The organism is Streptomyces sp. NPDC031379, from assembly GCF_055569615.1.
On record NZ_JBVIIT010000023.1, the window covers coordinates 1 to 56,951 of the forward strand.

Genomic DNA, 56,951 nt, shown 5'->3' on the forward strand with positions numbered 1-56,951 from the left:
GCGCTGCGCGGGCACTCCTTCGAGTTCCGGATCAACGGCGAGGACCCGGGCCGCAACTTCCTGCCGGCGCCGGGCACCGTCACCCGGTTCGACGCCCCCTCCGGCCCCGGTGTCCGCCTGGACGCGGGCGTGGAGGCCGGCAGCGTCATCGGCCCCGCCTGGGACTCCCTGCTGGCCAAACTCATCGTCACCGGCCGCACCCGTCAGGAGGCACTGCAGCGCGCCGCTCGCGCCTTGGAGGAGTTCCAGGTCGAGGGCATGGCCACCGCCATCCCGTTCCACCGCGCGGTCGTCACCGACCCCGCCTTCGCCCCCGAACTCACCGGCTCCAGCGCCCCCTTCACGGTCCACACCCGCTGGATCGAGACCGAGTTCGTCAACGAGATCAAGCCGTTCGCCGCCCCCGCCGACACCGAGGCGGAGGACGAGAGCCGCAGCCGTGAATCGGTCGTCGTCGAGGTCGGCGGCAAGCGCCTGGAGGTCTCCCTGCCGTCCTCGCTCGGCATGAGCCTGGCCCGTACCGGCCTGGCCGCGGGCGCCAAGCCCAAGCGCCGCGCCGCGAAGAAGTCCGGCCCCGTCGCCTCCGGCGACACCCTCGCCTCGCCCATGCAGGGCACCATCGTCAAGGTCGCGGTCGAGGAGGGCCAGGAGGTCCAGGAAGGCGACCTGATCGTCGTCCTGGAGGCCATGAAGATGGAACAGCCCCTCAACGCGCACAAGGCCGGCACCATCAAGGGCCTGACCGCCGACATCGGCGCCTCCCTCACGTCGGGCGCCGCGATCTGCGAGATCAAGGACTGACGGCAAGCAGCCCGAGCCGCGACGCCCGGTGGACCGACTTCTCGGTCTGCCGGGCGTTTTTGCATGTCGGACGGAAACCGCGCCGGCAGGCATCCTGATCGAGAAACGCGCTCTTGCGTCAACCGGTCGGCCCTATCGGAGATCCGACGCGCATTCAATTGATCTTTTCCCTATGCATCCGGCCTGCCTTTCCATGCAGAAACCAACAATACCGAGCAAGAGCCGTGCGAAACTCCTCCTGTGTCTCCCGACGGTCGGCAGGGACTGGGCCGGCACACTGCAGAAGGCGCCGCACGGGCACGAACCGTCGCCTCCTCGATCACGCACTCAGGCTGTAATTCCCTTGTAACGCAAGGGACATGCCACGCGAAGAAGTGGATCGCCGGCGCGGCGACCCGCACGGAGATTCCTTCCGTCGGGGTCGCCTTCGACGGCGATTTCCTCCGCGGAAGTCGTGGGGCGCGGCGGGACACCGTCAGGGCGGCGGCGCCTGGATACCCGGCCGGAACTTCGGCACGCGGACCGTGATCTTCGTGCCGGCTCCGACGCCCGTCTCGATGACGAGGCCGTAGTCGTCGCCGTACACCTGGCGCAGCCGGCGGTCGACGTTGCTCAGGCCGATACCGGTGGACGGGCCGGCGGTGCCACGCAGGATCGCGCGCAGGCGTTCCGGTTCCATGCCGATGCCGTTGTCCTCGATGACGACCCGGGCCTCGGTTCCCTCGTCCTCGGCGACGATCGTGACGCTGCTGCGGTCGACGGACTCCTCCAGGCCGTGCTTGAGGGCGTTCTCCACGAGCGGTTGCAGACAGAGGAAGGGGAGCGTCACGGGCAGCACCTCGGGGGCGATGCGCAGGGTGACCCGGAGGCGGCGGCCGAAACGGGCGCGGGCGAGTTCCAGGTACTGCTCTATGGAGCGCAACTCCTCGGCGAGGGTGGTGAAGTCGCCGTCCCGGCGGAAGGAGTAGCGGGTGAAGTCGGCGAACTCCAGCAGGAGTTCGCGGGCCCGCTCGGGATCGGTGCGGACGAAGGAGGCGATGCTCGCGAGCGAGTTGTAGATGAAGTGCGGGGAGATCTGGGCGCGCAGGGCCCGCACCTCGGCCTCGTACGCACTGGAGCGGGCCCGGTCGAGGCCGGCGAGGTCGAGTTCCACGGAGAGCCGCCGGGCCGCCTCCTCTGCGGCCCGGACGAGGCTGGTGGACTCCGCGCCGCTGAACACGGCGAGGGTGGCGACGCTCCGGCCGCCGGCCGTGAGGGGGACCAGTACTCCCCAGCGGACGGGGCAGTCCTGCTCGTCGCACGGCAGCGGGAGGGTCCGGGTGCGGGTGGTGGGGGCGGGGCCGAGCTGGGTCGCGAGCTGTTCGCGGTGGTGTTCGGCCGAACCGTCCCAGGCGAGCACGGCGTCGTCGGCGGTGGCTGCGACGACGGTGACGGCGAGCGCGGGGGTGCCGAGCAGGGGGCGCAGCCGGCGGACCGCCTTGCGGGCCGTCTCGGGGGTCAGTCCGGCGCGCAGGGGTGCCGCGGCGAGCGAGGCGGTGTGCAGGGTGTGGAAGGTGGCGCGTGCCGCGTCGCGGTCGGCCCCGTGCTCCTGCTGCCGGCGGGCCGCGCCGTGTCCGAGGGCGGCACCCAGGGCGAACACGGCGAGACCGGCGAGGACGAGGGCGGCGGTGACGAGCACGGTCATGAGCGGCACCCTCGATCCTCGTACGGCCGCTCCGCACGACCGGCCGGCCCGGCGCCCGCGGAGCCGGCCCGGGGACGGTGACGGACGGGGGCCGGGCCCGCGGTGCTGCCCGGGCCCGCTTGCGTGTCCGCGGAACTGCTGTGCACGGGGTGGCTCCTCGGTCAGATGGTGGTGGCGGTGCCGGGGCGGGCGGGCGACGGTTCCGGGAGGTGCAGCCGGGCCATCGTCGCGGCGGTGCCCGCAGGGACGCGGTCGCGGGTGGCCAGGGAGGTCAGCACCATGGCCGCGAATCCCACGGGCACCGACCAGACCGCGGGCCAGGCGAGCAGGGTGTGCAGCCAGCCCGAGCGGGCACCGCCGGCGATGGTGACCGTCACCGCGGTGAGCGCCGAGCCACCGCCGAGGAGGAGCCCGGCGATCGCGCCCGGCGGGGTCAGGCCGCGCCACCAGATGCCGAGGACGAGCAGGGGGCAGAACGAGGAGGCGGAGACGGCGAAGGCGAGTCCGACCGCGTCGGCCACCGGCAGGTCGCTGGCCACGGTGCCGGCCGCGGTGGGCACCGCGATCGCGGGCAGGGTGGCCAGCCGGAAGTGCCGGACGTGACGGATGCCGAGCCTGGGCAGCACGTCCTGGGCGAGCACGCCCGCCACGGACATGGTGAGCCCGGAGGCCGTGGACAGGAACGCCGCGCAGGCTCCGCCCGCCACGAGCGCGCCGAGCAGATCGCCGCCGATGCCGCCCACCAGCCGCTGCGGCAGGACGAGGACGGCCGCGTCGGTGTCGCCGGTGAGCAGCAGGTCGGGCGCGTAGAGCCGGCCCAGCATGCCGTACAGGGGCACCAGCAGGTAGAAGGCGCCGAGCAGCCCGAGCACGATCACGGTGGTGCGGCGGGCGGCGCGGCCGTCGGTGTTGGTGTAGAAGCGGACGACGACGTGCGGCAGGCCCATGGTGCCGAGGAAGGTGGCGAGGATCAGCCCGTAGGTGGCGTACAGACTGTGCTGTTCGCGGCTCGACGACAGCGGCCTGGCCCAGCTGGACGGGGCGGCCCGGTCGGGCGTCCGGTCCGGCAGGGGGACACGGGCGCCGGCCGGGAAGCGCAGGGTGGTGTCCGCGCCGATCCGGTGGCGGCCCTCGGCCAGCCGCAGCGAACCGCCCCGCACGGGACGGCCGTCGACGGTGCCGGACGCGGTCACCCGGACCGGCTCGCGCACGGTGAGGGTGAGCGGCCGGTCGAGGCGTACCTCGGTGGAGCGGTGGAAGACGGGCCGGTCGTCCCAGGCGGGGGCCGGGGTGTGGTCGGCGCGCCAGGCGAGCAGCAGGAACGCCACGGGCACCAGCAGGGCGGTGAGTTTCAGCCAGTACTGGAAGGCCTGAACGAAGGTGATGCTGCGCATCCCGCCGGCGGCGACGGCAGCGGTCACCACGGCGGCGACGACCAGGCCGCCGAGCGGGCCGGGAACGCCGGTGAGCAGTCTGAGGGTCAGGCCCGCGCCCCGCAGCTGGGGCAGCAGGTAGAGCCAGCCGATGCCGACGACGAGGACGCCGGCTATCCCGCGGACCGCCCGTGACTCGAGCCGGGCCTCGGCGAAGTCGGGCAGGGTGTAGGCGCCGGAACGGCGCAGCGGGGCGGCGACGAAGGCCAGCAGCACCAGGAATCCGGCGGTGTAGCCGATGGGGAACCACAGCATGTCGACGCCCTGGGCGAGGACGAGTCCGGCGACACCGAGGAAGGAGGCGGCGGACAGGTACTCGCCGCTGACCGCGCAGGCGTTGAGCCGCGGGGCGACGGTCCGGGAGGCGACGTAGAAGTCGGAGGTGGTGCGGGAGATACGCAGGCCGAGCGCGCCGACGAGGACCGTGGCGAGGACCACGGCGGTGACGCCCGCTATGCCGTACGTCTGGTTCACCGGGCGGTCCCGGCGGGTGTCCGGCGCATGGTCAGGCGCGTTCCCCGGGGGCGGACGCGGCCCGGCCGGTCTCGTTGCGCTCGGCCCGGCGGACGTACCAGGCGCCGATGGCGAGCAGGACCGGGTACGGTGCCACGCCCAGGAGCAGCCACACGGCCGGCGGGACGCCGGACGCGGCGTCGGGGAACGGCAGGATGCGCAGGACCACGGGGAGCAGCCCGAGGAGGGCCGCGAGCAGGGCCGTGGCGATGAGAGCGGCTCGCAGCTGGTCCCGCATCAAGGTCCGTACGCAGGGGTCCGCCGGGGGCGCGGGCCGGGGCCGCGCAGCGGCCTGAGGGCGCGGCGCGGTCGTGCCGTCGCTGGGGCGCGGCCGTCCGGTGACCACCTCTCTGCGAGGGACGGACTCCGCACCCATGACGCACTCCCCGACGCCGCGGTGATCACCTGTGTGCGGCGAGTGTACGCAGCGGGCCGGTGGGGAGACAGACGGCGGACGAGAATCGCCACAGGTCCGTCACGCCGGCCCGGCGCCCCGGCCGGCCGGACGGGCCCGCGCCGCCGCGTGCCTGGCCAGCAGGTCCCGCAGTTCCCGGGCGTTGCGCCGGCTCACGGCGAGGACGCGGTCCCCGATCCGGACGGTCAGGTTCCCGCCGTCCAGCCGGAGTTCCTCTATCTGGCCGAGGGCGACCAGCCGACTGCGGTGGATCCGTACGAAGCCGCGGTCCCGCCACTGTTCCTCCAGGGTGGACAGCGGAATGCGGACCAGGTGACTGCCGTGGCGGGTGTGCAGCCGGGCGTAGTCGCCGTGGGCCTCCACATGGCTGATGTCGGCGACGGGCACGAACCGGGTCACCCCGCCCAGTTCCACCGGGACCTGGTCGCCCAGGGCGGGGAGCGGCTCGGGCGCGGTCACCTGCGGGGCGGCCGGCCGGGGGCCCTGTCCGGCCCGGACCAGCTCGGCGACCCGCCGTACGGCCTCGGCGAAGCGTTCCCCCCGCAGGGGCTTGAGCAGGTAGTCGACGGCCTTGAGGTCGAAGGCGCGGACCGCGAAGTCCTCGTGGGCGGTGACGAAGACGATCAGTGGCGGGGCGGCGAACCCGCGGAGCAGCCGGGCCAGTTCGAGGCCGTTGAGGCCGGGCATGTCGATGTCGAGGAAGACCACGTCGAATCCCTCCGGGCCGTCCGGGCCCGCCTCGACGGACCGGCTCAGCCGGCGCAGCGCCTCGGTGGCCGACGAGGCGGGCACCGCGCGGCCGACCCGCGGGTCCTCCCCCAGGAGGTAGAGCAGCTCCGCGAGCGCGGGTTCCTCGTCGTCCACCGCGAGGACGCGCAGGGCGGCGTCGGTCACGCTCATGCCCGAAAGCCCCTTTCTCTCCTTCGGTCTCTTCTCTCCGTCGGTTTCCTCTCGGGCCATCGTGGTCCCCGCGGCCGCCGCCGTCGAGATCGAGGGGAGCGGTGTGTCACGGCCGCCGGCCGGTCATGATCCCTTGTGTTGGCGGATCGACCAGCCCGGAGGAGGCCCGGTGGGACACCTGAAGCCCGAGGAGTGGGACGCGCACTACGCGAGCGGTGGCCGGTTCCGGCCGCTGGGCGACGCCGAGCGGCGGCTGCTCGCCGAGCATCTCCCGGCGCCCGCGGACGGCCGTGCCCTGGACGTCGGCTGCGGACTCGGCGAACTCGCCCGGCATCTGGCCGGGTGCGGGTACCGGGTGGACGCCGTCGACTGGTCCGCCGTGGCGCTCGCCGAGGCCCGGCGCGCCGGCGGGGCCGGGGTGACGTACCGGCGGCTGGACGTCGAACGGGACGACCTCGCCGAACTCCCTCACCCCTCCTACGACGTGATCGCCGTCCGGCTCGGCTGGGCGTTCGTCCGCGACCGCACCCGCGTGCTGAACCGGCTGCGGGAGCGGCTGCGTCCCGGGGGCGCCCTGTGTGTGATCACTCCGGTCGCGGACGCCGTTCCGGACGGCAGGCGGAGCATCGCGCTGGACGAGGAGGAGATCGGGCTGCTGTGCGCGGGCTGGGAGTCCGCCGGGCGGTACGACGCCGACGGCCTGGCCGTGCTCGTGCTGCGCGGTCCCTCTCCCGCCCCGCCCGGCTGCGCCGGTAAGGGACGTCCCTCTCCGCACGCCCTGACCGGCGCCGGTGTCGTGGTCACGGATCCGGCGGGCCGGGTGCTGCTGGGCTGGTCGGTGCGGGATGTGTGGGAGTTGCCCGGCGGGAAGAACGACCCGGGTGAGGACTTCGCCGCCGCGGCCGTACGGGAACTGCGGGAGGAGACGTCCCTCGAGGCCGACCCCGCCGGTGCGCGGGTGCTGGCGCTCCTGATGGACTCCGTGCACGGCATGCCGCGGCTGACGGCCGCCGTCCGGGTCACCGCCTTCACCGGCCGGCCGGTCGTCACCGAGCCGCGGTTGATCCGCCGCTGGGAGTGGCACGAGGTCACCGACCTGCCCGTGCTCGGGCGGCCCCTGTTCACGCCGAGCGCCCACGTCCTCGACACCGTGTGGCCGGGGCTGCTGCCGGGCCTGCCGCCCGTGCACCGGTACCGGGCGGCGGACGGCTGACCGGTCTCACTCGGGCAGCACCAGCCGTGCCGTCTCCCCCGGCCGCACCGGTACCACCCGGTCCCGCAGGCGCAGGTCGATGGGTGCGCGGTCGGAGGCCGGTACGGCGATCTCCAGCAGGCCGCTGCGCAGCCGCAGGTGGACGCCCCAGTGGCCGTGGTAGCGCAGGGAGAAGCCGTAGGAGGAGAGTTCGGGCAGCGGCACCGGGTCGAGGCACAGGGCGCCGGCGCGGGTCTCCAGGCCGGTGAGTCCGCGCTGGACGAGGTCGAGGGTGCCGGCCATGGCGCCGAGGTGGATGCCCTCGCCGGTGGTGCCGCCCTGGAGGTCGGCGATGTCGCCGCGCAGGGCCTCCTGGACGAAGGCCCAGGCGTCGGCGCGGCGGGCCCGGGCGAGGATCCAGCCGTGGACCAGGCCGCTGAGGGTGGAGCCGTGGCTGGTGCGGTGCAGATAGTGGTCCACGGTCGCGGTCCAGGTCCGCTCGTCGAGCCGGTAGCCCAACCGGTCGAAGAGTCCGCGCAGTTCGGGAGGCGCGAAGAGGTAGCCGAGCATGAGGACGTCGGCCTGCTTGGACGCCTTGTAGCGGTTGACCGTGTCCCCCTCGGCCTCCAGGATCCGGTCGAGGCGGCGGATGTCGGCGTACCGCTTGCGGTAGCCGTCCCAGTCCAGTTCGGCGAGGTCGCCGTAGCCCGCGAACTGGCTGATCACCCCGTCGTGGAAGGGGATGTGGAGGGAGCGCGAGATCTCCTCCCAGCGGGCGGGTTCGTCGTCGTCCAGTCCGGCGCCCTCGGTGAGTTCGCGGCAGCGCGGCTCGGGCAGGGAGCGCAGCAGCTCCAGGGTGCGGGTGAGCACCCAGGCGGCGGTGACGTTGGTGTAGGCGTTGTCGTCCAGGCCCGGCCGGGTCGCGTCGGGGTAGGCGTCGTGGTACTCGTCGGGGCCGACGACGCCCAGGATGCGGTAGCGGCCGAGGTGGTCGTCGTAGCCGGCCGAGTCCGCCCAGTACCGGGCGATGTGCAGCAGCATCTCGGCGCCCTCGCCGTGCAGGAAGTCGATGTCGCCGGTCGCCTCCCAGTACTGCCAGACGTTGTACGCCACCGCTGATCCGACGTGGTGCTGGAGCCGTGAGTGGTCGGGCAGCCAGCGGCCGGAGCGCGGGTTGAGATGGAGCTGCTGGGTCTCCTCGCGGCCGTCGCTGCCGCTCTGCCAGGGGTAGAGCGCACCGCGCCGGCCGAGCGCCTGGGCGGCGTGGCAGGCGGCGTCCAGGCGGCGGTGGCGGTAGTGGAGCAGGGCGCGGGAGACCTCGGGGAGGTGGAGGTTGAGGTAGGGCAGGACGAAGAGTTCGTCCCAGAAGACGTGGCCGCGGTAGGCCTCGCCGTGCAGCCCGCGGGCGGGGACGCCGGCGTCGAGGTCGGCGGTGTGCGGGGAGAGGGTCTGCAGCAGGTGGAACAGGTGCAGGCGCAGGATGCTGCCCGCCTCGCCGGGTACCTCGAGCGCGGTGCGCCGCCACAGCTGCTCCCAGGTGGCGGCGTGGGTCTCCAGCAGCTCGTCGAAGCCGGGCGCGGCGTGGACCCGGTCGACGGCCGCGCGCAGCGGGTCGCTGATGGCGGGGTCGTGGGAGGTGTGCAGGGCGATGGTCTTGTCGACGGTGACGGTACGGCCGGGCGGCAGGCGCAGGCGCAGGCGCTGTACGGCGCGGTGGGCCTCGTTCGCGTGCGTGACCGGCGCCGCCTCGGTGGTCAGCCGGCCGGCCAGTTCGAAGCGGATGTCGGAGGTACGGGTACGGCAGCGCAGCCAGACCGTGCCGGGGGCGGCGGTGCCGACGAGGAGGTGTGTGAGGTGCCGGCCGTCCAGGTCCCGGTAGCGGGCGACACCGGAGTTGGTGACACTCCCGTCGAGCGCGGCCTCGACGTCCAGGTCGATGGTGCGGTCCTCGGCGGTGAACTCGGTGCGCAGGGCGGCGAGATGGGGGTCGGCCAGGTGGACGAGGCGCAGTTGCCGTACGAGAAGGGTGCCGTGGGCGCCGAGCGGGTAGCGGGTGCGGCGTTCCAGCAGGCCGGGGTCGAGGTGGAGCATCTGGTGGTGCTCGGTGACGGGAGTGGTGTCCGGGGTGAGCCAGTCCTCGCCGACGGGCCGGAAGCGCAGCGGCAGCCAGTTGGGCAGGTTGACCAGGTCCTCGTTCTCGACCTGGCGTCCGGCGACCTCGGAGGTGAGCCGGTTGTAGCAGCCGGCCGCGTAGGTGCCGGGGTAGTGGATGTCGTCCGCGGTGCACTCGGGCAGCGCGCCACGGGTGGCGAAGTAGCCGTTGCCGAGGGTGCACAGGGATTCCCGCAGGCGTTCCTCCTCGGGCCGGTAGCCGTCGTACTCCCAGGTCGGTCCCGTCACCGTCACCCCTCGGACAGCAGGGCGGTGAGGATCCGGTCGGGGGTGAGGGGCAGTTCGCGGAAGCGGATCCCGGTGGCGTGGTGGACGGCGTTGCCGAGGGCCGCGGCGGTGCCGACGATGCCGATCTCGCCGATGCCCTTGCTGCCCATGGGGTTGAGGTGGGGGTCGTCCTCGTCGATCCAGTCGGCCTCGATGTCGGGGACGTCGGCGTGGGCGGGCACGTGGTAGGCGGCGAGGTCGGCCTCGGGGAAGTCGCCGAACGCGTGGTCCATGGTGCTGTGTTCGGTGAGGGCCATGCCGAGGCCCATGGTCATGGCGCCGACGAACTGGGAGCGTGCGGTACGGGCGTTGAGGATGTGTCCGGCGGCGAAGACGCCGAGCAGCCGGCGTACCCGGGTCTCGCCGGTGACGGTGTCGACGGCGACCTCGGCGAACTCGGCGCCGAACGCGTGCCGCGCGTACGGGCTGTCGGCGTCGGCCTTCCCGGTGGTGTCCGCGCGGGCCTCGAGTCCTTCGGTGGGCAGCGGTCCGCTGTGCGCGGCCAGCCGGGCGGCCAGCTCGGCACAGGCCTCGTGGACGGCCCAGCCCCAGGAGGCGGTGCCCATGGAGCCGCCGGCCAGCGGCGCCGGGGGCAGGTCGCTGTGCCCGACCTCGGTGCGCACCCGGTCGAGGGGTACGCCGAGGGCGTCGGCGGCGACCTGCGCGAGGACGGTACGGGCCCCGGTGCCGATGTCGGCCGCGTTGGTCCGGACGACGAAGGTGCCGTCGGGCAGGGCCTGGGCGGTGGCGGTGGACGGGGCGACCTGGAAGGGGTAGGTCGCGGCGGCCACGCCGGTGCCGACGAGGAAGGGTCCCTCGCGCCGGGAGCGGGGGCGCGGGTCGCGGTCGGCCCAGCCGAAGCGGCGGGCGCCCTCGCGCAGGCACTCCACGACGTGCCGGCTGCTGAAGGGGTGACCGCTGCCGGGTTCGCGGTCCGGTTCGTTGCGGACGCGCAGGTCCACCGGGTCCATGCCGAGGGCGTCCGCGAGTTCGTCCACGGCGGACTCCAGGGCGTACATCCCGGGCGCCTCGCCGGGTGCGCGCATCCAGGAGGGGCTGGGCACGTCCAGCGGGACCACCCGGTGGGTGCTGAGCAGGGCGGGGGCGGCGTACATGACGCGGGAGACCACCGCGGCCTGCTCCGTGAACTCCTTCACGTGCGAGGTGTGGGTCGTCACCTCGTGCAGCAGGGCGGTGAGCCGGCCGTCCTTGCTCGCGCCGAGCCGCAGCCGCTGCACGGTGGGGGCGCGGTGGCCGACGACGGTGGGCAGGTCGCGGCGGGGGTAGGCCAGGGTGACGGGGCGGCCGGTGTGCCGGGCGGCCATCGCGGCGAGGACGACGTCGGGGCGCGGGGTGCCCTTGGAGCCGAAGCCGCCGCCGACGTGCTCGGCGACGACGGTGACCCGGTCCTCGGGCAGCTCGAACAGCTGGGCGAGCACGGACCGGACGGTCGTACCGCCCTGGGTGGAGGTGTACACGGTGAGCCGCTCCCCGTCCCAGTGGGCGGTGGTCGCGTGCGGCTCCATGGGGTGGTTGTGCAGCGGCGGCACCCGGTAGGTGACGTCGACGCGGACGTCGGCGGCGGCGAAGGCGGCCGCCGGGTCGCCGTGCTCGACGCGGCCGGGCCCGCCGGCCACCTCCTCCGGCTCGTAGGCGTCCCGGCGGCCCTCGGAGAGGTCGACGTCGTGGCGTTCGGTGTCGTACGTGACACGGACGGCACGGGCGGCGGCGCGGGCCGTCTCCAGGGTGTCGGCGACGACCAGGGCCACGCACCAGCCCCGGTGCGGCACGTCCGGGCCCTGGAGGACGGCGAGGGTGGCGTCCTCGGGTCCGGCGAGGCGGGGGGCGTCGCCGGGGCCGAGGACGGCCAGGACGCCGGGCAGGGCGAGCGCGGCCGAGGGGTCGAGGGCGGTGACCCGGCCGCGGGCGATCGTGGCGGGCACGGGCCAGGCGTGGGCGCGCCCGGGCAGGGTGTGCTCGGCGGCGTAACGGGCGGCGCCGGTGATCTTCTGCCGTCCTTCCCGGCGCTCGGCCGGAGCGCCCAGGGCGGTGCCGGTCATGGGATCCTCCAGTGACATGCCGGTCGGCTCAGACCCCGGCGGGCGTCGGGGCGAGGCGGCCCAGGACGTCCAGGGCGAGGTTGCGGGCGAGCGGCACTTTGTAGGCGTTGTCCCGCAGCGGTTCGGCGTGGGCGAGTTCGAGCGCCACGGCGCCCTCGAAGGCGGCGGGGGTGGCGGGGGCGCCCAGCAGGGCCAGCTCGGTGTGGCGGGCCCGCCAGGGCCGGTGGGCGAGCCCGCCGAAGGCGACGGCCACCTGGTCGACGACGCCGTCGGCGACCCGCAGCACGACGGCCACGGAGGCGAGGGCGAAGGCGTACGACGCCCGGTCCCGGGCCTTGCGGTAGGCGGAGGGGACACCGGCCGTGGCGGCCGGGAGCAGCACGCCGGTGATCAGCTCGCCGGGGCGGATCCAGGTGTCCCGTTCGGGATGCTCGCCGGGCAGCCGGTAGAAGTCGGCCACCGGCAGGCGCCGGGTGCCGTCGGCGCCGTACAGCTCGACCTGGGCGTCGAGGGCGGCGAGGGCGACGGCCATGTCGGAGGGGTGGGTGGCGATGCAGTGCTCGGAGTGGCCGAGGACCGCGTGGTCGCGGTGGACGCCGTCCCGGGCGCCGCAGCCACTGCCCGGGTTCCGTTTGTTGCAGGGTTTGTCCAGGTCCTGGAAGTAGGGGCAGCGGGTGCGCTGGAGCAGGTTGCCGCCGGTGGTGGCGGCGTTGCGCAGCTGCCCGGAGGCGCCGGCGAGGAGGGCCTGGGACAGCGCCGGCCAGCGGTCGCGGACGCGCGGGTCGGCGGCCAGGTCGCTGTTGCGGACGGTGGCGCCGACCCGCAGGGAGCCGTCGGGCAGCTCCTCGGTCGAGTCCAGCGGCAGCCGGCCGACGTCGATGAGGACCGTGGGGTGCTCCACGCCGAGTTTGAACAGGTCGACCAGGTTGGTGCCGCCGGCGAGGTAGGAGGCGCCCGGGTGGGCGGCGAAGGCGTCGACGGCCTCCTGGACGCTGCCGGGCCTGAGGTATCCGAAGCCGTTCACCGGATCACGTCCTCCACCGCCTCGACGATGCGGGGATAGGCGCCGCAGCGGCACAGGTTGCCGCTCATGCGCTCACGGATCTCGGGCCGGTCCAGCGGGACGGGCCGGCCGGAGGGGGCCGCGGGGTCGGTGACGTGGGAGGGGTGGCCGGCCGCGGCCTCGGCGAGCATGCCCACGGCGGAGCAGATCTGCCCGGGGGTGCAGTACCCGCACTGGAACGCGTCCCGGTCGAGGAACGCCCGCTGGAGCGGGTGCGGCTCCTCGCCGTCCCCGCCGAGGCCCTCCACGGTGGTGACCTCGCTGCCGTCGAGGGTGACGGCGAGCAGCAGGCAGCTGTTGACGCGGCGCCCGTCGACCAGGACGGTGCAGGCACCGCACTGGCCGTGGTCGCAGCCCTTCTTGGACCCGGTCAGGTCCAGGTCCTCGCGCAGCAGGTCCAGCAGGACGCGCCGGTGGTCGACGAGCAGGGTGTGGGGTTTGCCGTTCACCCGGAGGGTGACCTCGGAGTGGTGGCCGAGCTTGTTCGCGCTGGTCATGGCACGGTTGGCCTTCCGGACGGGCGGTGGTGCCGTGCAGACCGCGTATCCAGGCCACGGCGGCTCACACGTATCAGCCGGCAGCCGTGCCGGCCCTGGCCATCCGGTCGGTGACGTCCGCGGTGTCCGAAGCGGGCGGCGCGCCGACCCGTACCTCGGTTCCGAAGTCCGTGAAGCGCAGCACGGTGGTGCTCGTCACGGCGGCGTTCTCCTGGCCCGGCGCCCGCTGCTTCAGCGGGTGCAGGGTGAGCCGGACGCTCTCCTGCCGCAGCCGGCCCCGCTCGTCCAGCCAGAGGTCCACGGGCAGCGAGGCCTTCCCGAGCTGCCGGTGCAGTTCCCGTTCCTGTCCCGCGTCGCCCCGGGAGAGGGCGGAGAGGGGGACGGAGACGCGGTAGTGGGTGGTGGGGGTGCCGTCGAGGGTCCGGGTGCCGAGCCGGGTGACGTCCTCGGAGCCGATGTCCTTGAGGTAGCGCACCGGTTCGGCCGGGTCGCTGACCTGGGCCCGTCCGGCCGAGGCGGTCTTCGCCAGGCGGGCGAGGTCGACCTTCGTCCAGGTCTTGCCGCCCGGGACGGTCCCGCGCCGCTCGCCCGACGGCTTCTGGTACACGACGCCGTCCACGACGCGCTGCTCGACGGTGGTGCCCTGCGAGGTCAGGGTGACCCGGCTGGTGCCGTGCCGCAGGTCGGCCACCCCGCTGCCGTGCGCGGTGAGGGCCTGGCCCTGGCCCTCGGCGACGACCTTGCTGGTGACGGTCATCTTCGCGGTGCCCGCGGCCACCGTCTCGCGGTAGGCGTTCCGGACGGCCCGGACGGGCGGGGTGGCGCTCGGCCGGGCCGCGGCGTCCCCGCCCTTGCCGGTGCCGTCCTCGCTGCCGCAGCCGGTCAGCCCGGCGGCGAGGACGAGGACGGCGACGGTGCTTGCGATCCGGGCTTTCGGCACGATGAGGATCCCTTCCGAGTCGGGCCGTTCTGCGCTACTCGACCCGACCCCGGTTTCCCCGTCCGGTGCCGCTCACGCCCGTCCGGTCACGGGTAGCGGACCAGGTTCGCCACGTTGGAGGCGGAGTTGGAGGGTCCTCCTGTGCTGTTGACGACATGACTGATGGTTCCGGTGCCGCCGAGGGACACGGTCACCATGCTGGTGAAGCGCACGTTCGGGTTGTTCGGTGCCTCGATGGCACGGGCGGCGGTGACGGCGGGGTTGACGTTGAAGTAGCAGTAGCTGCCGAGACCGTAGGCCTGGTGGCTGGTGACGGAGTCGGCGACCTTGTAGGCGGCGTAGCCCTGGGTGGAGCCGTTCATCCAGGCGGCCTGGCCGGGCGGGTCGTAGGGCATCTCGTTCTGGAAGAAGTAGGTGCGGCCGCCGTTGCCGTTCCAGATCGTCTGGTACTTCTGGAAGTGCTCGACGAACAGCCCGTACATGGTCACGTCGTCGCCGTTGACCACGAGCCCGGTGTCGGCGGTGTTGCTGGTCCAGCCGACGCCGCTGCCGTGGTCGGCGCGCCAGATCCACATGTGGTCGCCGATGACGTCGTCGCTGTTGACGACGAGGCTGGTGGCCGCCTTGCCGACGCCCGCGCCGCCGACGCGGAAGTACACGTCGTGCAGGGAGGTCGGGTCGGCGGCGTGGGAGGCGGTGGAGCCGGCCGGCCCGACCTCGACGAGGGTCTTCGAACTGGTGGTGCCGGCGTCGAAGAGCAGGCCCGCGATCTTGACCCCGTCGACGTCGGCGACGGTCATGGCGGTGACGCCGTTGTCCGGGACGAAGGTGGCGAGCCCGAGGCCGAGGACGACCGTGTCGGGGCGGGTCACCTTCAGTGTCTGGTCGAGATGGTAGACACCGGGCGTGACCAGCAGGTTCTGCCCGGCGGCCAGTGCGGAGTTGATCTGTGCGGCGGTGGCGCCGGGCTTGACGACGTAGAACTGGCTCAGCGGCAGCGAGGAGCCGGCCGGGCTGCCGCCCGCCCAGCTGGTCGCCGTGGAGTTCGTGCGCAGGGACGGCACGAACACCTGGTAGTTCCCGGAGCCGTCGACGTACAGGAACGGCTTCTCCCGGGTGACCGGGCTCTGGGCGACGGTGGTGTGCGGCGGGTTCGGGAAGGTGGTGCCCGGGACGCCCTGGCTGCCGACGAACACCATGTTCCAGTTGGCGCCGGTCCAGCTGCCCAGCTGGGAGTTGCGGGTCAGCCACTGCTGCTGGGAACCGGAGTTGACCTGTCCGTCGATCTTGCTGTCGGCGAGGTAGCCGCCGGACGACCAGCCGCCGTCGTCGAGGGCGAGGTTGCCCCGCAGGTGCATCCGGCGGTAGGCCGCCGCCTGCGAGACGGCCCAGCGGTCGCCGCCGCCGGTGGGCGTGACGGAGAGGTTCTCGGCGCCGCGCCAGAAGTTCTGGGTGGCGTTGCCCTGGAACCAGTCGGCCTCGGCGTGCACGGCGCCGTTGACGTTGACGGCGTCCGGGGTCAGGCCGAGGCCGAGGACCTGGGTGTAGAAGCCGACGTTGACGTTCGCGCTGTAGGTGCCGGGCTTGAAGAGGACGGCGTAGCGCTGGGAGCCGAACTGGTTGGTCTCCTGCTGCTTGAAGATCGTGTCCAGTCTGCTCTGGATGGTCGAGGACGGCATCGACGGGTCGAAGACGACGACGTTGGGGCCGAGGTCGGGGTCGGCCGACTGGTTCACGGGGACCACCTGGAAGCGCTGGGCGGCGGTGCCGTTGCAGGTGTACTGGACGAACTGCACGCTGTCGGCGGTCGAGGCGCCGGGGTCGTCCAGGCACTTGCCGCTGCCCCGGTTGACGAAGTGGAAGGCGCCGCCGCCGTCGTCCACGGGCAGCCACTGCTGGTTGGCGCCGCCGCCGTAACCCCACAGGTGGACGGGGGCGTTGTCGGCGGTGGAGACGTCGGCGACGTCGACGACCTGTTGGGTGTCGTTGCGGTTGCCGATGCGGACGTAGCCGTCGCCGGCGTCGGTGAAGCTCCACTGCTGGGCGGTGGTGCCGTTGCACGTGTACTGCTGTACGACGGTGCCGTTGGCGGTGGCGGCGGCCCTGGCGTCGAGGCACTTGCCGCTCGCGGCGTCGACGACGGTGGCGAAGCCGGTGGGCAGGGCGGCGGCCTGGGCGGGTGCGGGCGCGGCGGTGAGCAGGGACGCGGCCGCCACGGCGAGCAGCGCGGCCACGGTCGGTCCGCGGCGGCGGGAGGGGCGAGGCACGGATTCTCCTGGTGGACGAGGGTCAGCCGGTGTAGGCGGCGAAGACGCGGGTGTAGTCCCAGGCGGACTGGGAGACGCCGGAGCAGCTGTCGGCGGGGCCGCCGGTGCACGGGCGGTCGCGGTTGGCGGACCAGAAGGTGAGGCGGGCCAGGTGGTGCTGCTGGGCGTAGGCCAGGATGGTCCGGAAGTCGTTCACCGTGACGGTCTCGTTGTTGTCGGTGATGCCGTTCATGGACGAGATGCCCATGTCCCGGTAGGCCTGGTCGTCGCTGTAGTGGTAGGCGTTCTTCAGCGCGTTCTTCAGGCCTTCGGCGGCCCGCGTGGTGAGGGTGCCCATGTTCTGTCCGGCGCCGCCGAAGTCGAACGGCATGATGGCCCAGGCGTCCACGGTCAGTCCGGAGGAGGCGGCCCGGTTGATGAGGCTGGTGTCGGGGCCGCTCTGGCCGGTGCCGATGGTGATGTACACCTTCAGGCCCGGGTTGGCGGCCTTCACGGTCTTGAGCGCGTCCACGGTGCGCTGCTGCACGGTCCCGTTGCTGTAGGCGTCGGCCTCGAGGTCGATGTCGATCGCCTTCAGGCCGTAGGTGTTGATCACCTTCTGGTAGGCGGCGGCGAGTTCGCCGGCGCTGGAGCAGGAACTCTCCAGCTTGTTGCCGCTGTATCCGCCGAAGGACGGGATGACGTCACCGCCGCCTGCCCGCACCGTGTTGACGGTCTGCTGGTCGACCCCGCCGGTCAGCGGGCGGCTGCCGTCCCACTGCGGGTTGCAGTAGCCGTTGCTGAGCACGAAGGCGAGCGTGAACCACTTCACGCCGGTGGCCTGGGTGATGGTGGTGGGGCTGGGCGGGCTGCCCCAGCCGTTGTAGAGATAGGGCGCGACGGCCATGGGCGCGGAGGTGCCGCCGCCGTCGCCGGACGCGGGCGCGGTCCACTTCTGGTTGGCGGCGCCGGTGCAGCTCCATATCTGTGCGCGGGTGCCGTTGGCGGAGGTGTTGCCGGTGGCGTCCAGGCACTTGTCCGCCTGGGGGTTGACGATGTCGTGGGCGGCGGTGACGGTCCACTTCTGGTTCGCGCCGCCGGTACAGGTCCACAGCTGCGCCTTGGCGCCGTCGGCGGTCGAGTTGCCGGTCACGTCCAGGCACTTGCCGAGGGCGCGCAGGGTGCCGTCGCTGCCGACGGTCCACTGCTGGGCGGCGGTGCCGTTGCAGTCGTAGAGCTGGACGGCCGTGCCGTCGGCGGAACTCGCCCCGGCGACGTCGAGGCACTTGCCGCCCAGGCCGGTGATGGTGCCGGAGGCGGCCTGGGCGGGAGCGGCGGTGAGCAGGCCGGTGGCGAGCGAGAGCGCGGCGAGCGCCACGGCTGCGGGAAGTGGTCTGGCCATGCGGGGGCGGCCTTTCGGTGGGGGGACCGGAGCGCGCCCAACACGAGGGGACAGTTGGGGTGTTGGGCACGCCCGGTGTCTTTGTTTAAGGCGTGAAGTTAAAGGTCCGGACCAACGGAGTCAAGAGGGCGGGCCCTACCGTCGAGCGAAGGCGGGCGGCCTCGGCACGCCGTCGGGAAGAGGCGCCACGCCGAGGGCCGCCCGGGTGATTGTTCTGACGACCGGTCCATCGGAAAACGCCGCGTGCCGGCGAATCGGCATACTGTCCCAATGCGGATGAAGCAGAAGATTCCCGCCTTGATCCACCAAACCTGGAAAGACTCCGATGTACCCCCAGAATGGGAGGCGTGGGCCGACTCCTGGCGTCGGCGCCATCCCGGCTGGGGGTACCGTTTGTGGACCGACGCGGACAATCGCGCATTCCTCCAGGAGCACTATCCGTGGTTCCTGCCCGTCTACGACGGCTATCCGGAAGCCATCATGCGGGCCGACGCAATTCGCTATTTCCTGCTCGACCATTTCGGCGGGCTCTACGTCGATCTGGACTTCGAGTGCCTCAGCCCCGTCGACGACATCCTTGACGGGCGCGAACTCGTCCTCGGCTGCGAACCGGAGGCGCACACCCGGCTGCTGCTGGCCCGCCAGGGCGGATTCGGCCGCATCGTCGGCAACGCGTTCATCGCGTCACGGCCGGGCCACCCCTTCTGGGCACATGTGCACCAGCAGTTGGTGGGCTCCCACAAGTCGCCCAGTGCGCTGGATGCCACAGGACCCTTCTTTCTCACCAGAACGGTCGACAGCGTCCCGGATCCCGCCTCGATCACGGTCCTCGGCCCGGAGGTCCTCTACCCCGAGGTGAGCCCGTACGCGGCAGAACTGTTCGGCCCTCAGGACGCCGACTACGAACGTGCCTACGCCGTGCACCACTGGTCCGGCAGCTGGGTGGCGGACACCCGCGTGAGCCCGCGGCCCTCGGTCGGCAAACGGTTCCCGTTCTGGACGAGCCAGGAGATGCACCCCCTCGCCGACGGCACGCTCAGCCTTGACACGCAGCGCCGCCGCTGGGCCTCGGGAGCACTCGCGCCCACGGTGTCATGCCTGATGGTGACCAAGGACCGCTCGTCGACGGCCCGTCGCGCGATCAGGTGCTTCCGCGCGCAGACCTACCCGAACCTGGAACTGGTCGTCGTCGAGGACGGTACGGACGACGCCCTCGAACGGCACATCCGCGAGCAGGGCGACCCACGGATCCGCCATCATCGACTCCCCCCGGAGGGGCGGCCGTTGGGCGAGCTGCGCAACGAGGCGGTGGACCGGGCGACCGGGCCCTACGTATGCCAGTGGGACGACGACGACCTGTACGACCCGGAGCGGGTCGAGACACAGATGGCGGCGATTCTCGCGCTGGGAGCCGACGCCTGTTTCCTCGCCCGTGAACGGCTGTGGTGGCCCGCTCGGCGCAAGCTCGCGATCTCCTGCGCGCGCGTCTGGGAAGGGTCGATGGTGTGCGCCAAGGATCGGCTGCCGCGCTACCCGGCACTGCGTCGGGGTGAGGACACACCGGTGGCGGAAGGGGTGGTCCGCAGCTGCCGGGTGGTGTCGGTCGACGCACCCGAGCTGTACACCTACGTGTGTCACGGCAGCAATACGTTCGACGAGTCCCATTTTGCGGAGCACTTCGACGTGGCGACCGAGATCTGGGCCGAACCCGGAGCCTACGCGGAGCGATTGCGGGCCATGGCGACCCGGTTGCCGATCGAGCCGAAGGACATCGCCCACGCCGAGACGGGCCCCGCCGCCACCCTGGCCTGCGGCCAAGGACCGCAGACGGCCGTGGAGCCGGCCCCGGGCCCGGCGAGCGAGCGGCCACGGGTGCTGGTGCTGACCCCCGTCAAGGACGCGGCCGCATTCCTGCCCCGCTATCTGGAGAGCCTTCGCGCCCTGGACTACCCGCGCGAGGCCATCTCCCTGGGCCTGCTGGAGGGCGACAGCAGGGACACGACGCGAGAACTGCTCCAACAGGTCCTGCCCGGCCTCGAGGCGGAGTACCGGCGGGTCACCCTGGTGCACCGCGACTTCGGCCTGCAGCTGGAGGGCCCCCGTTGGGAGACGGGCGTTCAGCGCCGACGCCGGTCGGTGCTGGCCAGGGCCCGCAACCACCTGCTCTCCCGGGCTCTCGCCGACGAGGAGTGGGTGCTGTGGCTCGACGTCGACGTCACCGATTGTCCGGCCGATCTGATCCAGCGTCTCCTCGGCGCACGCAAGGACATCGTCGTCCCGCACTGTGCCACCACGGCGGGCGGACCCACGTACGACCTCAACACGTTCGTCCTCCACCGCAGGGCCGGCACGCTCAACTGGTCCCAGTGGCTTCGCGACGGCATCCTGCAGCCCCCCAAGGGGTTCGGCCGGACCTACCTCGACGAGTTGCGCGGACAGGGGCTGGTCCGCGTCGACTCCGTGGGTGGCACGGCACTGCTGGTTCGCGCCGACCTCCACCGTGACGGCCTGGCCTTCCCGTGCTTCCCGTACCAGCACCTCATCGAGACCGAGGGCCTGGCGGCGATGGCCCGGGACATGGGCACCGCCTGCTGGGCCCTGCCCGACCTCGAAGTGCTGCATCCGCACCACGTCCCGGACCCGGCGGGCGTCGGGGCCATGTCCCCGTCCTGACCGACGCGGCCGCCCCTGGCCCACTTGGGCCACTTGGGCCACTTGGGCCGACGCTGAAGCACCCGGGCGATTCCAGCACATGGAGTAATCATTTTGACACGGAAAGTAAGCAAATCCTACGGTGGCGCCACTGCCCGGGCCGCGGACCGTACCGGCCTTGCAGGGCAGCTCCCCACCCTCGAAAGAGAGGCCCCACCATGAAAGCCCGTGTCATATCCTCGCTGGCCCTCCCCGCCGCACTGGCAACCGCCGGACTGCTGAACGGCGCGGAAGCGGCCTACGCCGCAGCCCTCGCGTCGGACCCGCTCGCCACGTCGGCGACAAACGGGCACGCGGAGCAGGCGATAGGCGACGTCTCCGTCCTCTCCGGGTCGGAGCACCCCTGCACGCCCATCGGCAACATGACCATCACCGACTACATCCACTGCTGCACGCCCATCGGCAACATGACCATCACCGGCTACCACCACTGCTGCACACCCGTCGCCAACCTCACGTTCTGCGACTACGGGCACCACGGGCACCAGTACCCCTTCGACATCTACCCCTTCAAGGGCTAGGAGCGACGACGGCGCTCCACCACGAGCGGGTGATCCGGCGGGTCTACTGCGACACGGCCGTCCAACAGGCCCGAGGGGGCCGCCGGCACCCGGCGACGCGCGATCCCGCCGACCCACTACCGATGGTCCTCTTCGGCCGGCTCCCGCTGCCCCGCCCCTGCCCTTTCCCCTTTCCGTTCTCGTTCTCGTTCTCGTTCCGAAGCGAAAGACGGCGCATGCCCCAGAGATCCGATCCCGTGGTTTCGGTGGTCATCCCGTGCCACGACTACGCCCGCTATCTGCCCGATGCGGTGTCCAGCGTCCTTGCCCAGACGTTCGAGGACTGGGAACTGGTCATCGTGGACGACGGCAGCACCGACGACACCGTCGAGGTGACCGAAGGCCTGATCGCCCGGCACCCCGACCGGCGCATCAGACTGCTCCAACAGGCCAATGCCGGGGTCTCCGCCGCGCGCAACACCGGAATCGAGGCCGCCGTCGGCCGCTACATCCTTCCCCTGGACGCCGACGACGTGATCGCGCCCACGATGCTGGAGAAGACCGTCGCGGTGCTCGACAGCGATCCCGAGGTCGCCATCGCCTCCACCGACGTGTTCACCTTCACCGACGACGACCTGCCCCCGCAGGTGATGCCTCTCCCCGCCTACAGCAGAGAACTGCTGCTCCAGCGACTGATCATGTTCTACTGCTCGCTGTACCGCCGTGAAGCGTGGCAGACCGTGGGCGGGTACGACGAGGACATGCGCGCCGGGGAGGACTGGGACTTCTGGATCGGCTGTGCCGAGCACGGCTTCGACGCGTACCACATCCATGAGCCGCTGTTCGGGGCGCGCAACAAGGACACCGGACTGCACCTGGAAGCCGCCGAGAACGACCTGGCCATCCGGGCCCGGATCGTGGCCAACCACCCGGACCTGTTCAAGGCGATCACCCGCGGCTGGGCACACGCCGTGCTGAGCCAGGACGCGGCAGCCTGCCTGCGGGACGAGAACGTGCCCGACGACATCCTCACCCGGGCCGCCGAGATGGACCAGTTCCTCGCCGCGGTCATGGCCCTGCAGAGGACCACGCGGGTGCAGTACTACCACATCCGGCGCTTGGAGAAGGCGCTGGCCGCTCACAGCGAAACCGCCGACCCGCCCAATCGGGGAAGGGAAGAGGCGCCGACGGCATCCGCCGTGTGACGCGGGCAGCCGGCGCCGGCTAGGCCGACGTCGCCTCGGCCGGTTCCGTCATCCCGGTCACCGCCGTCGGCCTCGGCGTCTGGGTGCGTCCGTCGTGCTGGGCGAACTGGGTCCGGTACAGCTCGGCGTACCGGCCGCCCGCCGCGAGGAGTTCCTCGTGAGTGCCCCTTTCCGCGATGCGGCCGGACTCCACCACCAGGATCTGGTCGGCGGCGCGGACGGTGGACAGGCGGTGCGCGATCACCACGGCGGTGCGCCCCTCCAGGGCCTCGGTGAGTGCCTCCTGGACGGCCGCCTCGGAGGTGTTGTCCAGGTGGGCGGTGGCCTCGTCGAGAATGACCACGCGCTGACGGGCCAGCAGCAGCCGGGCGATGGTCATGCGCTGGCGTTCGCCGCCGGAGAGCCGGTAGCCGCGCTCGCCGACCACGGTCTCCAGACCATCCGGCAGGGACCGGACGACCTCGGCGAGGCGGGCGCGGCCGAGGGCGTCCCACAGCTCCTCGTCGGTGGCGTCCGGGCGGGCCAGCAGCAGGTTGGCGCGGACCGTGTCGTGGAAGAGGTGGCCGTCCTGGGTGACCATGCCGAGCGTGGCCCGCAGGGAGGCGGAGGTCAGGTCGCGGACGTCGACGCCCCCGAGGCGCACGGCGCCCGCGTCCACGTCGTACAGGCGTGGCAGGAGCTGCGCGATGGTGGACTTCCCGGCACCGGAGGAACCGACCAGGGCGACGGTCCGGCCGGGTTCGGCGCGGAAGGAGATGCCGTGCAGGACCTCGGTGCCCCCTCGCGTGTCGAGGGCGGCGACCTCCTCCAGGGAGGCGAGGGAGACCTGGTCGGCGGACGGGTAGGCGAAGCGGACGTCGTCGAACTCGACCGCGACCGGACCCTCGGGGACCTCGCGGGCGTCCGGCTTCTCCTCGATGAGCGGCTTCAGGTCCAGCACCTCGAAGACCCGCTCGAAGCTGACCAGGGCGCTCATCACCTCCACCCTGGCTCCGGCGAGCGCGGTGAGCGGGGCGTAGAGCCGGGTCAGCAGCAGGGCGAGGGAGACGACCGCGCCCGCCTCCAGGGTGCCGCGCAGCGCGAACCAGCCGCCGAGGCCGTAGACGAGGGCCAGCGCGAGGGCGGAGACGAGGGTGAGGGAGGTGATGAAGACCGACTGGGCCGTCGCCGTGCGGACCCCGATGTCCCGGACCCGGGCGGCGCGCGCCGCGAACTCCGCCGACTCCTCCTCCGGGCGCCCGAACAGCTTCACGAGGGTGGCGCCGGGGGCGGAGAAGCGCTCGGTCATCCGGGTACCCATGGCCGCGTTCAGGGCCGCCGCCTCGCGCTGCATCCCGGCCATCCGGCTGCCCATGCGGCGGGCGGGCAGCACGAACACGGGCAGGAGCACGAGTGCGAGCAGGGTGATCTGCCAGGACAGGGTGAGCATCACCGCGAGGGTGAGCAGCAGCGTGACCAGGTTGCTGACGACTCCGGAGAGGGTGTTGGCGAAGGCCCTCTGCGCACCGATCACGTCGTTGTTGAGACGACTGACCAGCGCGCCCGTACGCGTACGTGTGAAGAACGCGACGGGCATGCGCTGCACATGATCGAACACAGCCGTTCTGAGGTCGAGGATGAGTCCCTCCCCGAGCGTCGCCGACAGGCGGCGGCCGAGGATGCCGAGCCCCGCCTCCGCGAGGGCCACGACCGCGATGAGCAGGGACAGCCGGACCACCGTGCCGGACTCGCGCCCCGCCACGATCGCGTCGACGACGCGGCCGGCGAGCACGGGCGTGGCCACGGCGAGCAGCGCGGTCACCACCCCGAGCAGTACGAACCGGACGATGCCGGCGCGGTGCGGGCGGGCGAAGGCGGCGATACGGCGCAGGGTGGCGCGGGCAAGGGGACGGCGCTCCGCCTGCGCGGTCATCACGCTGTGCAGCTGCGTCCATGCGGTGGTTTCCATGCTCATGGAAGAGAACGTAGAACCTCAAGCATCGTTGGGGTCAATGCCCGCGCTTTTTCACCCCCACCGGCGTCCCTCCGACCGAAGGCTCCGATGACCACAGTCTGTAAGCCGCCGTCCCCGGTCGCGCCACCCGCTGTTGGGTCGGCGCGGAAAACCTCTGCTGGTGTGACAGCCGTCCCGCTCCCCCCGCTCCCCCGGGGACGACTCCCCCGTCGCGTCCCCGTCCGCCAGGTGCTCTGCCTGGTCCCGCTCGCGCTCGTCGCCGTGGCAGCCGTGCGGCACCGCTCGGTGCTCGCCGAGGGCTTCGGCCAACTGCGCACCGCCTCCTGGCCGTGGCTGCTCGTGGCGGCCGGCACGACCTGCCTGAGCTGGGTGGCCGCCGCGTTCACCCGGCAGGGCGCGGTGATGCAGCCGCTGCCCAAGGGACGGCTGCTGGCCACCCAGTTCGCGGCGGGCGCGGCGAACCATCTGCTGCCGACGGGGCTCGGCGCGGGCGCGGTGAACCTGCGCTTCATGACCGTGTGCGGGGTGCCGCTGGCCCGTTCCTCGGCCGCGCTCGCCCTGTACCTGCTGGCCGAGTGCGTGGGCCGGCTCGGGCTGCTGGCCGCGCTGCTGATCGCCTTCCCGGACGCGCTGCGGCTCGGCACCCTGCTGCCGGACGGCTCGGCGCTCCCGGTGCTGCTGGGCGCGGCCGGCCTGCTGCTCGTGGCGGCGACCGTCCTGGCGCTCGTACGGCGGCTGCGCACGCGGGTGTACGCGTTCGCGCGGGACGCCCTGGGCGAGGCGCGGTCGGTGCACACCCGGCCGGCCCGCGCCCTGGCCCTGTGGGGCGGCTCGCTGGCCTTCCCGGCGCTCCAGGCGGCAGGTCTGGCCGCGGTCGGCCAGGCGCTGCGGCTGCCGGTGCCGCTCGCGCACATGGCTCTGGCCTATCTCGCGGCGACGGTCGCGGTCGCCCTGGTGCCCACGCCGGGCGGCCTGGGTTCCGTCGAGGCGGCGCTGATCGTGGCGCTGGTCGCGGTGGGCGGCCCGGCCGCGGTGGCCACGGCGGTGGTGCTGGCCTACCGGGTCATCACCGTGTGGGTGCCCCTGGTGCCGGGGGCGCTGACGCTGGGGGCGCTGGTGCGGCTGAAGGTCATCTGAGCCCCCTGCCGCCGTCCACGAAGGCCGGGCGGAAGGTGCGGCGGTACGCCTGGGGCGTGACCCCGAGGGCGGCGTGCAGGTGCTGGCGGAGCGAGACACCGGTGCCGAACCCGGCGCGGCCGGCGACCAGCTCGACGGGCCAGTCGGTGGTCTCCAGCAGATGCCGGGCCAGGTCGACGCGCTGGCGGACGAGCCACCGGCCGGGGCTGGTGCCGGCCTCTTCCCGGAAGCGCCGGGTGAAGGTCCGCACACTGATGCCCGCGTGGGCGGCCATGTCGGCGAGGGTGACGGGCCGGTCGAGGCGCTCCATGACCCACGCCCGCGTACCGGCGGTGCCGGGGCCGTCGGGGTCGGGCACGGGGCGTCGGATGTACTGGGCCTGGCCGCCGTCGCGCCAGGGCGGTACGACGCAGGAGCGGGCGACCTCGTTGGCGATGCCGCTGCCGTGGTCGCGGCGGACGATGTGCAGGCACAGATCGATGCCGGCGGCGACCCCGGCGGAGGTCAGGATGTCGCCGTCGTCGACGAAGAGGACGTCGGGGTCGATGCGCACGGTGGTGAACAGGCGCCGCAGCCGGTCGGCCTCTCGCCAGTGGGTGGTGGCGGGACGGCCGTCGAGGAGCCCGGCCGCGGCCAGCACGTAGGTACCGGTGCAGATGGCCACGATCCTGGTTCCGGGCCGGATGACGGCCAACGCCTCGCGCACGGGGCCGGGCAGCCGTCCTTCCTCGCGGATGGGGCCGAGCGCGTGCGAGGGCGGTACGACGACGGTGTCGGCCGCGGCGAGCAGGGAGGCGTCGTGGGCGACGGTGATCCGGTAGTCGGCCTCCGTGGCGACCGGGCGGCCGTCCACGCTGCAGGTGGCCACGGAGTAGAGCCGGTTGCCCTCGGCGTCACGGGCGGCCCCGAAGATCCGCGCCGGGATACCGAGTTCGAAGGGCAGGACGCCGTCCAGGGCCAGAACGCCGACGTGGTGCATGGCCCGATCCTTTCATCACCTGACCAACGGGCCACTACCGGCCGGCGGCCCGCGCGGGGAGTCTGAGGTCGGCGCCGGGAAATCCCGGCCGAACCAGGCGAAATCCCTCCGTCGAGAAGAGCACACGCCATGTCCCAGGCCACCGTTCACCCGACCATGCGCGCCCTGTCCCAGCAGGCCGCGGGAGGTCCTGACGTCCTCCACGTCGTCGAGGTACCGCGTCCGTTTCCGGGCCGGGGCGAGATCCTGGTGCGGGTGCACGCGGCGGGCCTCAACCCGGCCGACTGGAAGATCCGCGAGCGGGGTGTGTTCGCCGACGGCTCCGGGCTGCCGTTCACCCTCGGCTTCGACGTCGCCGGGGTGGTCGAGGCGGTCGGTGACGGCGTGACGTTGTTCCGGCCCGGCGACGAGGTCTTCGGCATGCCGCGCTTCCCGCACCCGGCCGGCGCCCATGCCGAGTACGTCGCCGCCCCGGCCCGGCACTTCGCCCGCAGCCCCCGGGGCCTCACGCCCGTGCAGGCCGGCGCGCTGCCGCTGGCCGCGCTGACCGCGTGGCAGGCCCTGGTGGACACCGCGAACGTCCGGCCGGGCCAGCGGGTCCTGATCCATGCGGCGGGCGGCGGGGTCGGCCATCTGGCCGTGCAGATCGCCAAGGCCCGCGGGGCGTACGTCATCGGCACGGCCGGCGCCGCCAAGCACGGGCTGCTGCGCTCCCTGGGCGCCGACGAGCTGATCGACCACCGCCGCGAGGACTTCGCGGAGTCGGTCCGTGCGGTCGATGTCGTCCTGGACAGCCTCGGCGGTCCCACCTGGCCGCGTTCCCTGCGCACCCTGCGGCCGGGCGGCACCCTGGTCTCGATCGTGCCGCCGGACGAGACCTTCCCCGCCGCTCAGGCCGAAGCGGCCGGAGTGCGGGCCGTGTTCATGCTCGTCGAGCCCGACCACGCGGGGCTGCGCGAGATCGCCGCCCTGGTCGAGGGCGGACACCTGCGCGTGGTCCTCGACCGGGTCTTCCCCCTCGAGGAGGCCGGGCAGGCGCATGCCCTGGGCGAGACCGGCCGGACCACCGGCAAGATCGTCCTCTCGGTCGTCCCCTGACCCGCCCCCCTGCTGGGAAGCTGGGCGCACGTCACACACACCCCCGTGTCCGCTTCCGGGCTCCGGGGCCGCAGAAGGAGGTCGCCGTATGCCGGTCCGGATCGAGCGGCGGGAGTACGTCACCACGGTCGTCCTCTCCCGCCCGGAGGCCCGCAACGCGGTGGACGGGCCGACGGCGGCCCGGCTCGCAGCCGCCTTCCGCGCGTTCGAGGAGGACGACGGCGCCCGTGTGGCGGTGCTGTGGGGCGAGGGCGGCACCTTCTGCGCGGGCGCGGACCTGAAGGCGATCGGGACCGAGCGCGGCAACCGGGTGGCCGAGGACGGCGACGGCCCGATGGGACCGACCCGGATGCGGCTGTCGAAGCCGGTGATCGCGGCGGTGGCCGGGCACGCGGTCGCGGGCGGCCTGGAACTCGCCCTGTGGTGCGATCTGCGGGTCGCGGAGGAGGACGCCGTGTTCGGGGTCTTCTGCCGCCGCTGGGGCGTGCCGCTGATCGACGGGGGCACGGTACGGCTGCCCCGCCTGATCGGTACCGGCCGGGCCATGGACATGATCCTCACCGGCCGCCCGGTGCGGGCCCGCGAGGCGTACGAGATGGGTCTCGCCAACCGGCTGGTGCCGACCGGGACCGCCCGCGCGGAGGCCGAGGCGCTCGCGGCGGACCTCGCCCGTCTCCCGCAGGCCTGCCTGCGCAGCGACCGGGCGTCGGTCCTCGACCAGGAGGGCCGGGACGAGGCGACGGCCCTGCGCGACGAACTCCGCCACGGCATGGGCGTGTTGGCGGAGGGTGTGGAGGGAGCGGCGCGCTTCGCCGCGGGGGCCGGCCGGCACGGTACCGCCGCGCAACGGTGAGCGCCGGGCACCGGCGGCCGACTCGCTCACAGCACACGGGCACCGGCGCCGGTGCCGCCCACAGCAGCCGGGCCCCGGTGGTCAGCGGCTCGTGACCCGCGGCCCCGGGCCGGGCCACTTCCCTCCCGCCAGCCACTCCAGCACCGCGCCGCCCGCCAGCGTGCCGTCCCGGGTCGCCGCAGAGGCCCGCTGTCCCGGGGCCCGGACACCGCCGGCGGCGAAGACACCCGGCCGCGAGGTGTGCGGACCCCCGTCCAGGGTGAGGCCACCCCGGCGCGCGAGTTCGTTCTCGGCGACGAAGTCGCCGGTGAAGACGATCGTGTCGCAGGGCAGTACGGCCGTACGGCCGTCACGGTGACGGACGCGGACGCCGGACAGGCGCCCTCGGCCGAGGAGTTCGGTAACCGTGGTGCCCGTCAGCAGCGGGATGCGGTGACGCAGCCGGGCCGACTGGGCGCGGGCGCGGCTCGTGCGGGCGCGCGGGTCTTCCGTGACGAGGGCGACGACCTCGGCACCGGCCGCGCGAACCGTGTCCGCCGCCGCGTACGAGACGTCCTCGGCGCCCACCACGACCGCGCGGGTGCCGATCCGCTGCCCGAACAGGTGGACGGCCTGCTGCAGTTCGCCGGTGGTGCAGACACCGGCGGGCCGGGTGCCGGGCACCAGCCGGGCCGTGCGCGGGCGCTCGCGGGCCCCGGTGGCCAGGACGACGGCCTGTGCCTCGATCGTCTCCGGCCCGCGCGGGCCGGTGATACGCAGCACGAGCCCCCCGGCCCCCGGTTCGGTCGTCTCCGGTGCGTGCGGGCCGGCGGTGTGCGCGAGGAGACCCTCGGGCCCCCAGTCCAGCACCGTCACCCCGGTCCGGATCACGGCTCCCGCCCGGACGGCGGCCTCCTGCAGCCGGCGGGCGTATCCGGGGCCGGTCAGCGGACGGGTCCAGGTGCCGAAACCGCCGTGCGCGCAGTGGAACGGGACTCCCCCGGCCCACGCCTCCCGCTCCAGCACCTCCACCCGCCCGGCGCCGGCGGCGGCCAGCCGAGCGGCGGCGGCGAGCCCGGCGGGCCCGGCACCGACGACGAGCACGTCGACGCGCCGCGCAGCGGTCATACCCGGCCCGCCCCGGCCCGTCACGGCCGGCACGCTCACTCCGGTCACGGGCAGCACCCCCTCGCCCGCCGCAGCCGACACCTCCCCGCCCGCCCCGTCCGGCACTTCCCCGCCCGACGCAGCCAGCCCATCCCCGCCCGTCACCACCGGCACCATCTCACTCCCCGTGTCCGGGACCTCCCCACCCGACACAGCCACCCCGTCCCCGCCCGCCGCGTCCCGCACCTCCCCGCCCGATGCCGCCGGCACCTCCCCGCCCGCCCCGTCCGCCCCGCTCTTCTCCGTCATGACCCGTCTCCTTCGAGACCCCGCTCGAACAACTCCCGTACCGCGGCGCCGCAGTAGGACCCCTGGCAGCGGCCCGCCCGGGCCCGGGTGCGGCGGCGCAGGCCCTCCAGGGTGCGGGGCGGGATCGTGCCGGCGAGGGCGTCGCGGATCTCCCCGCGGGAGACGCGCTCGCAGTGGCAGACGAGGGTGCCGTACTCCGGGTCGGCGGCGACGAGGCCGGGCTGTTCGCAGGGGCGCGGGACAGCCGCGCCGAGGTTGGGCATGGTCACCCGATCCAGCTCCCGCACCGGGCCGAGGTCGAGCCCGGTGCCGGCCAGCAGTGCGGTGACATGGGCGGCGACGGCCAGGGAGGCGGTCAGGCCGGTGGAGCGGATGCCGCCGACGGTGACGTACGCCTGCTCGGGGTGGGCGGTGATGCGGTAGTCCTCGTGCTCGGTGGCCGCGCGCAGCCCGGCGTAGACGGCGGTGACCTCCTCGTCGAGCAGGGCGGGCAGGATCCGGCGGCCCTTGTCCCGCAGCAGGGCCAGGCCCTCGGCGGTGGAGTGCGTGGCCCGCTTGTCGTGCAGCTCCTCGGCGGTGGGCCCCAGCAGGACGTTGCCGTGCACGGTGGGGGCGACGAGGACGCCCTTGCCGAGGGCGGTCGGGACGGGCAGCAGGATGTGCCGGACGAGCGGACGGGCGAGCCTGTCGTAGACCAGGAGCTGGCCGCGGCGGGGGGTGACGGTGAAGTCCTCGTGGCCGAGCCGGCGGTCGAGGGTGTCGGCGTGCAGGCCGGCCGCGTTGACCAGGTGCCGCGTGCGCAGGGCGCCGCGGGTGGTGGTCAGACGGTGGACGCCGCTCTCCCGGGCGACCCGCTCCACGGCGGCGCCGAGATGCAGGTCGACTCCGGCGCGGACGGCCTGGGTGGCGTAGGCCAGGGTCGTCGTCCAGGGACAGATGACGCTCTCGCCGGGCACGTGCAGCGCGCCGAGGGCGCCGGGGCCGAGGTGGGGTTCGCGGGCGTACAGCTCGGCGGCGTTCAGCAAGCGGGTGTCGGCGTACGCGTTGCGCTCCGCCTTCCCGGCCAGCCGGGGCAGGGCGGCCCGCTGCTCCTCGTCCCAGGCGACCAGAAGGGCTCCGACGGGCTCGACGGGGATGCCGGACTCGGCGGCGTAGGCACTCAGGCGCCGGTGGCCCTCGCGGACCAGCCGGGCCTCCAGGGTGCCGGGGGTCGCGTCGAAACCGGTGTGCAGGATGGCGGTGTTGGCCTTGGAGGTGCCCTCGCCCACGTCGTCCTGGGCCTCCACCAGGGCGACGCGCAGCCGGGGGTGGCGGGCGAGTTCGCGGGCGATGGCGCAGCCGACGACACCGGCGCCGACGACGGTCACGTCGTACGCGACCCGGGGCAGCGGCCCCTCCGCCGTGACGGTCATGCGTCGAGCAGGGCGGCGACGGCGGTGCGGAAGCGGGCGCGGCGTTCGGCGGCCTGGTCGGCCGGGATGCGGGGTTCGTACACGGCGGCGGGTCTCCGGTCGGGCAGGACGTCCTCGACGCGGAGCGCGGGGTCCACGCCGAGGCGGGCGAGGGCAGCGGCGCCGAGCGCGGTGGCGTCGGGCAGCGCGGAGACCTCGACGGGGCGTTGCAGCAGGTCGGCCTGGGTCTGCATGAGCAGCGCCGAGCGGGTCAGGCCGCCGTCGACGCGGAGCAGGTCCAGAGGGGCGCCGAGGTCGGTGGCGGCGGCCTCGGCGAGTTCGGCGACCTGGGCGGCGATGCCCTCGCACAGGGCGCGCACCAGGTGTCCGGGGGTGGTGTCGAGGCCGAGTCCGGTGAGGGAGCCGCGCAGGTCTCCGCGCCACCAGGGGGCGGCGAGACCGGCGAGGGCGGGGACGAAGGTGACACCGCCGCTGTCGGGGACGGCGCCGCCGACCGGGTCAAGGTCGGCGGCGGAGGAGATGACGCCGAGGCCGGTGAGCCAGCGGACGGCGGAGGCGGCCGTGTAGACCTGGCCGTCCAGGCAGTAGCTGGGGGTTCCGGCGAGCCGCCAGGCCACGCAGCTGACCAGTCCGGAGTCGCCGCGCCGGGGACGCTCGCCGGTGTGCGCGAGCAGGAACGCGCCGGTGCCGTAGGTGCACTTGGCGGCGCCGGGCCCGGTGACGCGCTGGGCGAGGAGGGCGGCCTGCTGGTCGACGATCAGGCCGGTGAGGGGGATCTCCGGGCCGAACGCCCGGGTGGTGCCGACCGGTTCGGACACGTCCGTCACCTCGGGGAGGCGTTCACCGCTCAGGCCGTAGAGGTCGAGGGCGCGCGGGGACCACTCGGCACGGTCCAGGTCGAGGAGCTGTGTGCGGCCCGCGGTGGCGGCGTCGGTGACACAGGCGCCGGTGAGGCGGTGGACCAGCCAGCTGTCGGAGGTGGTGACGATGCCCTCGCGGGTGAGGTGGCGGCGGATCCAGGCCATCTTGGGCGCGGCGAAGTAGGGGTCCAGGGGCAGGCCGGTCAGCTGCTGCAACTCCGCCGCGTGGTCGGCGAGTTCGGCGCAGACGCTCGCGGCCCGGCGATCCTGCCACACCAGGGCGTCGGTCAGCGGGCGTCCGCCGGCCGGGTCCCAGGCGAGGACGGTCTCGCCCTGGTTCGCCAGGCCGAGCGCCACGACGTCCTCGCCGGCCTCGGCGAGCGCGCGGCGGCCGGCCTCGACCACCGAGTCGTACAGCTGGGCGGGGTCCACCTCGACCAGGCCGCCGGGGAGGTGCCGGGGGCGTACTTCGGCGAACCCGGTGCCGAGGACGCCGCGTTCCGGGCAGACGACGAGGGCCTTGGTACCGGACGTGCCCTGGTCGACGGCGAGCACCGGCCCCGTCATCGCGCCCTCCCACGCTCCGCCCCGAAGATCACCGCGCCAGCCTGCCGTCGGCCCGCGCCCCGCGTCAAGGGTCACCGGCCCGCGTCAACTCACCTGAATTAATTGTTGACTTGGCAACAATGGCAAGGGCGGAACCTCCGCCTCTATAGTGACCGCCGACCACTACGCAACACTTCAATCACCGCCCAGGGGAGGGCTGTTGCTACGTCACCCCGCCATCTCGCCAGCGCGCCAGTGGCAGGGGGCCGACGGCTGATGGCCAGAGAAGGAGCCCGCCCCTCCTACGACCCCGCCGGCCCCGACCACGCCCTGCGCAGCGCACTCCAGGATCTGCGCACCGGGCGCTGGATGGCCATGCGGACCCTGCTCGCGGACACCACGCAGTGGTGGCAGTGGACCCAGCGCACCCAGGTCCTGGCCGCGGCCGCGGCCGGCACCGACGTGGTGCGGGCCTGGCTCGCGGAGGAGCCGGGCAGTGTCCACGCGGCGGTGATGCACGCCCGGGTCGGCGTGGAGCGTGCGCTGCGGGCCCAGCGGGAACGGCACCGCCGAACCCACCAGTTATGGATCGAGGCCTGGGACGCGGCCCAGTCCGCCGCGCAGGCGGCCCCGCAGGACCCCGTTCCCTGGGTGTGCCTGCTGGCGCTGGCCCAACTGGACCCGGAGCAGAGCTGGGAGGAGCACCGGGCCGCCGCGCCGGAGCCGCTGCTGCCGCCGGGCCCCTGGGGGCTGCTGGCCGAGGCCGGCAAGCGGGACCCGTACAACCGCGAGGCCCACCACCGGATGCTGCAGTTCCTGTACACGCGCGGCGGCTCGGGCCGGCTCGCGGAGGCCGCAGGTTACGCGCAGTGGGCCGCCGGGCAGGCCCCCGCCGGTTCCGCGCTGCACGTGCTGCCGCTGTACGTCCGCGTCGAGCGCTACCGCCGGGACAGCGGGCACGACGCGGCGCTGGACCTGCACTGGGTGGCGGAGGACGCGGACCGCGAGGCGCGGCGCGCCCTGCACTCCTGGTTCGAGCACACCCACCGCGCCGAACGCTCGCTGCTGGACCTCAACCATCTGGCCCACGCCCTGTGGGGTTCCCTGCAGTTCCCGGACGCCGCACGGGTGTTCGAGGCGATCGGCCCGTACTTCACGCCCCCTCCCTGGATGTACCGCACCCCCGACCGCGACCGTGCCGTGGAGGTCTTCGTGCAGGCCCGGGACCGCTGCCGGGCAGCCGCGGACGACTCCACCACGGGCAACTGAGCGCCCCCCTGTTTCGAACTCCCCCGATTCCCCCCGGAGGTCCCGCATGTCCCGCACCCCCGACCCAGCGCCCTCCCCAGGCCTGCCGCAGCAGGACGAGGAGCAGCGCCTGCGCGAACTCGGCTACCGGCCGGTGCTGGCCCGCCGCATGGGCGGCTTCGGCAACTTCGCGATCAGCTTCTCGGTGATCTCGATCCTGTCCGGCTGCATGACCCTGTACGGCTTCGGCCTGAACACCGGCGGCCCCGCCGTGATGCTGTGGGGCTGGGCCGGCGTCGGCCTGTTCGTGCTGTGCGTCGGCCTCGCCCTCGCCGAGGTCACCAGCGCCTACCCGACCTCCGGCGCCCTGTACTACATGGCCGACCGGCTCGGCGGCCGCCGCTGGGGCTGGTACACCGGCTGGCTGAACCTGCTCGGCCTGCTGGGGGCGATCGCCGGCATCGACTACGGCGCCGCCCTGTTCACCGGCGCCTTCGCCAATCTGCAGTGGGGCTTCGAGCCGACCCCCGGCAAGACCATGCTGATCTTCTGCGCCATCCTGCTGCTGCACGCGGTGCTGAACCTGTTCGGGGTCCGGCTGGTCAGCCTGCTCAACTCCATCAGCGTGTGGTGGCACCTGGCGGGTGTCGCGCTCATCGTCGGCACGCTCGCGATCGTCCCCGACCACCACCAGTCGCCGTCCTTCGTGTTCACGAAGTTCGTCAACGAGACCGGCTGGTCGAACCCGCTGTACGTGGCGGCGATCGGCCTGCTGCTCGCGCAGTACACCTTCTCCGGCTACGACGCCTCCGCCCACCTGTCCGAGGAGACCTCGCACGCCTCCGTCTCCGCGGCCCGCGGCATCGTCCGCTCCATCTGGGTCTCCTGGCTCGCGGGCTTCGTCCTGCTGGCCGGGCTGACCTTCGCCATCCAGGACTACGACGGCACACGCACCACCGACACCGGGGTGCCGCCCGCGCAGATCCTGCTCGACGGCCTCGGCACCGACGGCGCCAGCGCCCTGCTCCTGGTCGTGATCGTCGCCCAGCTGTTCTGCGGGAACGCCGAGGTCGCCGCGGCCAGCCGGATGGTGTTCGCGTTCAGCCGGGACGGGGCGCTGCCCGGCTCGCACCTGTGGCGCAAGGTGAGCAGCCGCACCCAGACCCCGGTCGCCGCCGTCTGGCTCGCGGTCGTCGTGGCCTGTGTCCTCGCCCTGCCGTCGCTGTACTCGGCGACGGCGTACAACGCGGTGACCGCCATCAACGTCATCGGCATCACCCCCGCCTACGCCATTCCCGTCCTGCTGCGGCTGCGCGCCGGCGACCGGTTCCGGCCCGGGCCATGGCACCTGGGCCGGTGGAGCAGGCCGATCGGCTGGATCGCGGTCGTGTGGGTGGCGTGCGTGACGGTCCTGTTCTGCCTGCCGCAGGCCTCGCCGGTCACGGTCGACACGATGAACTACGCCTCGATCGCCCTCGCCGTGGTCCTGGTCCTCGCCAGCGTCTGGTGGTACGTCGCCCGCAGGTCGTACGGCACACCCACCACCGCGGCGTACGGCAGCGACCGTGACCAGGCGGAACTCGCGGAGGGCATCGTCTGAGCGACCTGCCCGGGGCACCGGTCCGGGTGCGAACTGGTGCGCCGGATACGGCAGGATGAGCGAGCGCGCGGGTCACCGGTGGACGGCCGGCCCGCGCGATCGCACATCCCGGACATCGAGCAGGTGACAACGTGACGAGACTTCACTACAGGCTCTGCGCAGCCGTCTTGCGCCCCGGAGGTGACCGGTGAACCGCGCGCTGACCCTGGACGACCTCGTCGTCGCCGGAATCGCCCTGGGGGCGGGCCTGTTGCTCGCCTTCATGTCGCGCATGCTGCTGCGCTGGCTGGCCAAGCACGCCAAGCGGACCCGGTGGAGCGGCGACGACGTCATCGTGGACGCGCTGCGCTCGGTCGTTCCCTGGGCGGCCATCGCGGGCGGCGCGGCGGCGGCTGCGGCGGTGCTGCCGCTGACCCGGACCGTCCAGCACCACGTCGACCAGATCCTCCAGGTGTGGCTGATCTTCGTGGTGACCCTGTCCGCGGCCCGGGTGGTCGCCGGACTGGTCCGTTCGGTCACCCAGTCCCGTTCGGGCGTGGCGGGTTCGGCGAGCATCTTCGTCAACATCACGCGCGTCCTGGTGCTGGCGATCGGTTTCCTGGTCGTGCTCCAGACGCTCGGCATCTCGATAGCGCCCCTGCTGACCGCCCTGGGCGTCGGCGGTCTGGCCGTGGCCCTGGCCCTGCAGGACACCCTCGCCAACCTCTTCGCGGGCATCCACATCCTGGCCTCCAAGACCGTCCAGCCGGGCGACTACATCCGGCTCAGCAGCGGTGAGGAGGGCTACGTCGTCGACATCAACTGGCGCCAGACGACGGTCCGCCAGCTCTCCAACAACCTGGTCGTCATCCCCAACGGCCAGCTCGCCCAGGCCAACATGACGAACTACACCCGGCCCGAGCAGGAGTTGACCATCCTGGTGCAGGTCGGCGTGAGCTACGACTCCGACCTCGAGCAGGTCGAGCGGGTGACGGCGGAGGTCGTCACTCAGGTCATGACGGACGTCACGGGCGCCGTCCCGGAGCACGAACCCGCCATCCGCTTCCACACCTTCGGCGACTCCCGCATCGGCTTCACGGTCATCCTGGGCGTCGGCGAGTTCAGCGACCAGTACCGGATCAAGCACGAGTTCATCAAGCGCCTGCACCGCCGCTACCGCGAGGAGGGCATCCGCATCCCCTCCCCCACCCGCACGGTGGCCCTCCAGCAGGGTGCGGTCGTGATCCCGCAACAGCGCACCGCGGACGAACGGACACCGGACACCTTCCTGACCGATTAGGGCCTGTCGTGGGGAGGGCCGGCCCTCCCCACTCCGGCCGACCGGGTGGCCGCTAGGCCCGTGTTCCCGGTGCGGTGGCGGTGCCGTGGGCCGGCGTGGGGGCCGGGGTCCGTGGGAGGAGGGCCCCCGCGGCGAGGCCGCCCAGACCGATCACCGCCAGCGTGATCATCGCCGCGGCGTAGGCACCCTTCGTGAGCCCGGCGACGAGGATGGTGCCCGCGATCGCCGTGCCGAAGGACGAGCCGAGGTTGGACACGCTGCGGGACAGCCCGGAGATCTCGCCCTGCCGCTCCTCCGGGAAGCTCGACTGGACGACGTTCACCGACGGGGTCAGCATCAGGCCCAGGCCGAGCCCGACGAGGAGCAGTCCGGGGACGAAGGCCCAGGCCGTGGCGAAACTGCCGACCAGTGCGACCAGCACCGCCACGCCCACGACGCAGACCACGAAGCCGGTCGTGATCAGCGTCCGCTGGGTCCGCCGCCGGGCCAGCGCCTCGGCGGACAGCGACGTCACCAGCAGCCCGAGCGTGGCGGCGGTGAAGATCACTCCGGTCTGGATGGCGTCGTAGCCGCGGACCACCTGGAGGTAGGCGGCGACCGTGAAGGACGTGCCCATGAGCAGCAGCCACTGGACGTTCTGCGTGATCAGGCCGAGGTTGGAGGTCCGGTTGCGGAACAGGGAGAGCGAGAGCAGCGGCTCCTGGCCGGCCCGTTCCCTGGCGCGCGACGAGCGGAAGAACCAGCCGAGGACGAGGACGCCGAGGACGATCAGGGCGATCATCAGCCAGACGTTGTTGTCCGCCGCCAGGATGCCCATGACGACCAGGACCAGGCCCGCCGCGGACAGGACCGCTCCGACGGTGTCGAAGGGGCGGGTCGGATCCGGCGGCAGCGGGTCCTCGATACGGCGGCTGAGCCAGACGATGACCGCGATGACCAGCGCCTGGAACACGAAGGCCGCGCGCCAGCTGATGGCGGTGGTGATGAGCCCGCCGATCAGCGGTCCCGCCGCGGCCCCGACGCCGCCCAGGGCCATGATGATCCCGAACGCCCGGGCGCGGGAGGTCAGGTCCGGGTAGAGCAGCGTGGTGAGGATGTAGACGGGCGGGATGAGCAGGGCCGTGCCGATTCCCTCGAGGATGGAGTTGCCCAGGATGAGGACGCCGAGTCCCGGTGCCGCCGCGCTGAGCAGTGCGCCGACGGCGTAGACGACGAGACCGGCGACGAAGCACCGTTTGCGGCCGTGGCGGTCGGTCAGCTTGCCGCCGGGGATCATCAGCGCGGCCATCACCAGCAGGAAGACGGTGATGGCGACCTGGACGCCCTGGACGGTGGTGTCCAGGTCCTCGCTGATGTCGTTGATCATCACGTTCATGTTGGAGCCGGCGAAGCTGCAGATGAACTGGGCGAGGGCCAGCGCGGCGAGTACCCGCCGCTGCCCCGGCGGCGCCTTCGTCGCCGCTGCCCGGTGCGCCACTTCACTGCCCTCCGTCCGTGGCCTCGGCAGGCGCCGTGAAGCCGTGGATCATGGGGTGCCGGGTCCCGCCGGTGTCCGGCCTGGTCGTGACCCGGCTCAGCTCCTCGTCGAGTGCCATGGCCGCCATGACCAGGGAGAGGTGGGTGAAGGCCTGCGGGAAGTTGCCGAGTTGCTCTCCGGAGGGGCCGATCTCCTCGGCGAACAGGCCGACGTGGTTGGCGTAGGTGAGCATCTTGTCGAAGGCGTGCCGGGCCTGGGCGAGCCTGCCGCTGCGGGCGAGCGCCTCGACGTAGAAGAAGCTGCACAGGTTGAACGTGCCCTCGGAGCCGCGCAGTCCGTCGGGCGAGGCCGCGGGGTCGTAGCGGTAGACGAGGCTGTCGCTGACCAGTTCCCCGTCCATGGCGTCGAGGGTGCTGATCCAGTCCGGGTCGTGCGGGGAGAGGAAACCGACCCGGGGCATGAGCAGCAGCGAGGCGTCCAGGACGTCGGTGTCGAAGTGCTGGACGAACGCCTGCCGTTTCTCGTCCCAGCCCCGCTCGATGATCTGGTGGAAGACCGCGTCCCGGGCGGCCGTCCAGCGCGCGGTGTCGGCAGGGCGGGAGAACCGCGTGGCCGCGCGGATGCCCCGGTCGAACGCCACCCAGGTCATCAGCCGGCTGTAGGTGAAGTTCTGCCGGCCTCCCCGGGTCTCCCAGATGCCCTCGTCCGGCCGGTCCCAGTGCTCGGCCAGCCAGTCCAGGACGTCACGCAGCGCCTTCCAGCCGCGCACCGCGCCGATGTCCCCGCCGACCGCCAGGGCGTCCGAGGCCTCGCCGTAGATGTCGAGCTGCAGCTGGTCGGCGGCGGCGTTGCCCGCGCGCACCGGCCGTGAGCCCTGGTAGCCCTCCAGATGGTCGAGGATCTCCTCGGTCAGGTGCGGGTCGCCGTCCACCCGGTACATGATCTGCAGGGGGTCGCCGGAAGCGGTGTCGCCGGCCTCGACCCGGTCGCGCAGCCAGCGGCGGAAGGCGTACGCCTCCGCCTCGAAGCCCAGATCGACCAGGGCGCCCACGGAGAGCGAGGCGTCCCGGATCCAGGTGTACCGGTAGTCCCAGTTCCGCTCGCCGCCGACCTGCTCGGGCAGGCCCATGGTGGCCGCGGCGACGGGTGCGCCCGTCGGCGCGTAGGTGAGCAGTTTGAGAGTGATCGCCGAGCGGTTCACCATGTCCTGCCAGCGTCCGCGATAGGTGCAGGAGCGCAGCCACGACAGCCAGAAGTGGCGGCAGTCCTCCACCTCCTCGGCGACCGCCGGCAGGGAGGGCGCCGGCGGGGCCGGGGCCCCCTCGGCGGTACTGGTCAGGACGACGACCGCGGCCTGTCCCGCGGAGAGGGTGAAGCGGGCGGTGACGTCGTCGCCGTCGGCCCGCAGCCGGATGCCGGGGGTGGACTGCACGTGCAGGTCCGTGCCCGGTCCGCGCAGGACGGCCGTGTGGTCGTCGAGGAGGCGGAGCGTGTGCGGGGCCCGGCCGTAGTCGAAGCGGGGCCTGCAGACGAAGGTGAAGGGCAGAGTGCCCCGTACGACCCGGGCGACCCTGATCAGGCGGTGCCGGTCGGTGGCCGTCGGGGAGTCGAGGGGCGGCATGAGGTCGGCGACCTCTCCGACGCCGCCGGGCCCCATGAACCGGGTGACCAGGATGGCCGTGTCGGAGAGGTACAGCTGCCGGACCGACATGCCGTCGCCGTCCGGGTGTTCCGCCGCCATCCGGCAGTGCCCGCCTCGCTCACTGTCCAGGAGCGAGGCGAAGACACTCGGCGAGTCGAAGCGGGGGGTGCACCACCAGTCGACGGTGCCGCCGGACGACACCAGGGCCGTCGTCTGGAGATCGCCCACCATCCCGTGATCGGCGATGGGCGGGTACCGGTCCACTGTCGATCCTCCCGCTCGGTCCACTGTCGGTCCTCCCGCTCGTTCCTACGGGCTCATGACCGAGTCCTCCGGCTTGACCACGCAGAGGGCCCAGATGATGAAGCCGGACACCGCGATCATGACGACCGACCAGACCGGGTAGTACGGCATGGAGAGGAAGTTGGCGATGATGACCAGTCCCGCGACGGCCACGCCGGCGACGCGTGCCCACATCGCCGGACCGAACAGGCCGAAGCTGACGGCGATGGCGATCACGCCGAGGACCAGGTGGATCCAGCCCCAGCTGGTGAGGTCGAACTTGAAGACGTAGTTGGGCGTCGTGACGAACACGTCGTCCTGGGCGATCGCCATGATGCCCCGGAAGAGACTCAGCAGCCCGGCGATCATGAGCATGACGCCCGCGAAGGCCGTCAGACCACCGGCCCACTGCTGCTTGGCGGTGCGGGTGTGAGCGCGGGCGTGAGGTGTCGTGGTCATATGGTGATCTCGTTTCGTTCTCGGGGGCGCGGCTCAGCGCCCGGAGGTGGTGGGAACGGAGTTTGAGGGCCGTGCCTGTCCGGCGCTGCCGAGGACCAGGTCCTTGGCCTTGCGGAACTCCTCGTCGGTGATGTCACCGCGCGAGCGCATCTCGGAGAGCTTGGCGAGTTCGTCGGCGCTGCTCTTGGCCGCGCCTCCCTGGGCGGTCTGCCGGACGTAGGAGTCGAAGGCCTCCTGCTGGGCGCGGGCCTCCGCAACGTCCCGCTTGCCCATGCCCCTGCCGCGGGCGATCAGGTAGACGAACACGCCCAGGAAGGGCAGCACGCATACGAAGATCGTCCAGCCGGCCTTGGCCCAGCCGCTCAGGTCGTCGTCGCGGAAGATGTCGACGATGATCCGGAACAGCAGGACGAACCACAGGATCCACAGGAAGAACACCAGCATGGTCCAGAAGGCGCTCATCAGCGGATAGTCGTACGCGAGGTAGGTCTGCGCGCTCATGTCTCTCCTCCGTCCGGGGAGCCGGCACATCGGGTTCACCGAGGGGTTCACCGAGCCGGTCTCTGCCGTTTTCAGCGTGCACACGGCGAGGTGCGGTCGTCCTCACCCGAGGCGGGTGATCGTGCGGCCCGCCGGCTGTCACTCCATGGGGCCGACCGTGCCTGGCGGCGTACCGCCCTTGCGTGCCGCGGCCCGCCAGGCGACGGCGACGGCCAGCTCGACCAGGCCCAGCAGCACGAGCCACAGCCCGAGCAGCCGGGTGAGCGCCCGCGCCGACTCCGTGGGCAGCGCCAGCACCACGATCCCGGCGACGATGCCGAGCAGCGCGGCGCCCAGGACGACACCGCGGTGCGGCAGGTCCTTGGCGGCGATCGCCGTGTAGAGCGCGAGGATGCCGGACACCAGCCAGGTGAGCCCGACGACCAGCGACAGCGCGGCGATGGTCTGCACCGGGTGGCGCAGGCAGAGCACGCCGGCCAGGACGTAGAGCACCGCGATCAGCAGTCCGGGAAGCCGTTCCCCGTGGTCCTCCCGCCCGAACGCCGTCACGAACCGGAACGCGCCGGCGAGCAGCAGGTACAGGCCGATCAGGACCGCGAGGACGTGCAGCGTCTCGTCCGGCCAGACGAGGATCAGCACGCCCGGTACGAGCGTCGCGATCGCCGAGCCCAGGATCCAGGTCCACGAGCGGGCGATCGCCGTGACGGCCGGAGCGGGGCCGGTGGCCGCCTCGCCGGGCGGATACGGCGATCCGCCCCGCGGCGTCTGTCCACGCGACTCGGTCATGGCTCCTCCTCGCGTGATGGAAAGGCCGCCCGCGGAATGCCGGCGGGGCGGCACGCCGTCCCTCGGGGGACAGCTTTGCCGCGGCGGCGCCGCGCCGGATCACCCACCACGGGTGATCCCTCCGCCCGGCCCGGCGGGTGGGGCGGGTCCACGGACGGACCGCCCGTCGCCCCCGGTCCCAGGCCCTCGCGAGCGCCGGAGCAGGAGGCGAGCAGGGGACGGCGGGCCCCGGTACCAGGAGGGTGGATCACGGCCGCACCGAGTGCCGTCACCGTCTCCTCGCCGCCGTCTCCTCGCCGCTGTCCGACCGGGTGGCCCGCGGCAGGAACGCCCGCGGTCGTACTCCGCGCCCCGCCACGGCGTCCTCGAGGCCGCGCCGGGCCGGCGCGACGTGATCGACGTGCTGGAGCGCCGGTCGGCCACGCGGGTGCCGGAGCCGGCCCCGATCCGCTGCGGCCGCGGGCTCGAACCGCCCTTGCGCTGCTACCGCGGGGCGGCGGTCATGGCGGCGGACCTCGGCCCGCTGCCGGACACGGGGCTGGGTGCGGTGGTGCGGGTGCGGTGGTGCGGGGACGCCCGGCTTCCGAACCTCCGGCTGCCGGCGTCGCCGGAAGGAGACGCCGACCGGATGGAGCCCTGCCGGCCTCCGCCATGCACGAGGAGGGCAGGCGCCGTACGGCGGAGGGTCCGCCGTGCCCGACGGAGGGCGCGCGGTACGACGACGTCTTCCTGGGCTGGACGCATGTCGTGGGCCTCGAGGGGCGTGGCCGACGTGCGGGGCGGCCCTGGCGCGGGCGCACGCCCGCTCCGGCGACCCCGTCGCCATCGCCGCCCACCCCGGCGGCGGGGACCGCTTCGCCTGTGCGCCGACCGCCTTCGCGCGGGCGCGGCGGTCACTCCGGCAGTTGCCGCATCTCCACGACCCGCAGGCCCAGCGACTGGCAGCGGATCAGCAGCCCGTACAGGTGCGCCTCGTCGATGACGGGACCGAACAGCACCGTCTGACCGGACATCATCACGTGATCCAGCTCGGGGAAGGCCTCCGTGAGGGCCTCCGACATGTGTCCGTCGACACGGATCTCGTAGCGCATGTGCCGTTCTCCCGCCGCGGGCCGGCTGCGGTCTCCCTTGCGATCCTGCTCCGCCCGGCCCGGCCGGACCTCACCCGGCACAGGTGATCCGACGCTCGGGACCGGTGCGCCGGACGAGTGAACCGGATCGGCGCACCGGGTCAGTGGGTCACGACGATCTTGAAGGAGATGATCGCCAGGCCGAGCAGCAGATTGACCGCGGCGGTGCCCGCCACCAGACGCCAGGACGCTCCCGCCTGCCGCGCGCCGGCCGCGGACCAGCCCACCTGCCCGGCCACGGCCACGGCGACCGCCAGCCAGCCCGCACCCCCGACGTCGAGGCCGAACAGCGGGCTGACGGCGACGGCCAGGGCCGGCGGGACGGCCGCCTCGACGATCGGCCACTCCTCGTGGCACACCCGCACGATGGTCGGCCGGTCCGGTGGACCTTGCGCGAGGCGGGCCCCGAACAGCTGGGCGTGCACGTGCCCGACCCAGAAGACGAGGCCGGTGAGCAACAGCAGGAGCACCAGTTCCAGGCGGGGGAACGCACCCAGGCTGCCGGCTCCGATCACCACGGACGCGGCGAGCATCGATCCGTACACGGCGCCCGTGTAGTCGGCGTGGGCACGGCGCTCGGTACGGCGTTCCCGGGCCGTGGTGCGGTGGGTCGAGGTCATCACGGGGCCTTTCGCGCTCACTCCGTGGCACCGGCCATGCCGGCCGACGCGCCGTCCTTCGAAGGCTGCGGACGGCGGGCCGGCGCGGTCGGCAGGTTCGGGGTGACGAGGAGGCTCATGAGGGTGATACCGCCGGTGGCGAGGATCGCCGCCTTCAGGCCGTCGAGCTGTGCCGAGGCGTACGAGGCCGTGAGGGCGTCGACCTCGGACGGCGGCAGTCCGGCACGCTGGGCGGCCGAGCGCACCTGGTCGGTGGGCACGAAGCTGATTCCGGCCTCCAGGGCGACACCGGTCTGCTGCCGGGCCTGGTCCGACAGCCGCGGATCGCTGTCCACCGCCGCGGTGAACGCGTGCGCCAGCGCGCCGATGAGTATCGATCCGATGAGTGCGGTGCCCAGCGCCGAGCCGAGGTTCTGCGCCGTGAACTGCAGGCCGCCGACCTCGCTGCGTTCCTCCTCGCCCACGCTGGACTGGACGACGTTGCCCAGCTGGGAGGCGAGCAGCCCCATGCCGATGCCGAGCACCGCCATGGCGCCGGCGAACTGCGCGTCGTCGATGACCGGTTCGATGGTGGCGAGCAGCCACACGATGGCCGCGGCCAGGGTCAGCAGGGCCAGCCGGACGACCCGGCGCGGCCCCATGGTCCGGCCGAGCCGGGCGGCGGCGAGGGAGGTGACGAGCATGGTGACGGACACCGGCAGCAGCCGCAGCCCCGTCCGGAACGCGTCGAACCCCTGCACCACCTGGAGGTACAGCGGGATGGTGAAGAACAGTCCCAGCAGGATCAGGTTCTGGCTCAGCAGGGTGAGCAGTCCGGACCTCAGGGGCGGCAGGGCGAACAGGGACAGGTGCACCAAGGGGTCGGCGCCCGCGGCCCCCCGTCGGCGCTCCCAGCCCACGAAGAGGGCCAGGACGGCCACCCCCGCGCCGACGACGAACAGGGTGGGTGCGAAGCCGAGGACGGTGAAGGGCGGGTTGCGCGGCTGCACCCAGCCCCAGGTGCTGCTCTGCAGCACCCCGAGCACACCCAGCGCCAGTCCGGCCGCCGACAGGACCGCGCCGGCCACGTCCAGCCGGGGCGGCGGTCCGGTGCGCGGGGACTCCCTGATCACGCGATGGCAGCACAGGACGGCGACGACGACCACGACCTCGCCCGCGAAAACGAGCCGCCAGGTCAGGTACGTCGTCACCCAGCCGCCCAGCAGCGGGCCGACCGCGATGCCCGCCCCCGCCAGTCCGCCGATCACGCCATAGGCGACCGCCCGGTCCTTGCCCCGGTAGGACTCGGCGACCAGAGCCGCCATGGCGGGCAGCACCATCGCGGCGCCGAGTCCCTCGATCACGGACCAGCCCAGCGCGAGCACCCACAGGGTCGGCGCCAGCGCGGTCAGGGCCGAGCCGGTGCCGTAGACGACCAGGCCGAGCAGGAACAGACGACGGCGGCCGTGGATGTCGCCGAGCCTGCCCCCGATGATCATGAATGCGGCCATGACCAGCGCGTACAGCGTGATGACGGCCTGGATGGCGGTGACCTCGGTGTGGAAGTCCTCGACCAGTTGGCTGATGGAGACGTTCATGACGGATGTGTCCAGAACCATCAGGAACTGGGCCGTCCCGAGCACCATCAGGGCTCGCCAATGTCCCACGGTGTCCACCTCGCCGAGTACTCTCCGGGGCGCCGGCGCGGTCCCGTCGGCGGCGGCCCTTCGTGAACGGCCGCCGCCTCGCCTCCATCCCAGCGGAGGCGAGGCGGCGGGCGCCTCACCCGTCACGGGCGAGCCGCCCGGCCGGGTCAGATCACTCCGTGCTCCCGGGCCCGGCGCACCGCCTCGCCGCGCCCGTTCACGCCCAGTTTGCGGTAGACGCTCTTGAGGTGGGTCTTCACCGTGTTGACCGAGACGTACAGGTCGGCGGCGATCTCCTCCGTGGACATCATCTGCGCCAGCCGCTCGAGGACCTCGCGTTCGCGTCCGCTCAGCTCCTCGACGACCAGGGGCGAGGGGCTCGGGGCCGCGGCCGGGCCGCCCTGCGGCGCCGGGGCGCGCGGCGTGAGCCAGCCCGCGGCCAGACCCTGCAGGGGCGGGGTCTCCAGCAGGCACCGAAGGGGCGGTCCGGCTTCGAGGAAGGGGCGCCGCAGCCGCTCCCGCCGGGCCTCCAGGAGGCTGCGGGCGAGCAGTTTGCGGGCCGTGGCGGCGTCCCCCGCCTCCTGGGCGGCCCAGGCGCGCACCAGCGCCGCCCGGACGCTCACCCCTGGGCCGGTGCGGCCCGGCGCGTGCATGCGGTCGAGCAGCTCGATCGCCGCCTCGTGGTTCCCGGCGGCGAACTGCGCCCAGGCGATCTCCGCCGTGTAGACGGGATCGCCGTCACAGGGCACGTCGTCGAGCACCTTCGCGGCACTGTCCGGGCGGCCCTCGGCCAGGTGGGCCGCGGAGGCGGCCAGCGCCGTCTGGGCCTCCGCCCAGGGGGAGGCCACGAGGGCCGGCACGGTGAGGTCGGCCGCCGCCGCGGCGGCCTGTGGCTCGCCGCGTGCCAGCAGCAGCCGGGCCGTCGCCAGGGAGCGGCCGGCGGCCGTCACCGGATCGGACGGGGCTCCGGAGCGGGCCGCTTCGTCCAGGAGGGCCTGGGCCTCCTGGAGTTCGCCGCGATCGACGGCCACGGCCGCCAGGACCAGCTGCCCGAGGCCGGAGCCGGAGGGGCGGGGGTGGCGCAGGCCGAACTTCTCCGATTCGCTCAGGGCCGCCAGCGCCTTGCGCTCGGCCCGGCAGAGCCAGCCGTTCAGGTAGTCGATCAGCGCCAGCTGTCCGAGGGAGTCCTCCCGGGGCAGCGCCGTCGAGGCGCCGCTCGGGCATCCGGCGGCCTCGGACAGGGCGGCGCGCGCGTCGTCGAAGCGGCCGGCCCACAGCCGGGCCGAGCCCAGGTGGGTCAGCAGCAGGGCGGTGAGTTCGGGGTGTTTCTCCAGCAGCTGGGCGGAGACCTCGCCCCGCAGTTGTCCGGCCGTCGCCACGGCCTGCTCCGCCATGCCGGGCGATCCGGTCAGCCGGGCCGCCAGGGATTCCAGCAGCAGGCAGCTCAGCCGGCCCGCGGCATCGGGCTCGTCGGGGGTCAGACGGTCCTCGGCCTGGCGCAGATGGACCAGGCCGCGGTCCACGTCCCGTTCGGACAGGTCGCGCGCGGCGCGCACCAGGTCCGCCGCCGCGCTCGTGGCCTCGGGCCCCATCCGTGAGAACAGCTCGGCGAGATCGCTCGCGCGCAGCCCGCTGAAGAGCTGGCCGATCGCCAGGTCGTCCACGAGGGCCTGGGCGGTGAAGTTCCAGTCGCCCGCGGCCGCACCGTGTGCCAGCGCCTCGGGCAGGGAGCCGGAGGCCCGCAGCCACTGCGCGGCACGCCGGTGGAGTTCGGCCTCGAGGCCCGGTGAGCGGACCCGCAGATGGGCCCGGAGGATCTCGCCGAACAACGGGTGCAGGCGGTACCACGCGTGCCCGAGGTCTTCCACGAACGCGTTCTGGCGGTGCAGGTCGGCGAGGATCGGCTCGGCACCGCCCTGTCCGGTCAGCTCTGCCACCAGCTCGGGGCAGAAACGCTCCACGACGCTGGCACACAGCAGGAGGTCCTGCGCGGGGGGCGTCTGCCGTTTCAGCACTTCGGCGAGGAGGAAGTCGGCGATGGTGCTCCGGCCCGCCTCGAAATCCCTCAGGTACGTCTCGGGGTCGGGGCTCTGCTGGGCGGCCAGGGCACACAGGCGCAGTCCGGCGGCCCAGCCCCCGGTGCGCTCCACCAGGGTGCGGACGGCCTGTGGAGGGAGCCGCAGTCCGTGCCGTTCCAGGAGCGCGGCGGCCTCGTCGGTGGTGAAGGCCAGCTCGGCGTCCCGTATCTCGGTCATGGCCCCGGCCGCCCGGTAGCGGTGCAGCGGCAGCAACGGCTCGGTGCGGGTGACGAGGATCAGGCGCAGCCCCTGCCCGGCATGGTGCAGGACGAACTCCAGCTGTTCCGCGATCCGGGCGGAGGTCACCCGGTCGAACTCGTCCAGCACGAGGAGGGCCGGCCGGTCGCGCCCGCTCAGCTCGCTCGCCAGACGGGCCAGCAGCCTGTGGTCGACGCGGCTCGCGTCCCCGGGGCAGCCGATTCCGGCCGGGAGCGGTGCTCCGGCGGCGCGCAGGGCCTGGAGCACATGGGCCCAGAACATGCCGCTGCCCTGGTCCCCCTCCTCGTTGGTGAACCAGGCGACCGGTTTCCCGAGCCCGGCGGCCCAGTCCGCGACCAGCAGGGTCTTGCCGGCGCCGGCCGAGCCGTTGACCATCGTCAGCGGTGTCTCGAAGGCCTGGTCGAGGTGCGCGGCGAGGCGCGGGCGGCGCAGGAAGGTCGGTGGCCGGGCGGGCAGGGCGAACCGGGTCCGCAGGAACGGCTCTCCCAGGGGATCGACGTACGAGACGGCCGGTCCCCGTGTGTTCTCGTGCTTGGCAACCACGGGGTCACCACCCCTGTCGTTCACGCTGTGGAGGGTGCTCCACACGATCAGCATCCCAGTCTTCCGGCCCTGGCGCAGTTCGCACAGGGGCGGCCGGCCCGGCCATGGGTCCCCGCGCCGCGCACGGCCTCACGAGTCCTGCGGTGCACGGTCGCGCAGGGGGGCCGGGCTGCCCAGGCGCCGTGCCAGGAAGGGCTCCTGCGCCACGACGGCGCCCACGCTGACACTGACGGCGGCCGCGACGCAGACCACGATCAGCCAGGACAGCAGCACGAACACCGAACCGACGGAACCGTACTCGGCCAGGGCGCGGTTGAGGGCCCGCGGCATGTACAGGCGCGCGGTCACCGTCAGGGTGCCGAGGACGACCGCCGCGATCACGGACCCCGGCAGCAGGGGCTTCCAGCCGATCCGGCCGCCGAGGAGCAGGTGCTGGGTCCACCACCACAGGCCGGTCTGACTGACGAAGGCGAGGGGGACGCCCAGCCAGGCACCCGCGCCGAACCCCTCCCGCACGGGGCCCTGCAGGACCAGGACTCCGAGCCACAGGAAGAGCCACGCCAGCCACCGCCAGGGGGCGACCCGGGTGCCCGCTCTGGGAATCTCCCACGCGCGCTTGCACAGGCGTTGCAGCGCCCGGCTGACAGCGGTGGCCGACAGCAGCACCATCAGTCCGCCCACCACGCCGGTGGCCTGCTGCAGTTCGCCCGTCGTGGGCTGGAACACGTGCTCCAGATCGGTGCTCTCCGCGGTCGTCAGTCCGAACACCGACTTCACGGAACCGATCAGCTGGTGGCGCACCGGCGACGGCGCGTACGCCGCGACGACGAAGAGCAGCGGGACCGCGGTCAGGAAGCACTGTGCCGCCAGGCGGGTACCGGAGTCGAAGATGTTCACGGCCACGATGCGGTCCGCGAGGTGCGTGACCACCGGAAACCGGCTCTCCGCCCGCCGGTGCACCGACTTCGCCCAGGCGACCAGCCGCTGGGTGCGCCCGTCCGACGCCATCAGCGTTCCGGGCGGACAGGCCGACGGGACGCACGGCTCCGTCGCACTGACTGCATCCGCCCGGTGGTCGGCATGACGTCGGCTCCTTTCGCTGCCTCCAGAGTGGCGGGCCGAGCGGCCGACAGCACCCCGGGACGACCGGCCGGCCCGGGAGGTCCGTCGGCACGAGCAGTCGTACCCCCCGTCCGCACGAGATGTCGTGAGCCCGGCTTCTGCCTACCCTCGAGGTGTCCCGACACGTTGGGGTCGCCATGGTGCTCGACCTGCTGCTCATCGGCCTGGCCATCACGCTCGATCCGCTGCCCGTGATGGCCTTCGTCCTGGTGGTGGCGTCGGCCAGGGGGGCGTGGAAGGGGCTGGTCTTCATCCTGAGCTGGCTGGCCTGCCTGGTCGCGGTGATCGCGATCGTCCTGACCCTCACCGACGGGCAGCCGCCACCGCCCAGGTCCCCGCCCTCGACGGCCGCCCTGGCGGCCAAGCTGCTCATCGGGGTGGTGCTCGTCGGCTACGGCGAGCACCGGCGCCGGCGGCTCGGTGCCGTCCGGGCGGAGGCCGGCGCGGCCGTGCCGCGGCCCCGGACGGGCGGCCTCCCGGCGTCCGGGGAGCCCGAGGCCGGCGGTCGGGCGCGGTCGTCCGAGTCGGACACCGGGACGGATCACGGCACGATGTGGGCCGCCGCCGGACTCGCCGTGCTCCTGCAGCCCTGGGGCCTGGTCGCGGCGGGGGCGACGACGGTGGTGGAAGCGAACACGGCGCACTTCTCGACCTGGCTCGCCCTGTTCTGCTTCTGTCTGCTCGCCACCTCGAGCCTGCTGACCATCGAGCTGTACGTGGTGTTCGCCCCGACGCGGGCGAAGGCGCGCCTGCTGAGGCTGCGCGCGTGGCTGAAGGCGCACAAGGAGCAGGCGCTGGTGTCGGGCTGCCTGCTGCTGGGCTTCTGGCTGGTGGGCAAGAGCATCTACCAGCTCACCGCGTGAGACGCACGGACACGGACGTGCGAGGCCCTGCGCCGCGTGCTGCACTGGAGTGGCGACGAGGCCGAAGGAGTGGTCATGGACAGCGTCGAAGACATGGGACCCGTCGATTACGTGGTCCTCGAGTTCCCCGGCAACCGCATGACGGGCGAGGCGTTCCCGCTGCTGGTCGATCTCGCCGAGCGCGGCATCGTCCGGATCATCGACCTCGCCTTCGTCCGGAAGGAGACCGACGGCTCGGTGGTCGGTCTCGAGTGGAAGGACCTCGGCGACGAGATCGACATGTCGGTCTTCGAGGGAGCCTCGTCCGGCGTGCTGGACCAGAGCGACCTGGAGGAGGCCGCCGGCGTACTGGAGGCCGGCAACTCGGCCGCGGTGCTGGTGTACGAGAACCTGTGGGCGGCTCCCCTGGCCCGTGCGCTCAGGCGCAGTGGGGCCCAGCTCGTCGCGAGCGGCCGCATCCCCGTGCAGGCCCTGCTGGCGGCGCTGGACGCCACGGACGAGACGGTCCCGCCCGGCGGCTCCGCGGCTGCCTGAGACGGGTGAGCCCCGCGGGTCGGTGCCGCACCGGCCCGGCGCATCGACACATGGGAGATGACCGAACATGCCCGGACTGCTTCGGGGCGTCGCACGCACGGCCGTCGTCGCCGGAACCGCCACCGCCGTGTCCAACCGCGTCTCGCGACGACAGGCGGGCCGCTGGGCGCAGCAGGACTACGAGCAGCAGCAGGAGTACGCACAGCAGCAGTACGCGCAGCAACCGGCGCAGCAGCAACAGGCGCCGCCGCCCGCTCCCGCCGCACCGTCGGCCGCCGACGACATGACCCACAAGATCGAGCAGCTCAAGCAGCTGGCCGACCTGAAGGCCCAAGGGGTCCTGACGGACGAGGAGTTCGAGAGCCAGAAGCGCCGGCTCCTGAGCTGAGCCGGGAGACCGGCCGGTGGTCGACGATGATCGGCGCCGCGCGCTCCGCCTGCTGGATCAGCGGCTGGACGCGCTCGCGCGCCAGCCGTTCCGGGCGAGGTTCCACCTGCGCGGGCGGGACCGGGCGACCGCCGAGCTGAAGGGGCCGGCCACGATCCGCCGGCACGCCTGCGACCTGATCGCCGGACGGCTGGCGCCGGCCGAGCCGTACAAGGACGGCAAGCAGACGCCGTACCGGGGGCATCCGGTCTTCGTGGCCCAGCACGCGACGGCGACCTGCTGCCGTGGCTGTCTGCGGCGCTGGCACGGCATCGCCGAAGGACGGGAGCTGACCCGCGCGGAGCAGGCGTACGTGGTGGACGTGATCTGCCGGTGGATCGAGCGCGAGATGACGGGCGGGGCCGGTGCGGACCCCGCCCGCCACGGCTGATCAGAGCGTGGCCGAGTTCTCGTGCCAGTGCCCGCCTCGCTTGCTGTGCGGGGCGGCGAAGGAGGAGCTGACCGGGGTCACCGTCCAGTCGGGGTGGCCGGGCATGCGCGGGGTCTTCGTGCCGTACAGCCAGTCGCGCAGGAAGCCGGACCGGTCCTGGCCGGAGACCTCCGAGGCGACGGCGATGTAGTCCTCCGTGGACGCCGAGGAGTTCCGGAAGCGCTCCAGGAAGGTGCGCTCGACGGCGTTGAAGACGTCCTCGCCGACCAGCTGCCGGAAGGCGTACAGGACGAGGACGCCGCCGAGGTAGCGCTGGCTGTCGAAGAGGTTCGCCGCGTTGGGGGCGGCCACCGGGCCGGAACTCTGGCGCCACTGGTCGCCGCGGGCGTAGGTGTCCTTCATCCGGGCTTCCATGGTGGTGAGGCCGAGGGAGTCGGCCCAGCCCCGCTCGTAGCGGTAGAGCAGCCCGTAGAAGTCGGCGTGGCCCTCGTTCAGCCACAGGTCGGCCCAGGTGGCGGGGCTGACCAGGTTGCCGAAGTAGGAGTGGACCAGCTCGTGCATCATGTGCGAGCCGATCTTCTTCTCCTCCTGGAGCAGGAAGTTCGGCTTGTACAGGGTGAGGGTCTGGGTCTCCAGGCCGGTGAAGTCGAAGGCCTTCGGGTCGTCGGAGTTGCAGGGGAGCAGGCCGTACGTCTCGAACGGGAAGGCGCCCAGGCGGTCCTCCAGCCAGCCCACCAGGCCGGGCGTGAGGGAGAGGGCGGGTTCGAGGGCGGCGGCGCGGGCGGTGGGGACGACATCGCGCAGGGGGAGGCCGTGCGGGCCCTGCCGGTCCTTGATCACGTAGTCGCCGACGGTGATCTGGACGAGTTCGGTGGCGATCGGCGAGGCCGAGCGGTACGTGTACGCGGTGCGGCCGCCCTCGAGCGTCTCGGTGCCGGTGAGCGAGCCGTTCGCGACCGCGCGCAGCCCGTTCGGGACGGTCAGGCGGAAGGAGAAGGCCGCCTTGTCCGAGGGGTGGTCGTTGCACGGGAAGACGGTGTGCGCGGAGTTCGGCTGCGGGCAGATCGCGAAGCCGTCCGGGGTGGGCACCCAGGCGGTGTGCGCGAGGGTGCGGCGCGGGTCGGCGGAGTAGGTGACGCAGACGGTGGCCGCCGCCTCCGCGGCGAGCGGCCGGGCGGGGGTGACGCGCAGCTTCTCGTCCGCCTGCTCCCAGGTGGCGGCGCGGCCGGCGACGCGTATCGCGCGTATGTCCAGGCCGAGGGCGTCGAGGGAGAAGCGGTTCAGCGCCCGCGTGGTGCGGATCCGCAGGGTCGCGGTGGCTTCCACCAGCCTGGTCGTGGAGTCGTAGGCCAGGTCGAGGTGGTACGACGACACGCGGTAGCCGTCATTGCCGAGGGCCGGGAAGACCGGGTCGCCGAGGGTCTCCGGGCCCGGCTCCTCCCCCGTGCGCCCGGCCGGGGCGGCCTGGGCCGGGGAACCCAGGGTCAGGGCCGTCGCCGTACCGAACATCAGGGCGGCCGCCGGGGCCGTCACTCTGGTGCGATATCTCATGGTCCGCTTTCGCCAGGGCGGCCGGGAGGTCAGGACCGGCCACCGGTGAGTGGGGGATCGCCCGTGGTCGGCGGGTGATCGTTTGTCATGACCACTTGGGACGGGATTCGGTTGCAGCGACGCGGCGCCTTTTCCGGCCGGGACCCCTGTCGAGCCGACCCCGATCACGAGATATCTTGATGTCGAGCAATGTTGCAGACGTGGAGCGGAGCACCCGGTGACTGACTCGACCATCATCTATACGCACACTGACGAGGCCCCGGCCCTGGCGACGTATTCGTTCCTGCCGGTCATCCGGGCGTACGCCTCGCAGGCGGGTGTCTCCGTGGAGACCCGGGACATCTCGCTGGCCGGCCGCATCATCGCCGTCTTCCCGGAGTACCTCACCGAGGACCAGCGCATCCCGGACGCCCTCGCGGAACTCGGTGAGCTGGCCAAGACGCCCGCGGCCAACATCATCAAGCTGCCGAACATCTCGGCGTCGATCCCGCAGCTCAAGGCCGCCGTCGCCGAGCTCCAGGGCCAGGGCTACGCGCTGCCGGACTACCCGGACGACCCGAAGACCGACGAGGAGCGCGACATCCGCGCCCGCTACGACAAGGTCAAGGGCTCCGCGGTCAACCCGGTCCTGCGCGAGGGCAACTCCGACCGGCGCGCCCCGGCCTCCGTCAAGAACTACGCCAAGAACCACCCGCACCGCATGGGCGCCTGGACCGGTGAGTCCAAGACCAACGTGGTGACCATGGGCGAGAACGACTTCCGCTCCACGGAGAAGTCCGCGGTGATCGCCGAGGACGGCACCCTGCGGATCGAGCTGGTCGGCGACGACGGCACGACCACCGTGCTGCGCGAGTCCGTGCCGGTGAAGAAGGACGAGGTCGTCGACGCCTCCGTGCTGCGCGTCGCCGCGCTGCGCGAGTTCCTGACGGCGCAGGTGGCCCGCGCCAAGGCCGAGGGCATCCTGTACTCGGTGCACCTGAAGGCCACGATGATGAAGGTCTCCGACCCGATCATCTTCGGCCACGTGGTACGCGCCTTCTTCCCGAAGACCTTCGCCCAGTACGGCGAGGCGCTCGCCAAGGCCGGCCTGACCCCGAACGACGGTCTGGGCGGCATCTACAAGGGCCTGGAGGGCCTGCCGGAGGGTGCCGAGATCAAGGCGTCCTTCGACGCCGAGCTGGCCGAGGGCCCGGACCTCGCCATGGTCGACTCCGACAAGGGCATCACCAACCTGCACGTGCCCTCGGATGTCATCATCGACGCCTCGATGCCGGCCATGATCCGCACCTCCGGCCACATGTGGGGCGCGGACGGCCAGGAGCACGACGCCCTCGCCGTCATCCCGGACTCCAGCTACGCGGGCGTGTACCAGGCCGTCATCGAGGACTGCCGCGCCAACGGCGCCTACGACCCGTCCACCATGGGTTCGGTCCCGAACGTCGGCCTCATGGCGCAGAAGGCCGAGGAGTACGGCAGCCACGACAAGACCTTCGAGATCCCCACCACGGGTACGGTCCGCCTGGTCGACCAGTCCGGCGAGACCGTCCTGGAGCAGACCGTGTCCGCCGGTGACATCTTCCGCGCCTGCCAGACCAAGGACGCCCCGATCCGCGACTGGGTCAAGCTGGCCGTCACCCGCGCCCGCGCCACCGGCGACCCGGCCGTCTTCTGGCTGGACGAGGGCCGCGCCCACGACGCCAACCTGATCGCCAAGGTGAAGGCGTACCTGCCCGAGCACGACACCGAGGGCCTGGACATCAAGATCCTCTCCCCGGTCGAGGCGACCAAGCTGTCGGTGGAGCGCATCCGCCGCGGCGAGAACACCATCTCCGTCACCGGCAACGTGCTGCGCGACTACCTGACCGACCTGTTCCCGATCCTGGAGCTGGGCACCAGCGCCAAGATGCTGTCGGTCGTCCCGCTGATGGCGGGCGGCGGCCTGTTCGAGACGGGCGCGGGCGGCTCCGCGCCCAAGCACGTGCAGCAGCTGGTCAAGGAGAACTACCTCCGCTGGGACTCCCTCGGCGAGTTCTTCGCCCTGGTGCCGTCCCTGGAGCAGTACGCCGAGGCCACCGGCAACACCCGCGCCAAGGTCCTCGCCGACGCCCTCGACCGCGCCACGGCGACCTTCCTCAACGAGGACAAGTCCCCGACCCGGCGCGTCGGCGGCATCGACAACCGCGGCAGCCACTTCTTCCTGTCCCTGTACTGGGCGCAGGAGCTGGCGCAGCAGACCGACGACGCGGACCTGGCCAAGGCCTTCGCCCCGCTCGCCGAGACGCTGTCCGCGAACGAGCAGCGCATCGTCGAGGAGCTGAACGCCGTCCAGGGCAAGCCCGCCGAGATCGGTGGCTACTACCAGCCCGACCCGGCCAAGGCCGCCGAGGTCATGCGCCCGTCGGCCACCTGGAACGAGGCGCTGGCGTCGCTGCGCTAGTGCCCGCGGCATCCGAGCCGCCCGCCTGAGTGACCTCCGCCCCGGCCGGAACCCCGGCCGGGGCGGAGCCGTGTCCGGGCACCGGCCGACCGTGCTCCCCTCTTGTCAGTGGCGTGTGGCACCTTGATCGTGCACCACGCCACCGACGACACTCCTGGAGCAGCCCGTGACCGAACCCGCCCCCTCCTTCGAACTCCTCCCGGGAGCCCCCGAGTCGCCCGTGCTGCTGCATGTGCCGCACTCCGCGCGGGCGATACCGGACGACGTACGCGGGGGGATCCTGCTGGACGACGCGGCGCTCGAGCGGGAGATGGACCACATCACCGACGCCCACACCGCCGAGATCGCCGAGCGGGCGGCCGCCCTGACCGGGGTCATGCCCTGGCGGTTCGTGAACCGGCTGTCGCGACTCGTCGTGGACCCGGAGCGGTTCCCGGACGAGCGGGAGGAGATGCTCGCCGTGGGGATGGGCGCCGTGTACACGCGGACCACCCACCGGGGCGAGCTGCGGCCCGCGGACACGGATCCGGAGCCGCTCGTGGAGCGGTACTTCCGGCCGTACGCCCGGGCCATGACCGAGGCCGTGGCGGGACGGCTGGCCGCGACCGGGCGGGCCGTGGTCATCGACGTCCACTCGTACCCCACCGAGCCGCTGCCCTACGAGCTGCACGCCGCCGGGCCGCGCCCGCCGGTGTGCCTGGGCACGGACGCCTTCCACACGCCGCCGGAACTGACCGAGGCGGCCCGCAAGGCCTTCGCCGGGTGCGGGGAGACGGGACTGGACAGCCCGTTCGCCGGCACGTACGTGCCGCTGGAGTTCTACGGGAGGGACGCCCGGGTCGGTGCGCTCATGGTCGAGATCCGGCGGGACACCTACATGGCGGAACCGGGCGGCCCGGCCGGTCCGGGACTCGACCGGCTGGCCTCCGCCGTGGCCGCGCTCGTCGACGCCCTGGGGTCCGAGGCCCCCTAGGGCCGCCGGGACGGCATCCTCCGCTCGGTCCGCGGCCGTCGCCACCCGGTGCCGTCCGCCTGCGGTACCGCGACCGGATCCGCGACCGGTTCCGGGTCCGGTCCGGTGAGCGCGCTCGTCTCCACCGTCGTTATGCCTCCACCCGCGTACGCGCCTTGCGGGACTGGCCCGCGGCCGATCTGGACGGGACGGCGTTCGACCCGATGCTCGCCGGTCTCATACGCGAGGGCCCGCTGACCCGGATCCGGCTGCCGTTCGGCGAGGGCTGGGCGTGGCTCGCGACCCGCTGGGCCGAGGTCAATCACCAACGAGGTCGTCCGGGACGGCCCGCCCGCCGATCTGATCGAGCGGTGCTGGAGCCGTTCCCGATCACCGTCGTCAGCGAGGTCACGGCGAGCCGGTCTACGTCTCCTCCCTCGCCGCCAACCGCGACCCGGAGGTCTTCCCCGACCCTGACCGCAGCGACCCCGACCGGGATCCGCACCCGCACCTGGCGTTCGGCAACGGCCCGCACTTCAGCACCGGCGCGGTGCCGGCCCGGCTGGGGACCGAACTCCTCGTGGGCACGCTGCTGGACCGCCTGCCCGGGATGCGGCTCGCCGTGCCGCCGGAGCAGGTGCTCTGGCGGCACCGGACGATGATCCGCGGGCCGCGGACGCTCCCGGTCCTGTGGTGAGCGCGGTCAGGCCCGCAGCCACTCCGTGACGATCACCTCCGCGCCGGTCCGCAGCCGCAGGGCGAACGGACCGGCCGGCGGGGTGTCGCTGGTGAAGCGGCCGAGGGTGTCGACCGTGACCGGGCGGGCCGTCTGCGGGCCGCCGAGCACCTCGATGCGTGCCGACCGCGGCGGCAGCACCTGGCCGATCAGCCCGTCGCCGGTCACCTCGACGTCGACCGTCACCTCCCCCGCGCGGAACGTCAGCATCCG

The 56,951-nt window shown here is 73.0% G+C and carries 45 protein-coding genes and 2 pseudogenes (1 of these 47 running past the window's edge); 19 read left to right on the forward strand and 28 right to left on the reverse strand.

The annotated features are described in order from the left end of the window. Positions 1–801: acyl-CoA carboxylase biotin carboxyl carrier protein subunit (locus ACZ5CW_RS29560; protein WP_468606650.1), on the forward strand; the 801-nt coding region annotated here is incomplete at its 5' end. Positions 802–1,276: 475 nt separating this feature from the next. Here the strand turns inward: ACZ5CW_RS29560 and ACZ5CW_RS29565 are convergent. From ACZ5CW_RS29565 to ACZ5CW_RS29580, 4 genes are all read right to left on the reverse strand, one after another. Then, a complete protein-coding gene (locus ACZ5CW_RS29565) occupies positions 1,277–2,485 on the reverse strand; it encodes a sensor histidine kinase (RefSeq protein ID WP_468606652.1) in 1,209 nt (402 codons plus the stop codon). A gap of 161 nt (positions 2,486–2,646) precedes the next feature. Next, a complete protein-coding gene (locus tag ACZ5CW_RS29570; protein WP_468606654.1) occupies positions 2,647–4,392 on the reverse strand; it encodes a sodium/solute symporter in 1,746 nt (581 codons plus the stop codon). A 31-nt stretch (positions 4,393–4,423) separates the two neighbouring features. After that, entirely contained in the window at positions 4,424–4,669 is a 246-nt protein-coding gene (locus ACZ5CW_RS29575; protein WP_468606656.1) for a hypothetical protein, read from the reverse strand. 237 nt (positions 4,670–4,906) lie between these two features. Further along, complete coding sequence (locus ACZ5CW_RS29580; RefSeq protein ID WP_468606658.1) at positions 4,907–5,746, reverse strand: LytR/AlgR family response regulator transcription factor; 840 nt, start codon at positions 5,744–5,746, stop codon at positions 4,907–4,909. A 169-nt stretch (positions 5,747–5,915) separates the two neighbouring features. Here ACZ5CW_RS29580 and ACZ5CW_RS29585 point away from each other — a divergent pair, with 169 nt between their 5' ends. Further along, the gene (locus ACZ5CW_RS29585) at positions 5,916–6,959 is read left to right on the forward strand and encodes a bifunctional class I SAM-dependent methyltransferase/NUDIX hydrolase (protein WP_468606660.1); all 1,044 of its coding nucleotides are present in this window, start codon (positions 5,916–5,918) and stop codon (positions 6,957–6,959) included. A 6-nt stretch (positions 6,960–6,965) separates the two neighbouring features. Here the strand turns inward: ACZ5CW_RS29585 and ACZ5CW_RS29590 are convergent, their stop codons facing one another. The 7 genes from ACZ5CW_RS29590 to ACZ5CW_RS29620 form a co-directional block, all read right to left on the reverse strand. Continuing rightward, complete coding sequence (locus tag ACZ5CW_RS29590; RefSeq protein ID WP_468606662.1) at positions 6,966–9,338, reverse strand: glycoside hydrolase family 65 protein; 2,373 nt, start codon at positions 9,336–9,338, stop codon at positions 6,966–6,968. 2 nt (positions 9,339–9,340) lie between these two features. Further along, positions 9,341–11,437: a xanthine dehydrogenase family protein molybdopterin-binding subunit gene (locus ACZ5CW_RS29595; protein WP_468606664.1), complete on the reverse strand. Its 2,097-nt coding sequence runs from the start codon at positions 11,435–11,437 to the stop codon at positions 9,341–9,343. 28 nt (positions 11,438–11,465) lie between these two features. Further along, positions 11,466–12,461 carry an FAD binding domain-containing protein gene (locus ACZ5CW_RS29600; RefSeq protein WP_468606666.1) on the reverse strand — a complete coding sequence of 332 codons (996 nt, stop codon included), beginning with the start codon at positions 12,459–12,461 and terminating at the stop codon, positions 11,466–11,468. Beyond that, entirely contained in the window at positions 12,458–12,997 is a 540-nt protein-coding gene (locus ACZ5CW_RS29605) for a 2Fe-2S iron-sulfur cluster-binding protein (RefSeq protein WP_468606668.1), read from the reverse strand. The genes ACZ5CW_RS29600 and ACZ5CW_RS29605 overlap by 4 nt, the downstream gene beginning before the upstream one ends. A 73-nt stretch (positions 12,998–13,070) precedes the next feature. After that, positions 13,071–13,937, reverse strand: coding sequence for an SCO4651 family lipoprotein (locus ACZ5CW_RS29610; protein ID WP_468606670.1), 867 nt, complete (start codon positions 13,935–13,937; stop codon positions 13,071–13,073). An 86-nt stretch (positions 13,938–14,023) separates the two neighbouring features. Beyond that, positions 14,024–16,204, reverse strand: coding sequence for an RICIN domain-containing protein (locus tag ACZ5CW_RS29615; RefSeq protein ID WP_468606672.1), 2,181 nt, complete (start codon positions 16,202–16,204; stop codon positions 14,024–14,026). 22 nt (positions 16,205–16,226) lie between these two features. Beyond that, positions 16,227–17,585: a lectin gene (locus ACZ5CW_RS29620; RefSeq protein WP_468606674.1), complete on the reverse strand. Its 1,359-nt coding sequence runs from the start codon at positions 17,583–17,585 to the stop codon at positions 16,227–16,229. Between the two features lie 276 nt (positions 17,586–17,861). On the opposite strand from ACZ5CW_RS29620, the gene ACZ5CW_RS29625 reads away from it, so the two are divergent. The 3 genes from ACZ5CW_RS29625 to ACZ5CW_RS29635 all read left to right on the forward strand — a co-directional run bounded on the left by ACZ5CW_RS29625 (position 17,862) and on the right by ACZ5CW_RS29635 (position 22,002). Continuing rightward, entirely contained in the window at positions 17,862–20,258 is a 2,397-nt protein-coding gene (locus ACZ5CW_RS29625; RefSeq protein WP_468606676.1) for a glycosyltransferase, read from the forward strand. 197 nt (positions 20,259–20,455) lie between these two features. Further along, on the forward strand, positions 20,456–20,818 hold the full coding sequence (locus tag ACZ5CW_RS29630; RefSeq protein WP_468606678.1) for a hypothetical protein: 363 nt from the start codon (positions 20,456–20,458) through the stop codon (positions 20,816–20,818). A gap of 215 nt (positions 20,819–21,033) precedes the next feature. Then, positions 21,034–22,002: a glycosyltransferase family 2 protein gene (locus ACZ5CW_RS29635; RefSeq protein ID WP_468606680.1), complete on the forward strand. Its 969-nt coding sequence runs from the start codon at positions 21,034–21,036 to the stop codon at positions 22,000–22,002. Between the two features lie 19 nt (positions 22,003–22,021). On the opposite strand, the gene ACZ5CW_RS29640 is transcribed toward ACZ5CW_RS29635, so the two are convergent. Further along, positions 22,022–23,950: an ABC transporter ATP-binding protein gene (locus ACZ5CW_RS29640; protein ID WP_468606952.1), complete on the reverse strand. Its 1,929-nt coding sequence runs from the start codon at positions 23,948–23,950 to the stop codon at positions 22,022–22,024. Positions 23,951–24,118: 168 nt separating this feature from the next. Here ACZ5CW_RS29640 and ACZ5CW_RS29645 point away from each other — a divergent pair, with 168 nt between their 5' ends. Next, positions 24,119–25,093, forward strand: a complete 975-nt coding sequence (locus ACZ5CW_RS29645; RefSeq protein ID WP_468606682.1) for a lysylphosphatidylglycerol synthase transmembrane domain-containing protein — start codon at positions 24,119–24,121, stop codon at positions 25,091–25,093. On the opposite strand, the gene ACZ5CW_RS29650 is transcribed toward ACZ5CW_RS29645, so the two are convergent. Then, positions 25,086–26,072 (reverse strand): GlxA family transcriptional regulator, encoded by a 987-nt coding sequence (locus ACZ5CW_RS29650; RefSeq protein WP_468606684.1) that lies wholly within the window; start codon positions 26,070–26,072, stop codon positions 25,086–25,088. The genes ACZ5CW_RS29645 and ACZ5CW_RS29650 overlap by 8 nt on opposite strands. A 129-nt stretch (positions 26,073–26,201) precedes the next feature. On the opposite strand from ACZ5CW_RS29650, the gene ACZ5CW_RS29655 reads away from it, so the two are divergent. Both ACZ5CW_RS29655 and ACZ5CW_RS29660 read left to right on the forward strand, forming a co-directional pair. Continuing rightward, on the forward strand, positions 26,202–27,170 hold the full coding sequence (locus ACZ5CW_RS29655; RefSeq protein WP_468606686.1) for an NADP-dependent oxidoreductase: 969 nt from the start codon (positions 26,202–26,204) through the stop codon (positions 27,168–27,170). Positions 27,171–27,258: 88 nt separating this feature from the next. Then, positions 27,259–28,023, forward strand: a complete 765-nt coding sequence (locus tag ACZ5CW_RS29660; RefSeq protein WP_468606688.1) for a crotonase/enoyl-CoA hydratase family protein — start codon at positions 27,259–27,261, stop codon at positions 28,021–28,023. An 81-nt stretch (positions 28,024–28,104) separates the two neighbouring features. Here ACZ5CW_RS29660 and ACZ5CW_RS29665 read toward each other — a convergent pair whose 3' ends face one another. From ACZ5CW_RS29665 to ACZ5CW_RS29675, 3 genes are read right to left on the reverse strand one after another with little or no spacing between them, the layout of a single operon-like run. Then, positions 28,105–29,418: an NAD(P)/FAD-dependent oxidoreductase gene (locus ACZ5CW_RS29665; protein WP_468606690.1), complete on the reverse strand. Its 1,314-nt coding sequence runs from the start codon at positions 29,416–29,418 to the stop codon at positions 28,105–28,107. Then, positions 29,415–30,830, reverse strand: coding sequence for an FAD-dependent oxidoreductase (locus tag ACZ5CW_RS29670; RefSeq protein ID WP_468606692.1), 1,416 nt, complete (start codon positions 30,828–30,830; stop codon positions 29,415–29,417). Before ACZ5CW_RS29670 ends, ACZ5CW_RS29665 begins: the two co-directional genes overlap by 4 nt. Beyond that, positions 30,827–32,257: an FGGY family carbohydrate kinase gene (locus ACZ5CW_RS29675; protein ID WP_468606694.1), complete on the reverse strand. Its 1,431-nt coding sequence runs from the start codon at positions 32,255–32,257 to the stop codon at positions 30,827–30,829. The genes ACZ5CW_RS29670 and ACZ5CW_RS29675 overlap by 4 nt, the downstream gene beginning before the upstream one ends. Positions 32,258–32,512: 255 nt before the next feature. Between ACZ5CW_RS29675 and ACZ5CW_RS29680 the strand changes: the two genes are divergently transcribed. The 3 genes from ACZ5CW_RS29680 (at position 32,513) to ACZ5CW_RS29690 (ending at position 36,363) form a co-directional block, all read left to right on the forward strand. Then, entirely contained in the window at positions 32,513–33,505 is a 993-nt protein-coding gene (locus tag ACZ5CW_RS29680) for a hypothetical protein (RefSeq protein WP_468606696.1), read from the forward strand. Between the two features lie 46 nt (positions 33,506–33,551). Next, on the forward strand, positions 33,552–35,084 hold the full coding sequence (locus ACZ5CW_RS29685; RefSeq protein WP_468606698.1) for an amino acid permease: 1,533 nt from the start codon (positions 33,552–33,554) through the stop codon (positions 35,082–35,084). Positions 35,085–35,271: 187 nt separating this feature from the next. After that, positions 35,272–36,363, forward strand: a complete 1,092-nt coding sequence (locus tag ACZ5CW_RS29690; protein WP_468606700.1) for a mechanosensitive ion channel family protein — start codon at positions 35,272–35,274, stop codon at positions 36,361–36,363. 52 nt (positions 36,364–36,415) lie between these two features. On the opposite strand, the gene ACZ5CW_RS29695 is transcribed toward ACZ5CW_RS29690, so the two are convergent. From ACZ5CW_RS29695 to ACZ5CW_RS29715, 5 genes are all read right to left on the reverse strand, one after another. Next, positions 36,416–37,840 (reverse strand): MFS transporter, encoded by a 1,425-nt coding sequence (locus tag ACZ5CW_RS29695; protein ID WP_468606702.1) that lies wholly within the window; start codon positions 37,838–37,840, stop codon positions 36,416–36,418. Between the two features lies 1 nt (position 37,841). After that, a complete protein-coding gene (locus ACZ5CW_RS29700) occupies positions 37,842–39,746 on the reverse strand; it encodes a glycoside hydrolase family 15 protein (protein ID WP_468606704.1) in 1,905 nt (634 codons plus the stop codon). Positions 39,747–39,791: 45 nt separating this feature from the next. Next, complete coding sequence (locus ACZ5CW_RS29705; RefSeq protein WP_468606706.1) at positions 39,792–40,223, reverse strand: DUF7144 family membrane protein; 432 nt, start codon at positions 40,221–40,223, stop codon at positions 39,792–39,794. Positions 40,224–40,256: 33 nt separating this feature from the next. Further along, positions 40,257–40,724, reverse strand: a complete 468-nt coding sequence (locus tag ACZ5CW_RS29710) for an SHOCT domain-containing protein (protein ID WP_468606708.1) — start codon at positions 40,722–40,724, stop codon at positions 40,257–40,259. Between the two features lie 138 nt (positions 40,725–40,862). After that, positions 40,863–41,510, reverse strand: a complete 648-nt coding sequence (locus ACZ5CW_RS29715) for an HdeD family acid-resistance protein (RefSeq protein ID WP_468606710.1) — start codon at positions 41,508–41,510, stop codon at positions 40,863–40,865. 299 nt (positions 41,511–41,809) lie between these two features. On the opposite strand from ACZ5CW_RS29715, the pseudogene ACZ5CW_RS29720 reads away from it, so the two are divergent. After that, positions 41,810–42,123, forward strand: a pseudogene (locus ACZ5CW_RS29720) (DUF2252 family protein); the annotation flags it as partial. Between the two features lie 280 nt (positions 42,124–42,403). On the opposite strand, the gene ACZ5CW_RS29725 reads toward ACZ5CW_RS29720, so the two are convergent. The 5 genes from ACZ5CW_RS29725 to ACZ5CW_RS29745 all read right to left on the reverse strand — a co-directional run bounded on the left by ACZ5CW_RS29725 (position 42,404) and on the right by ACZ5CW_RS29745 (position 48,733). Then, positions 42,404–42,601 carry a hypothetical protein gene (locus ACZ5CW_RS29725; RefSeq protein ID WP_468606954.1) on the reverse strand — a complete coding sequence of 66 codons (198 nt, stop codon included), beginning with the start codon at positions 42,599–42,601 and terminating at the stop codon, positions 42,404–42,406. A gap of 140 nt (positions 42,602–42,741) precedes the next feature. Continuing rightward, positions 42,742–43,260, reverse strand: coding sequence for a hypothetical protein (locus tag ACZ5CW_RS29730; protein ID WP_468606712.1), 519 nt, complete (start codon positions 43,258–43,260; stop codon positions 42,742–42,744). 17 nt (positions 43,261–43,277) lie between these two features. Further along, positions 43,278–44,999: an MFS transporter gene (locus ACZ5CW_RS29735; RefSeq protein ID WP_468606956.1), complete on the reverse strand. Its 1,722-nt coding sequence runs from the start codon at positions 44,997–44,999 to the stop codon at positions 43,278–43,280. Positions 45,000–45,052: 53 nt separating this feature from the next. Further along, positions 45,053–47,749 (reverse strand): winged helix-turn-helix domain-containing protein, encoded by a 2,697-nt coding sequence (locus ACZ5CW_RS29740; RefSeq protein WP_468606714.1) that lies wholly within the window; start codon positions 47,747–47,749, stop codon positions 45,053–45,055. A 105-nt stretch (positions 47,750–47,854) separates the two neighbouring features. Continuing rightward, positions 47,855–48,733, reverse strand: coding sequence for a YhjD/YihY/BrkB family envelope integrity protein (locus ACZ5CW_RS29745; RefSeq protein ID WP_468606716.1), 879 nt, complete (start codon positions 48,731–48,733; stop codon positions 47,855–47,857). 251 nt (positions 48,734–48,984) lie between these two features. On the opposite strand from ACZ5CW_RS29745, the gene ACZ5CW_RS29750 reads away from it, so the two are divergent. The 4 genes from ACZ5CW_RS29750 (at position 48,985) to ACZ5CW_RS29765 (ending at position 51,062) form a co-directional block, all read left to right on the forward strand. After that, entirely contained in the window at positions 48,985–49,710 is a 726-nt protein-coding gene (locus ACZ5CW_RS29750; protein WP_468606958.1) for a GAP family protein, read from the forward strand. 75 nt (positions 49,711–49,785) lie between these two features. Then, complete coding sequence (locus tag ACZ5CW_RS29755) at positions 49,786–50,244, forward strand: DUF6325 family protein (protein ID WP_468606718.1); 459 nt, start codon at positions 49,786–49,788, stop codon at positions 50,242–50,244. A gap of 67 nt (positions 50,245–50,311) precedes the next feature. Further along, positions 50,312–50,632: an SHOCT domain-containing protein gene (locus ACZ5CW_RS29760; protein WP_468606720.1), complete on the forward strand. Its 321-nt coding sequence runs from the start codon at positions 50,312–50,314 to the stop codon at positions 50,630–50,632. A 16-nt stretch (positions 50,633–50,648) separates the two neighbouring features. After that, complete coding sequence (locus ACZ5CW_RS29765) at positions 50,649–51,062, forward strand: DUF4186 domain-containing protein (protein WP_468606722.1); 414 nt, start codon at positions 50,649–50,651, stop codon at positions 51,060–51,062. Here ACZ5CW_RS29765 and ACZ5CW_RS29770 read toward each other — a convergent pair whose 3' ends face one another. Further along, positions 51,063–52,613: a M1 family metallopeptidase gene (locus ACZ5CW_RS29770; RefSeq protein ID WP_468606724.1), complete on the reverse strand. Its 1,551-nt coding sequence runs from the start codon at positions 52,611–52,613 to the stop codon at positions 51,063–51,065. Between the two features lie 217 nt (positions 52,614–52,830). Here ACZ5CW_RS29770 and ACZ5CW_RS29775 point away from each other — a divergent pair, with 217 nt between their 5' ends. The 3 genes and pseudogenes from ACZ5CW_RS29775 to ACZ5CW_RS29785 all read left to right on the forward strand — a co-directional run. Next, positions 52,831–55,050, forward strand: a complete 2,220-nt coding sequence (locus ACZ5CW_RS29775) for an NADP-dependent isocitrate dehydrogenase (protein WP_468606726.1) — start codon at positions 52,831–52,833, stop codon at positions 55,048–55,050. A gap of 166 nt (positions 55,051–55,216) precedes the next feature. Next, complete coding sequence (locus ACZ5CW_RS29780) at positions 55,217–56,023, forward strand: N-formylglutamate amidohydrolase (protein WP_468606728.1); 807 nt, start codon at positions 55,217–55,219, stop codon at positions 56,021–56,023. A gap of 391 nt (positions 56,024–56,414) precedes the next feature. Further along, positions 56,415–56,699, forward strand: a pseudogene (locus ACZ5CW_RS29785) (cytochrome P450); the annotation flags it as partial. A gap of 6 nt (positions 56,700–56,705) precedes the next feature. On the opposite strand, the gene ACZ5CW_RS29790 reads toward ACZ5CW_RS29785, so the two are convergent. Then, positions 56,706–56,951, reverse strand: partial view of a hypothetical protein gene (locus ACZ5CW_RS29790; protein WP_468606960.1) — the 3' portion only. Its footprint extends 201 nt past the window's final position; only the last 246 of its 447 coding nucleotides appear in the window; its start codon lies beyond the right edge, outside the window — the gene reads right to left on this strand; the stop codon is at positions 56,706–56,708.

Excerpts from the sequence above, each read along its gene's own strand:
- ACZ5CW_RS29710 (WP_468606708.1), bottom strand. The coding sequence starts at position 40,724 with ATGAGCGCGCAGACCTACCTCGCGTACGACTATCCGCTGATGAGCGCC.
- ACZ5CW_RS29650 (WP_468606684.1), bottom strand. The coding sequence starts at position 26,072 with ATGCACCACGTCGGCGTTCTGGCCCTGGACGGCGTCCTGCCCTTCGAA.
- ACZ5CW_RS29725 (WP_468606954.1), bottom strand. The coding sequence starts at position 42,601 with ATGCGCTACGAGATCCGTGTCGACGGACACATGTCGGAGGCCCTCACG.
- ACZ5CW_RS29625 (WP_468606676.1), top strand. The coding sequence starts at position 17,862 with ATGAAGCAGAAGATTCCCGCCTTGATCCACCAAACCTGGAAAGACTCC.
- ACZ5CW_RS29580 (WP_468606658.1), bottom strand. The coding sequence starts at position 5,746 with ATGAGCGTGACCGACGCCGCCCTGCGCGTCCTCGCGGTGGACGACGAG.
- ACZ5CW_RS29635 (WP_468606680.1), top strand. The coding sequence starts at position 21,034 with ATGCCCCAGAGATCCGATCCCGTGGTTTCGGTGGTCATCCCGTGCCAC.
- ACZ5CW_RS29715 (WP_468606710.1), bottom strand. The coding sequence starts at position 41,510 with ATGACCGAGTCGCGTGGACAGACGCCGCGGGGCGGATCGCCGTATCCG.
- ACZ5CW_RS29675 (WP_468606694.1), bottom strand. The coding sequence starts at position 32,257 with ATGACGGGGCCGGTGCTCGCCGTCGACCAGGGCACGTCCGGTACCAAG.
- ACZ5CW_RS29665 (WP_468606690.1), bottom strand. The coding sequence starts at position 29,418 with ATGACGGAGAAGAGCGGGGCGGACGGGGCGGGCGGGGAGGTGCCGGCG.
- ACZ5CW_RS29565 (WP_468606652.1), bottom strand. The coding sequence starts at position 2,485 with ATGACCGTGCTCGTCACCGCCGCCCTCGTCCTCGCCGGTCTCGCCGTG.
- ACZ5CW_RS29770 (WP_468606724.1), bottom strand. The coding sequence starts at position 52,613 with ATGAGATATCGCACCAGAGTGACGGCCCCGGCGGCCGCCCTGATGTTC.
- ACZ5CW_RS29655 (WP_468606686.1), top strand. The coding sequence starts at position 26,202 with ATGTCCCAGGCCACCGTTCACCCGACCATGCGCGCCCTGTCCCAGCAG.
- ACZ5CW_RS29630 (WP_468606678.1), top strand. The coding sequence starts at position 20,456 with ATGAAAGCCCGTGTCATATCCTCGCTGGCCCTCCCCGCCGCACTGGCA.
- ACZ5CW_RS29730 (WP_468606712.1), bottom strand. The coding sequence starts at position 43,260 with ATGACCTCGACCCACCGCACCACGGCCCGGGAACGCCGTACCGAGCGC.
- ACZ5CW_RS29680 (WP_468606696.1), top strand. The coding sequence starts at position 32,513 with ATGGCCAGAGAAGGAGCCCGCCCCTCCTACGACCCCGCCGGCCCCGAC.
- ACZ5CW_RS29705 (WP_468606706.1), bottom strand. The coding sequence starts at position 40,223 with ATGACCACGACACCTCACGCCCGCGCTCACACCCGCACCGCCAAGCAG.
- ACZ5CW_RS29620 (WP_468606674.1), bottom strand. The coding sequence starts at position 17,585 with ATGGCCAGACCACTTCCCGCAGCCGTGGCGCTCGCCGCGCTCTCGCTC.
- ACZ5CW_RS29750 (WP_468606958.1), top strand. The coding sequence starts at position 48,985 with ATGGTGCTCGACCTGCTGCTCATCGGCCTGGCCATCACGCTCGATCCG.
- ACZ5CW_RS29595 (WP_468606664.1), bottom strand. The coding sequence starts at position 11,437 with ATGACCGGCACCGCCCTGGGCGCTCCGGCCGAGCGCCGGGAAGGACGG.
- ACZ5CW_RS29685 (WP_468606698.1), top strand. The coding sequence starts at position 33,552 with ATGTCCCGCACCCCCGACCCAGCGCCCTCCCCAGGCCTGCCGCAGCAG.
- ACZ5CW_RS29745 (WP_468606716.1), bottom strand. The coding sequence starts at position 48,733 with ATGGCGTCGGACGGGCGCACCCAGCGGCTGGTCGCCTGGGCGAAGTCG.
- ACZ5CW_RS29605 (WP_468606668.1), bottom strand. The coding sequence starts at position 12,997 with ATGACCAGCGCGAACAAGCTCGGCCACCACTCCGAGGTCACCCTCCGG.
- ACZ5CW_RS29755 (WP_468606718.1), top strand. The coding sequence starts at position 49,786 with ATGGACAGCGTCGAAGACATGGGACCCGTCGATTACGTGGTCCTCGAG.
- ACZ5CW_RS29660 (WP_468606688.1), top strand. The coding sequence starts at position 27,259 with ATGCCGGTCCGGATCGAGCGGCGGGAGTACGTCACCACGGTCGTCCTC.
- ACZ5CW_RS29640 (WP_468606952.1), bottom strand. The coding sequence starts at position 23,950 with ATGGAAACCACCGCATGGACGCAGCTGCACAGCGTGATGACCGCGCAG.
- ACZ5CW_RS29575 (WP_468606656.1), bottom strand. The coding sequence starts at position 4,669 with ATGCGGGACCAGCTGCGAGCCGCTCTCATCGCCACGGCCCTGCTCGCG.
- ACZ5CW_RS29760 (WP_468606720.1), top strand. The coding sequence starts at position 50,312 with ATGCCCGGACTGCTTCGGGGCGTCGCACGCACGGCCGTCGTCGCCGGA.
- ACZ5CW_RS29670 (WP_468606692.1), bottom strand. The coding sequence starts at position 30,830 with ATGACCGTCACGGCGGAGGGGCCGCTGCCCCGGGTCGCGTACGACGTG.